The sequence below is a fragment of the Mesorhizobium sp. WSM4844 genome (genome assembly GCF_055811775.1).
In genome coordinates, this window is sequence record NZ_JBVVQB010000003.1 from 1 (window position 1) to 51,993 (window position 51,993).

Below are 51,993 nucleotides of genomic sequence, written 5' to 3' on the forward strand. Positions count from 1 at the left end.
TCCCCCCTTGCGGGGGAGATGTCCGGTAGGACAGAGGGGGGTGTGCCCGAACGCTGACATTCGAAAGGTCCCGCCTCTCTACGACGCCGCGTCCCGGCTCATAAAATCCCGCCTTCGGCACGACAACCGGCTCCGCGACCGCCACATCTGATCCGGCGAGACTTGCTAGTCTCTGCACCAGCGCCGTCATATTCTCCGGGCCGCCTTCGCGAAAATAGCCGAGCAGGCCGTCGAGCTCCTGGCGCGGCAGCGTCGAGCTTTCGATCAGCCGCAAATCCTCGTCGCGGCATTCGCCGGGCAGCAGCGCCAGTTTTATGCCGTGCGCGCGGGCGGTCGAGGCGAGTTGGTCGCAGCCGTAGCGCCACCAGTCGTAGCCGCCGAGGATGCGAACCAGAACAACCCTGGCGTGCCGGGCGACGCTGTCGATCCAGAGGTCGACAGACATCGGATGGCGCAGATCGCGCAAGGCAGCCAGCCGCATCGACGGCAGCCGATCCGCGTCCGCTTTCCATGCCGCCGCCAGCCCGGCCAGATCGCTGTCGGTGAAGGACAGCGCCACGACATCCGCAGGCGTCTGCCTGAGATCGACAGGCTCGGCAAGATCGTCGAGCGAGGCGGATGTCGTGGTGAGGATGTGCATCGCGGCTGGTGCCTGAGGTCAGCCGGCGAGAATACGCTCGATGGCCGGGCGGTTCAGTCCTTTCAGGCCGATGACGACGAGGCGCGAGCGGCGGTCGTCGTCGGCAGTCCAGGCGCGGTCGTAATAGTGGTTGACTCGCGGCCCGACTGCCTGCAGCAACAGCCGCATCGGCTTGCCGCCGACCTCGACGAAGCCTTTTACGCGCAGCACGTTTTCTTCCTCCGCCGCCGTGGCGACACGCAAAGCCAGCTCGTCGGGATTGGCGATCGACGGAATATCGATGACGAACGAGTCGAAATCGTCATGCTCGTGATCGAGCTCGTCGTCGTGGTGGGTCTTGCGGTTCTCGATGTCGTCCTCGACGGCAAGGCCGAGGCCGAGCAGCACGGAGGGATCGACCTTGCCCTGCGAGGTCGGCACGATCTTCACCGCGCGGGCGGCGTGCTTGCCGATGACGGCATTGGCGCGGGCCGAGCCGGCGGCGTCCATCAGGTCGCTCTTCGACAATATGATCAGGTCGGCGCAGGCGAGCTGGTCCTCGAACACCTCCTCGACCGGATCGTCGTGGTCGAGCGTCTCGTCCTGCGCGCGCTGCGCCTTCAGGGCGTCCATGTCGTTGGCAACGCGGCCTTCGGCCAGCGCCGGTCCGTCGACCACGGCAATGACGCCGTCGACCGTCACCCGGCTCTTCACCGTCGGCCACTGGAAGGCCTGGACCAGCGGCTTGGGCAGCGCCAGCCCGGAGGTTTCGATCAGGATATGGTCGACCCTGGGCGTCAGCGACAGGATCTGGTCGAGCGCCGGGACGAAATCGTCGGCGACGGTGCAGCAGATGCAGCCATTGGCCAGTTCGACGATGTTTTCCTCAGGGCAGGTGTCGATGCCGCATCCCTTAAGAATCTCGCCATCGATGCCGATGTCGCCGAACTCGTTGACGATGATGGCCAGCCGCTTGCCGCCGGCGTTTTCGAGCAGATGGCGGATCAGCGTCGTCTTGCCGGCGCCGAGGAAGCCGGTGACGACGGTGCAGGGCACGCGGGAGACGGAAGTGGTCATATCTGGTCCTTCAAAAGGTCGAGGGGTGGGATGCGGGCAACGAGGCCGCGCTTCAGACAATCGGGGCGGCCGCGCCATGGGATGAGGCCGTCGGTCGAGGTGGCGAAGAGTTTTGCGCCGGTGATGAGATCGGCGCCGCTGGTCGCGGTCAGGTCGCCGAAGACATAGCTCCAGCAGCCGTCGCGCAGGATAGCGGCGCTGAGGCGGCGCTTGCAGTTGCCGAGGCATTCGACGCTGCGGATACGGATATTTTCGCCAGAGGCGGCGCGGCGCGTGTCTTCGGCCAACAATTCGCCGGCGCGAGGATGGCCGTCGGAGCCGGTCTCGTCACGGCAGGAGGCGCAGACGATCACGGTGACGTCGGCCAGAGCATCATCATCGCCGGACAATACGCCCGCTGTCTCAGCCGAAAAACTGCTGTCGCGTTCCAAATCAGGCTCCTTGCCCGGAAAACCCGCCAGGCGATCGGATTTTTATGTCCTAGACGGCAGGTCTCCTGGCTCGCGGGTCATCGCCTTGGTGCCGCCTTCCCGGGATTTTCCCAGTGGTTATCGGCCTTGGCTCGTCGCTTACAGTTGCGGGGACAGCCGCGGATTTGAAATCGAGATTTCGCACCGCATTCCCTCTTGGCTCCTCCCTTTGCCGAGAGGAGACCGTCTGAACCGGATTTAGGCTTGTGGAGGCAGTCGTGTCAACGCACGTCTACGACGCGGCAATGTCGGCGAGAGCCGAACCCAAATCACCCGCGGGCGTCACCTCGATGCGCTCAAGCCCGAGCCAACTCTGCATCAGCTGCAATTCCTCAAAAAGCTCGGCGGCGGTTTGCGGCGGCGCGCCGGGCTCGGCATAGGCGGCATGGACGCGCAGCACGCCGGCGGGGCGGTCGGCCTTAAGGTCGATGCGCGCCACGATCTTTTCGCCGAGCAGGAACGGCAGCACATAATAGCCGTACTGGCGCTTTTCGGCAGGGGTGTAGATCTCGATGCGATAGCGGAAGTCGAACAGCCGTTCCGTGCGCGTCCGTTCGAAGACAACCGGGTCGAACGGAGCGAGCAAGGCGCGCGCCTCGATCTTGCGCGGAAAACGGGCATCCCTGTGAAGATAGGCTGGCTTGCTCCAGCCTTCGACGGTCACCGGCAAGAGGTCGCCGGCGTCGACCAGTTCCTCGATGCGGCCTTTGATGTCAGCGGGAGAGAGACGAAAATAGTCGCGCAGGTCGCCTGCTGTCGCGACGCCGTGGGCGCGGGCGGAGATGCGCAGCAATTCGCGGTGCGCATCCTCAGGCGAGGGCACCGGCAGGGCAAGTATTTCCGGCGGCAGCACGCGCTGCGGCAGATCATAAAGCCGCTCGAAGCCACGACGTGACGCCGTGGTGATGCGGCCGGCCCAGAACAGCCATTCGAAAGCGTGCTTGGCGTCGCTCCAGCCCCACCAGCCGCCAGAGCCTTTCTGGCCTTCCAGGGCGGAAGCGGCGATCGGGCCGCGTTCGACGACCTCGCGAAAGATGTCTTCAATGTAGGCGGTGCGCTCGCGGCCCCACTTGGCCAGCCCGTTATACATTTCCTCGCCACGTTCGGCCCGTTCCATGCGCCAGCGCATCAGCGGATAGGTTTCGACCGGCAGAAAGGAGGCTTCGTGCGCCCAATATTCGAAGACTTTGCGCTTGCGCGTCACGGCGGCGTTGTCGAGCAGGGCGAGCGGGTAGGGGCCAAGCCGCGAATAGAGCGGCATATAATGGGCACGCACCACCGCGCTGACGGAATCGATCTGCAGCAGACCGGTCCGGCCAAGCACACGGGCCAGATGGCGGCGATCGGGCGTGCCGTTAGGGCGAGGATCGGCAAACCCCTGTGCGGCAAGCGCGATGCGCCGGGCCATGGCGAGCGAGATTTTTTCCTTCATGCAGACGGCACTCTGTCGGCGTTCGACCAAAGGTGGGAGAGATGATTCCACACCATGCTAGCAGGGTTCCGGCGGCATCTATGTCAGGAGAGAAAAGTGGAGTAAAAAGCGAAGGAAATCAAACAGGAGCGGATTGGACCAGTTTATCCGCATATGCCGTCGAGCACCGTGTTTTGAACAAGGTTTGACTTGCTTCGCCGAAAGCCCTGCGCTAACCCTCGCCGCGTTGCAGCATAGAGCCCCCTAAAACGGTTCAGTGGTTAAACTGTCACGCTTCCGCAAGTGGGTCCGGTGCTGTAATCAGAGTGGATTGGCCGCCAACGGAAAGCTGCAGCATGAACGCATTGTTGAGTTCGTACCTGCCCATCGTCCTGTTCATCGGCGTGGCGCTGGTCGTCGGCCTGGCGCTGCTTGCCGCACCCTTTCTGGTGGCCTACCGCAATCCCGATCCGGAAAAGCTTTCCGCCTATGAATGCGGCTTCAACTCCTTTGACGATGCCCGCATGAAGTTCGACATCCGCTTCTACCTGGTGTCGATCCTGTTCATCATCTTCGATTTGGAAGTGGCCTTCCTGTTTCCGTGGGCAGTGTCTTTCAGCCAGATCGGCATGCTCGGTTTCTGGTCGATGATGGTGTTTTTGGCGGTGCTGACCATCGGCTTTGCCTATGAATGGAAGAAAGGAGCGCTGGAATGGGATTGAGCGACAATTCCGGCACGCTCGTCGCGCCGAAGCCAAAAGGCATTCTCGACCCCAGCACCGGAAAGCCGGTGGGGGCGAATGATCCCTTCTTCCTCGAGATCAACGACGAGCTTGCCGACAAGGGCTTTCTCGTCACCTCGACCGAGGCGCTGATCACCTGGGCGCGCAGCGGCTCGCTGATGTTCATGACCTTCGGTCTTGCCTGCTGTGCGGTCGAGATGATCCACACCTCGATGCCCCGCTATGACTCGGAGAGGTTCGGCGTTGCGCCGCGCGCCTCGCCGCGCCAGTCCGACATCATGATCGTCGCCGGCACGCTGACCAACAAGATGGCGCCGGCGCTGCGCAAGGTCTACGACCAGATGCCGGAGCCGCGCTACGTCATCTCGATGGGCTCCTGCGCCAATGGCGGCGGCTACTACCACTATTCCTATTCGGTGGTGCGCGGCTGCGATCGCGTCGTGCCGGTCGACATCTATGTGCCCGGCTGTCCGCCGAGTGCGGAAGCGCTGCTCTACGGCATCCTTCTGTTGCAAAAGAAGATCCGCCGCACCGGCACGATCGAGCGGTGAGCGCGATGATGAGCCTGAATGAACTCTCGACCTATCTCGGCGAGAAGCTGAGCGGCCGGATCGGCGATGCGGTGCTTGCCTATGGCGAACTCACCATCTCGCTCGAGCCGCACGATCTGATCGAGGTGGTGAGCTTCCTGCGCGACGATCCAAAATGCCAGTTCATCTCGATCATCGACGTCTGCGGCGCCGATTATCCATCGCGGGCCAAGCGCTTCGACGTCGTCTATCACCTGCTGTCGCCGAAGCAGAATATTCGCATCCGTATCAAGGTGCAGGCCGACGAGGAGACGGTGGTGCCGTCTATCACCGGTGTGTTTCCGGGCGCCGACTGGTTCGAGCGCGAAACCTACGATCTCTACGGCGTGCTGTTCTCGGGCCACCCCGATTTGCGCAGGATCCTGACCGACTACGGCTTCGAAGGCCATCCGCTGCGCAAGGATTTCCCGCTGACCGGTTTCGTCGAGGTGCGCTACGACGACGAAGCCAAGCGCGTCATCTACGAGCCGGTGGAATTGAAACAGGAATTCCGCAATTTCGATTTTCTCTCGCCATGGGAAGGGACGGACTACGTTCTGCCGGGCGACGAGAAAGCCAAGACGAATTGAGACGCCAGAATGGCTGAAACCTCCGTCCGTAATTTTAACATCAACTTTGGACCTCAACACCCTGCAGCGCATGGTGTTTTGAGGCTGGTTCTTGAGTTGGACGGCGAAGTCGTCGATCGCGTCGATCCGCATATCGGACTGTTGCATCGCGGCACTGAAAAGCTGATCGAAGCCAAGACCTATCTGCAGGCCGTGCCCTATCTCGACCGGCTCGACTATTGCGCGCCGATGAATCAGGAGCATGCCTTCGCGCTGGCCGCCGAGCGGCTGCTCGGCATCGAGGTGCCGAAGCGCGGCCAATTGATCCGCGTGCTCTATTGCGAAATCGGCCGCATCATGTCGCACATTCTCAATGTGACGACGCAGGCAATGGATGTCGGCGCGCTGACGCCGCCGCTGTGGGGTTTTGTCGAGCGCGAAAAACTGATGGTGTTCTATGAGCGGGCCAGCGGCTCGCGCATGCATGCAGCCTATTTCCGGCCCGGCGGCGTCCACCAGGACCTGCCGCAGCAGCTGGTCGAGGATATCGGCACCTGGATCGACCCGTTCCTGAAATCGCTCGACGATCTCGACGCACTGCTCACCGGCAACCGCATCTTCAAGCAGCGTAATGTCGACATCGGCATCGTCTCGCTGGCCGATGCCTGGGCCTGGGGTTTTTCGGGCGTCATGGTGCGTGGATCCGGCGTCGCCTGGGATCTGCGCAAGTCGCAGCCCTATGAATGCTATGCCGAGATGGATTTCGACATTCCGATCGGCAAGAACGGCGACTGCTACGACCGTTATCTCGTGCGCATGGAAGAGATGCGCCAGTCGGCCAAGATTATGCGCCAGTGTGTCGACCTGCTGCTCGGCAAGGAAGGCAGCGGGCCGGTGTCGAACCTCGACGGCAAGGTGGTGCCGCCGAAGCGCGCGGCGATGAAGCGCTCGATGGAGGCGCTGATCCATCACTTCAAGCTCTACACCGAAGGCTATCGCGTGCCGGCCGGCGAAGTCTATGCGGCGGTCGAAGCCCCAAAAGGCGAGTTCGGCGTCTATCTGGTCTCGGACGGCACCAACAAACCCTATCGCTGCAAGCTGCGCGCGCCCGGCTTCGCGCATTTGCAGGCCATGGACTTTTTGTGCCGCGGCCACATGCTGGCCGACGTCACCGCCGTTCTCGGCTCCCTCGATATTGTTTTCGGGGAGGTGGATCGGTGATTCGCCTTCTGAGCTCAATGTTGATCTTCACTGCTGTCGCATTGCACCCTGCACATGCATTCGAGTGCGGGGCGTCTATCGATGCGTCCGATCTTGTGAAGCAGCACTTCAAGCTGAGCTACGTCACGCTTGGTATGCAAGAAAGTGCGACAGCTGAATCTGCTGATGTCGATGCTTTCTATTTCAAGAGAGATACGTGCGAGTGTAGCGTCGCAGCGCCGGATGGCGCGAGTTTCTCTAAGGCGGAAGTATCAGCAGCCGCTTCCGGCAAAGCAGGGCTCGTGCGGCTAGTCGCTCGATTGAATGGCAAGTCCGGCATTTGCCCGCCTGTCATGACAAATTCGCCGACTTTCCATTGTTTCGACGGTACGGCGAAACTTTGTAAGGAGGCTGCAGCAAGATGACGAGCCTATACATGTTTGGTGAGGTCGATCGCTAGATGTCAGTCCGCCGTCTCGCAGAAGCCAGCCTCCAGCCAGCCTCCTTCGCCTTCAACCGGGCGAATGCGGCAGCGGCGAAGCAATGGATCAAGAAATATCCGAAGGGCCGCGAGCAGTCGGCGATCATCCCGTTGCTGATGCTGGCGCAGGAGCAGGAAGGCTGGGTGACCAAGGCGGCGATCGAGACGATCTCCGACATGCTCGATATGCCCTACATCAGGGGGCTCGAAGTCGCGACCTTCTACACGCAGTACCAGCTCAACCCGGTCGGCACCCGCGCGCATATCCAGGTCTGTGGCACCACGCCCTGCATGCTGCGCGGCTCGGAAGCGCTGATGGATGTGTGCCGCTCGAAAATCCATCACGACCAGTTCCACACCAACGACAAGGGCACGCTGTCGTGGGAAGAGGTCGAATGCCTTGGCGCCTGCGTCAACGCGCCGATGGTGATGATTTTCAAGGATACGTTCGAGGATCTGACGCCGGAGCGGCTTGCCGAGATCATCGACCTCTATGATGCCGGCAAGGGCGCTTCGGTGACGCCTGGGCCGCAGAACGGCCGCATCACCTCCGAGCCGATCACCGGCCTGACGACGCTGAAGAGCGAAAAGGCAATCCTGAAGTCGACCCGCGACAGGGACGCCAAGGCGGCCGCCAAGGCCGCCAGGGAGCCCGCGCCAGCGGCAATTGTCGCGGCGCCAGCGGCTCCGGCCCAGGCATCGGCCGGCCCCGTTGCGCCGTCGAAGGCCAGCAAGCCGAAGACCGATGCGCCCGAAACCAGCCCGGCGCTGGAGACGCCTTCTCCGGCAAAGGTCGCACCGGAGACGGAAAAGGCGGCGAGCGTCAGAGCACCGCGGCATTCGGCGGCCAACGCCAACAAGGCCGCGCCGGAAGTCGAAAAGGTTTTGAAACAGCGCAGCGGTCCGATAGTCAAGGCTGAGCCAGCGGCTGCTTTCAAGGCGCCGGAAGCCAAGGGCACGCAGCTCGGCGCTGCCGGCAAGACGGCCGCCGCGAAGACGACCAATGCCAAGCCGACCAGTGCCAAGACGGGCAAGCCTTCGCTCGAGGACAAGAACCGTCCGGCCGGCATCGCGAGGCCGGCACTGGTCGACGATCTCAAGCTGATCTCGGGCGTCGGCCCGAAGATCGAAGGCATCCTGCATTCGCTTGGTATCTTCACCTACGCGCAAGTCGCGTCATGGAAGAAGGCCGAGCGCGAGTGGGTCGATGGCTATCTCAGTTTCCACGGCCGCATCGAGCGCGAAGATTGGGTCAAGCAGGCCAAGGCGCTGGCCAAGGGCGGGGTCGCCGAATATATCCGCGTCTTCGGCAAGAAACCGGTCTGAGGGACGAACAATGCTTCAGGACAGAGACCGCATCTTCAACAACATCTACGGCCGCTTCGACAAGTCGCTGGCCGGTGCGATGGCGCGCGGCGCCTGGGACAACACGCCCGGCATCATTGCCAAGGGGCGCGACTGGATCGTCAACGAGATGAAGGCATCAGGCCTGCGCGGCCGCGGCGGCGCCGGCTTCCCGACCGGGTTGAAGTGGTCGTTCATGCCCAAGCAGAGCGACGGCCGGCCGAGCTATCTCGTCGTCAATGCCGACGAATCCGAGCCCGGCACATGCAAGGACCGCGACATCTTGCGCCACGATCCGCATACGCTGGTCGAAGGCTGCCTGATCGCCGGCTTCGCCATGGGCGCGATCGCCGCCTACATCTATGTGCGCGGCGAGTTCATCCGCGAGCGCGAGGCGCTGCAGCGCGCCATCGACGAGGCCTATGCGGCCAAGCTGATCGGCAAGAACAACACGTCCGGATACGATTTCGACATCTACATGCACCATGGCGCCGGCGCCTATATCTGCGGCGAGGAAACGGCACTGCTCGAAAGCCTCGAAGGCAAGAAGGGCCAGCCGCGGCTGAAACCGCCGTTTCCGGCCAATGTCGGCCTCTATGGCTGCCCGACGACGGTCAACAATGTCGAGTCGATCGCGGTGGCGCCGACCATTTTGCGCCGCGGCGCGGCCTGGTTCTCGTCGTTCGGCCGGCCCAACAATGTCGGCACCAAGCTGTTCTGCGTTTCGGGCCACGTCAACACGCCGTGCACCGTCGAAGAGGCGATGTCGATCCCGTTCCGCGAACTGATCGAGACGCATTGCGGCGGCATTCGCGGCGGCTGGGACAATCTGCTGGCGGTCATTCCGGGCGGCGCTTCGGTGCCGCTGGTGCCGGCGGAGCAGATCATCGACGCGCCGATGGATTTCGATGCGCTGCGCGACCTGAAATCGGGTCTCGGCACGGCGGCTGTCATCGTCATGGACAAATCGACCGATATCGTGAAGGCGATCGCCCGGCTTTCCTACTTCTACAAGCACGAGAGCTGCGGCCAGTGCACGCCCTGCCGCGAAGGCACCGGCTGGATGTGGCGGGTGATGGAGCGGTTGGTGCGCGGCGAGGCGCAGAAGCGCGAGATCGACATGCTGCTCGACGTGACCAAACAGGTCGAGGGCCACACGATCTGCGCGCTGGGCGATGCGGCGTCATGGCCGATCCAGGGCCTGATGCGGCATTTCCGCGGCGAGGTTGAGCGGCGTATCGACGAGTTTTCGCGCAATGCGCACCGGGCAGAGCCGGTGATGGTGGCGGCGGAATAGACGAGAGTTGAAAGACGGGCGAATGTCCGATTTGAGATACGGGCAAGAGCCCGATCTGAGATACGGGCAAGAGCCCGATCTGAAATACGGGCCAGTGCCCGATTGGAATGCGGGCACATGCCCGATTTGAGATACGGGCAAGAGCCCGATCTGAGGCCGGGGCATACGGAAGAAACGACCAGGAGACTACCTATGTCGCTGAATTCGAGACCCAAACATTTGATGCCAGATTTGGACCCGTTCGAGAAGATGAACCAGGACCTGACCAGGATGATGCCGAAGGAGATGGCCAGCGCCGTCAATCTCCTGGCGCACCCTGTCGCGAGTGCGGCAGCGATGTCGGCGCTCGGCATCGGGCTTGCCAATCATGCCTTTGGGGTGTGGATGGGCGTGCTCTCGGGAGCCGCCGAGACCTCGCAGCGCCTCTTCCAGCCGATCGTCGACGATTTCGATGCCAGGGTAGAACGCTTTTCGCAGACTGGGACAAGCTCCTCGACCAAGGCGCGCGCGGCGACAAAAACCTTGATCGCCGAGGCGCAGTCCTTCGCCAGGAACGTGAATGACATAGCCGCGAACAGCATGGATGATGCACGCAGCGTGGTGGATGCGGCTGCCGCACCGGCCGGGTTGATGCCGGAGGATTTCAAGCAGCCCAAGGCAATGGATCGTCCGGAAAACCCGGCAGACCTCAAGGCAATATCGGGCATCGGGCCGAAGCTGGAACAGGTGCTGAACGGCCTGGGCATCTGGACCTACGGCCAGATCGCGACATGGACGCCGGAAGAGATCGCCTGGGTCGACGACTATCTGTCGTTCAAGGGCCGCATCGGTCGCGACAACTGGCTTGGCCAGGCAGCGGCGCTGGCCGCCAAGGCCGAGAGGTAGGCGACGCGATGGAGGTCCACGACAGGCGCGATGTTCTCGACGTGCGAAACGCCATCGTCAGCAATTCCAGTTTCGATGACGTCAACATGTCGAACACCCGGTTTCACGACGTCAACCTGTCGGCGGCCAGGATCCACCGCACCAACCTGAGCAACACCAAGGTGGAAGACGCCAATCTTTCGAACGCGTATTTCACCAACGTGAACATGAGCAACGTGAAGATAGAAAACGCGCAGGTTGCGGGCATGATGATCAACGGCATCAGCCTTGAAGACCTGTTCCAGGCATATGAGACGGCGAAGACCGCCGGGGGCAATTGATGGCAAAGCTCAAGGTCGACGGGAAAGAGATTACTGTACCCGACCACTACACGCTGCTGCAGGCAGCCGAGGACGCCGGCGCCGAAGTGCCGCGCTTCTGCTTTCATGAGCGGCTGTCGATCGCCGGCAATTGCCGCATGTGCCTGATCGAGGTGAAGGGCGGGCCGCCCAAGCCGCAGGCGTCCTGCGCCATGGGCGTGCGCGATCTGCGTCCGGGACCAAATGGCGAAACGCCGGAAATTTTCACCAACACGCCGATGGTCAAGAAGGCCCGGGAAGGCGTGATGGAATTCCTGCTGATCAACCATCCGCTCGACTGCCCGATCTGCGACCAGGGCGGCGAGTGCGACCTGCAGGACCAGGCGATGGCGTTCGGCGTCGATTCCTCGCGCTATCACGAGAACAAGCGGGCGGTCGAAGACAAGTATATCGGGCCGCTGGTCAAGACGATCATGAACCGCTGCATCCATTGCACGCGCTGCGTCCGCTTCACCACCGAAATTGCCGGCATTTCCGAGCTCGGCCTGATCGGCCGCGGCGAGGACGCCGAAATCACCACCTATCTCGAAAGCGCGATGACATCGGAACTGCAGGGCAACGTCATCGATCTTTGCCCGGTCGGTGCGCTGACCTCAAAACCCTACGCCTTCCAGGCGCGGCCGTGGGAACTGACCAAGACCGAATCCATCGATGTCATGGATGCCGTCGGCTCGGCGATCCGCGTCGATTCCAGAGGCCGCGAGGTGATGCGCATCCTGCCGCGCACCAACGAGGCGGTGAACGAGGAGTGGATTTCCGACAAGACCCGCTTCATCTGGGACGGCTTGCGCACCCAGCGCCTCGACCGGCCATATGTCCGCAAGAACGGCAAGCTGGCTCCGGCAAGCTGGGCCGAGGCTTTTTCCGCGATCAAGGATAAGGTGTCGCGAACCGCGCCCGACAAGATCGGCGCCATATCGGGCGATCTCGCCGCCGTCGAGGAGATCTATGCGCTGAAGCTGCTGATGGCCTCGCTCGGCTCGAAGAACACCGACTGCCGCCAGGATGGCGCCGCGCTCGATCCGTCGCTCGGCCGGGCAAGCTATCTCTTCAACCCGACCATCGAGGGCATCGAGCAGGCCGACGCGGTGCTGATCATCGGCGCCAATCCGCGCTTCGAGGCTTCCTTGCTCAACGCCCGCATCCGCAAGCGCTGGCGGCTCGGCAACCTGCCGGTCGGCGTCATCGGCGATGTCGGCGATACGCGCTACGACTATGAGCAGCTCGGCGCCGGACCGGAATCGCTGAAGGATTTGGCCGACGGCAACGGCAAATTCTTCCAGGTGCTGAAGCAGGCGACGCATCCGCTTGTCATCGTCGGTCAGGGCGCGCTGTCGCGCCCGGACGGCGCGGCCGTGCTCGGCCAGGCGGCGAAGCTCAGCCTGGCGGTCAATGCGGCGAGAGCCGACTGGAACGGCTTTGCCGTGCTGCACACTGCGGCGGCGCGTGTCGGCGGTCTCGATGTCGGCTTCGTGCCGGGCGAGGGCGGCAAGAACGTCGCCGGCATGCTGGGCGATATGGAGGTGCTGTTCCTGCTCGGCGCTGACGAGATCGACATGACCAGGAGCGACGGCGGCTTCGTCGTCTATATCGGCACGCATGGCGATCACGGCGCGCACCGCGCCGACGTCATCCTGCCGGGCGCCGCCTATACCGAAAAATCGGGCACCTACGTCAATACCGAGGGCCGGGTGCAGCAGACCAACCGCGCCGGCTTCGCGCCGGGCGATGCGCGCGAGGACTGGGCGATCCTGCGGGCGCTGTCGGATGTGCTGGGCAAGAGATTGTCGTTCGATTCGCTGCCGCAGCTGCGCGCAAAGCTCTATGGCGAATACCCGCATCTTGCCCGCATCGACCAGGTCGCGGCCGGCAATGCCGACGATATCGCTGAGGTGGCGAAGCTCGGCGGGCGGCTGGGCAAGGACGTCTTCACCTCGCCGGTCAAGAATTTCTACCTGACCAACCCGATCGCGCGGGCTTCCGCAGTGATGGCGGAATGCTCGGCGCTGGCGAAAAACGGTTTTCAGCAGGCGGCGGAATAGCATGGACACCTTCTTCTCCTTCTACGTGCTGCCGGCGCTGCTCATCCTGCTGAAGTCGGTCGTGCTGATCGTCGTGCTGTTGATCTTCGTCGCCTACATCCTGTACGCGGACCGCAAGATCTGGGCGGCGGTGCAGCTGCGCCGCGGCCCGAACGTCGTCGGCCCATGGGGCACGCTGCAGGCTTTCGCCGACCTTCTGAAGTTCGTGTTCAAGGAGCCGGTGATCCCGTCCGGCGCCAACAAGGGCGTTTTTCTGCTGGCGCCCTTGGTTTCGGCGGTTCTGGCGATCTCGGCCTGGGCGGTGATCCCGGTCAATGAGGGCTGGGCGATCGCCAACGTCAATGTCGGCATCCTCTATGTCTTCGCCATCTCCTCGCTCGAAGTCTATGGCGTGATCATGGGCGGCTGGGCGTCCAACTCGAAATATCCGTTCCTCGGCGCGCTGCGCTCGGCGGCGCAGATGGTGTCCTACGAGGTCTCGATCGGTTTCGTCATCGTCACCGTGCTGCTTTGCGTCGGCTCGCTCAACCTGTCCGACATCGTGCTGTCGCAGCAGGACGGGCTGGGCACAAGGGTTGGCCTGCCCAACACCTTCCTCGACTGGCATTGGCTGTCGCTGTTCCCGATGTTCGTCATCTTCTTCATCTCGGCGCTGGCCGAAACGAACCGCCCGCCCTTCGACCTGGTGGAAGCCGAATCGGAACTCGTCGCCGGCCACATGGTCGAATATTCGTCGACGCCGTTCCTGCTGTTCTTCCTCGGCGAATATGTCGCCATCGTGCTGATGTGCGCGCTGGCCACCATCCTGTTCCTCGGCGGCTGGCTGCCGCCCTTCGACTTCGCTCCCTTCACCTGGGTGCCGGGGCTGATCTGGTTCGTGCTGAAGGTCTGCCTGGTGTTCTTCATGATCTCGATGGTGAAGGCCTTCGTGCCGCGCTACCGCTACGACCAGCTGATGCGGCTAGGCTGGAAGGTCTTCCTGCCGATCTCGCTGGCGATGGTGGTGATCGTCGCCGCGTTCCTCAAGATCACGGGGTTTGCGTGATGTCTGCTCTAGCCCAAGCCGCAAAATCCCTGCTGCTGCAGGATTTCGTCAGCGCTTTCTTCCTGTCGATGCGCCAGTTCTTCGCGCCGAAGGAGACGATCAACTATCCGCACGAGAAGGGGCCGATCAGCCCGCGCTTTCGCGGCGAGCATGCGCTGCGCCGCTATCCGAACGGCGAGGAACGCTGCATCGCCTGCAAATTGTGCGAGGCGATCTGTCCGGCGCAGGCCATCACCATCGAGGCCGGCCCGCGCCGCAACGACGGCACCCGCCGCACCGTGCGCTACGACATCGATATGGTGAAGTGCATCTATTGCGGCTTCTGCCAGGAGGCCTGCCCGGTCGACGCCATCGTCGAGGGGCCGAACTTCGAATTCGCGACCGAGACGCGCGAGGAACTTTATTACGACAAGGACAAGCTCTTGGCCAATGGCGACCGCTGGGAGCGCGAACTGGCGCGCAACATCTCGCTGGACGCGCCGTACCGCTGACATTTGACGCATGGACGGGGCGAGAGGCCTCGTTTAAGGAACACGCGGCTTCGGCACCGGAGGCGGAGCCAAGCCACACATCGAACAGGACGAACGTCCTGTTCGGACAGGAACCCGGGGGAACCCATGCTGAATGGACTAGAGGCGGCCTTTTTCTACCTCTTCGCCTTTGTCGCGGTGGCGTCGGCGTTCATGGTCATTTCGGCGCGTAATCCCGTGCATTCTGTGCTGTTCCTGATCCTGACCTTCTTCAATGCCGCCGGCCTGTTCATGCTGACCGGCGCCGAGTTCCTGGCGATGATCCTGCTCGTCGTCTATGTCGGCGCGGTCATGGTGCTGTTCCTGTTCGTCGTCATGATGCTCGACGTCGATTTCGCCGAGATGAAGGAAGGCGCCCTGCAATACGCGCCGATCGGCGCGCTGGTCGGGCTGATCCTGGCGGCTGAGCTGATCGTCGTGCTTGGCGGCTATACGTTCGCGCCGCAACTGGCGGCGACGGTTGCAAAACCCACTCCAGACCTTGCCGCGCGCTCGAACACGGCAGCGCTCGGCGACATCCTCTATACCGACTACCTCTATTATTTCCAGATTGCCGGCCTTGTGCTGCTGGTCGCCATGATCGGCGCCATCGTGCTGACGCTGCGCCACAAGCCGGGCATCAAGCGGCAGTCGATATCAGCCCAGGTCGGCCGCACGCCGGCAACGGGAATGGAAATCCGCAAGGTCAAGACGGGCGAAGGAATCTGAGATGGTCGTCGGCATCGCACATTATCTGACCGTATCGGCGATCCTGTTCACGCTCGGCGTGTTCGGCATTTTTCTCAACCGCAGGAACATCATCGTCATCCTGATGTCGATCGAGCTGATCCTGCTCGCGGTCAACATCAATTTCGTCGCCTTCTCGGCAGCGCTCGGCGATCTCGTCGGACAGGTGTTCGCGCTGTTCGTGCTGACGGTCGCAGCGGCTGAAGCGGCGATCGGCCTCGCCATTCTCGTCGTCTTCTTCCGCAACCGCGGCTCGATCGCGGTCGAAGACGTGAACATGATGAAGGGTTGACGGAAACCACCATGTATCAGGCCATCGTCTTCCTTCCGCTGCTCGGCTTCCTGATCGTCGGCCTGTTCGGCACGTCGCTCGGCGCCAAGGCGTCCGAATACATCACCTCCGGCTTCCTGGTGATATCAGCCGTGCTGTCGTGGGTCGCCTTCTTCGCCGTCGGCTTCGGCGAGGGCGAGGTGTTCACCGTGCCGGTGCTGCGCTGGATCCAGTCGGGCGGGTTGGAGGCCGCATGGGCGCTGCGCATCGACACGCTGACGGTGGTGATGCTGGTCGTCGTCAACACGGTGTCGGCGCTGGTCCACATCTACTCGATCGGCTACATGCATCACGACCCGAACCGGCCGCGCTTCTTCGCCTATCTGTCGCTGTTCACCTTCGCCATGCTGATGCTGGTGACGGCTGACAACCTCGTGCAGATGTTCTTCGGCTGGGAAGGCGTCGGCCTCGCCTCCTATCTGCTGATCGGCTTCTGGTACAAGAAACCGTCGGCCAATGCCGCCGCGATCAAGGCCTTCGTCGTCAACCGCGTCGGCGATTTCGGTTTCGCGCTCGGCATCTTCGGCGTGTTCGTGCTGTTCGGCTCGGTCAATCTCGGTACCATCTTCGCCAATGCGGCGACGTTCATTCCGGCCGAAGGCGGCTCCGAGGGCGCTGCCGTGCTGACCTTCCTCGGCTATGCGCTCGACAAGCAGGCTGCGATGACCGTCGTCTGTCTCTTGCTGTTCATGGGCGCTATGGGCAAGTCGGCGCAGGTGCCGCTGCACACCTGGCTGCCCGACGCCATGGAAGGCCCGACGCCGGTCTCGGCGCTCATCCATGCCGCCACCATGGTGACGGCCGGCGTGTTCATGCTGGCGCGGCTGTCGCCGCTGTTCGAACTGTCGCATTCGGCGCTGATCGTGGTCACCTTCATCGGCGCCTTCACCGCCTTCTTCGCGGCGACCGTCGGCCTTGTCCAGAACGACATCAAGCGCGTCATCGCCTATTCGACCTGCTCGCAGCTCGGCTACATGTTCGTGGCGCTCGGCGTCGGCGCCTATGGCGCGGCGATCTTCCATCTGTTCACGCATGCCTTCTTCAAGGCGCTGCTGTTCCTCGGCTCGGGCTCGGTGATCCACGCCGTCTCCGATGAACAGGACATGCGCAGGATGGGCGGCCTCAGGACGCTCATTCCGAAGACCTACTGGATGATGGTGGTCGGCACGCTGGCGCTGACCGGCGTCGGCATTCCGGTGACGGTCATCGGCACCGCCGGCTTCTTCTCCAAGGACGCGATCATCGAAAGCGCCTTTGCCGCGCACAATCCGGTTGCCGGCCTTGCCTTCGTGCTGCTGGTCGTCGCCGCCTGCTTCACCAGCTTCTATTCCTGGCGGCTGATCTTCATGACCTTCCACGGCCAGCCGCGGGCGAGCCACGAGGTCATGCATCACGTCCATGAATCGCCGCCGGTCATGCTGGTGCCGCTGTACATCCTGGCGGCGGGGGCGCTGTTCGCCGGCGTGATCTTCCATGGCGCCTTCATCGGCGAGGGCTATGCCGAGTTCTGGAAGGCGTCGCTGTTCACGCTGCCGGAGAATCACATCCTGCACGACATCCACGAAGTGCCGTTTTGGGTGAAGCTGTCGCCGTTCGTCGCCATGCTGATCGGCTTTGCGATTGCCTGGCAATTCTACATCCGCGCGCCGGAAATGCCGAAGAACCTGGCGGCGCAGCATCGCGGGCTCTACGCCTTCCTGCTCAACAAGTGGTATTTCGACGAACTCTTCGACTTCCTGTTCGTGCGGCCGGCAAAACGTCTCGGCCACTTCCTGTGGAAGACCGGCGACGGCACGGTGATCGACGGACTTGGACCGGACGGGGTTTCGGCGCGCGTCGTCGACGTCACCAACCGGGTCGTCAAACTGCAGACCGGCTACCTCTACCACTATGCCTTCGCCATGCTGATCGGCGTTGCCGCATTCGTCACCTGGATGATGCTCTGATGACCGCCTGGCCGATCCTCTCGCTGGTCACCTTCCTGCCGCTGGTTGGTGTGCTGTTCATTCTGCTGATCAACGACGACAGCGAGAATGCCCGCCGCAACATCCGCGCCATCGCGTTGTGGACGACTGGTATCACCTTCATTATCTCGCTGTTCATCTGGACCGGCTTCGACAATGCTGAGCCCGGCTTCCAGTTCGTCGAAAAATTTGCCTGGCTGGATTCCGGCATCTCCTACCACATGGGCGTCGACGGCATCTCGATGCTGTTCGTCATCCTGACCACCTTCCTGATGCCGCTCTGCATCCTGGCTTCGTGGGAATCGATCGAGAAGCGCGTCAAGGCCTACATGATCGCTTTCCTGCTGCTGGAGACGCTGATGATCGGCGTGTTCTGTGCGCTCGACATCGTCTTGTTCTACGTCTTCTTCGAGGCCGGCCTGATCCCGATGTTCATCATCATCGGCGTGTGGGGCGGCAAGCGGCGCGTCTACGCCTCGTTCAAGTTCTTCCTCTACACGCTGGCCGGCTCGGTGCTGATGCTGCTCGCCATCATGGCGATGTTCTTCCAGTCCGGCACCACCGACATCCCGACCCTGCTGACGCACGACTTCCCGGCCTCCATGCAGACCTGGCTATGGCTCGCCTTCTTCGCCTCCTTCGCCGTGAAGATGCCGATGTGGCCGGTGCACACCTGGCTGCCGGACGCCCATGTCGAGGCGCCGACGGCCGGTTCGGTGATCCTGGCCGCCATCCTGCTGAAGATGGGCGGATATGGCTTCCTGCGCTTCTCCCTGCCGATGTTTCCGATCGCCTCGGAGATGTTTGCGCCGCTGGTCTTCGCGCTGTCCGTCGTCGCCATCATCTACACCTCGCTGGTGGCGTTGATGCAGGAGGACATGAAGAAGCTGATCGCCTATTCGTCGGTCGCCCATATGGGCTTCGTCACCATGGGCATCTTCGCGATGAACCAGGAAGGCGTCCAGGGGGCGATCTTCCAGATGCTGTCGCACGGCCTGGTCTCCGGCGCGCTGTTCCTCTGCGTCGGCGTCATCTACGACCGCATGCACACGCGCGACATCGACGCCTATGGCGGGCTGGTCAACAACATGCCGAAATACGCCACCGTGTTCATGATCTTCACCATGGCCAATGTCGGCCTGCCCGGCACCAGCGGCTTCGTCGGCGAGTTCCTGACCATGCTCGGCGTGTTCCGGGTCAACACCTGGGTGGCGTTCTTCGCCGCCACCGGCGTCATCCTGTCGGCGGCCTATGCGCTGTGGCTGTATCGCCGGGTGATCTTCGGCGCGCTGACCAAGGACAGCCTGAAAGGCCTGCTCGACCTGTCGACGCGCGAGAAGGTGATCATCTACCCGCTGGCCGTGCTGGTCATCTTCTTCGGCGTCTACCCGGCGCCGGTCTTCGACGCGACCGCCGCATCGGTCAAGGCGCTCGTCACCAATGTCACCGCATCCATCGACACCGCGCAGACCGCGGCGGCGAACTGACCCGAGAGGTTTGCGAACCATGACGCCGGACCTTCTCTCCAGCCTGTCGCTGTCGACGCCAGAGCTGATCCTCGCCGTCGGCGCCCTGGCGCTGCTGATGCTCGGCGCCTATTCGCGCGCCAACACCACCACGACGGTCAGCGGCCTTGCCGTCGCCGTCCTGGTGGTTGCCGGCCTCTGGACGATCTTTTCCACCGGGCAGGGCAACGCTTACGGCGAAGCCTTCGTCCAGGATCCCTTCGCCCGCTTCATGAAGGTGCTGGCGCTGATCGGGTCGGCGGTGACGCTGGTCATGTCGATGCGCTTCGCCAAGGCGGAGCATTTCGACAAGTTCGAGTATCCGGTGCTGATCCTGCTGTGCACGCTCGGCATGATGCTGATGATCTCGGCCAACGGCATGATCGGGCTTTATCTCGGCCTCGAACTGCAGTCGCTGGCAATCTACGTGCTGGCGGCGATCAACCGGGACAATCTGCGCTCGACCGAGGCGGGGCTCAAATATTTCGTCCTCGGCGCGCTGTCGTCGGGCATGCTGCTCTACGGCATCAGCCTCGTCTACGGCTACACCGGCAACACCGGCTTCCAGGAGATCGCCGCAGCACTTGGCGGCGGCGAGCGGCAGCTTGGCCTGGTGTTCGGCCTGGTCTTCGTGCTGGCAGGCCTTGCCTTCAAGATATCGGCGGTGCCGTTCCACATGTGGACGCCCGACGTCTATGAAGGCGCGCCGACGCCGGTGACGGCCTTCCTCGCGGCGGCACCGAAGATGGCGGCGATGGCGCTGATCGTGCGCGTCACCATGGACGCCTTCCAGCCGATCGCCGCCGATTGGCAGCAGATCATCGTCTTCATCTCGATCGCCTCGATGCTGCTCGGCGCCTTTGCGGCGATCGGCCAGACCAACATCAAGCGACTGATGGCGTATTCCTCGATCGGCCACATGGGCTACGCCCTGGTCGGCCTCGCCGCCAACAGCCAGGCCGGCGTTCGCGGCGTCGCCATCTACATGCTGATCTATCTGGTGATGACGCTCGGCACCTTCGCCTTCATCCTCGCCATGCGGCGCAAGGAAGGCAATGTCGAACAGATCAGCGATCTCGCCGGGCTGTCATCGACCAATCCGATCATGGCGACGATCCTGACCATCCTGATGTTCTCGCTGGCCGGCATTCCGCCGCTCGCCGGCTTCTGGGGGAAATGGTACGTGTTCCTTGCCGCCATCAACGCCAACCTCTACGCGCTGGCGATCATCGGCGTGCTGGCCTCGGTGGTGGGCGCTTATTATTATCTGCGGATCATCAAGATCATGTGGTTCGACGAAGCGGTCGGCGGCTTCGTGCCAATGGCGACTGAGCTTCGCGTCGTGCTTGGCGTCTGCGGCGCCTTCGTGCTGTTCTATGTGCTGATCGGCGGGCCGATCGGCACCTATGCCGAAGCCGCCGCCAAGACATTCTTCTGACGGGATGGCATTTCGGCTGGCTCCAACAGCGGCCTCGGAAGGGTTCCGGCTCGAGGCTCATGACACCGTCGGTTCGACCAATGCGCTGGCGCTCGACCATGCCCGGGCGGGAGATCCGGGCAAGCTCTGGGTCGTTTCGAAAAAACAGGAAAGCGGGCGTGGCCGGCGCGGCCGGGTCTGGGCGACCCCCGAGGGCAATCTGGCGGCGACGCTGCTGGTGGTCACCAATGCCGAGCTTCGCCTGGCCGCGACGCTCGGCTTCGTCGCCGGGCTGGCGCTGGCCGATGCGCTCGACGCCGTCGTTCCGAAGGGCAGGATCGCAATCGGCCTCGACGGCGGCAGCGATGGAAAAAACCGTTTCGAGCTGAAATGGCCGAACGATGTGCTCGCCTCCGGCGCCAAGCTTGCCGGCATCCTGCTGGAATCGGCGATACTCGAAGGCGATCGCTTTGCGGTGGCGGTCGGCATCGGCGTCAATGTTGTGGCATACCCCAAGGATTTGCCTTATCCCGCGACATCGCTTGGCGCGCTGGGAGCTGCTTGCGATGCCGAGACATTGTTTCTGGCGCTGTCGGATGCCTGGAGCGAGAATGCGCGGCTGTGGAACGATGGGCGCGGGCTGTCCGCCGTCAGGCGGCGCTGGCTGGCGCGCGCGGCAGGGCTTGGCGGGCAGGTTGCTGTCAGAATTGACGGTAATGTGGTGCGCGGCACGTTCGAGACCATTGACGAGGACTGCCGTTTCGTGATCCGCGACGATGAGGGTTCGGTTCTGACGATCGCCGCCGGCGACGTGCATTTCGGTGCGGTCGCGTCGGCCCAGGTTTGACAGGCCCCCCAGGTTTGGCAGGCCAAGGTTTTGACAGGCCAAGTTTTTTACGGGCTCAGGTTTGACTGGCCCCAGATTTTGACGGGCTTGGGTTGACCGGCCAGGAAAGGAATGATCATGGCGACAGCGGAAAACGCCGAACTCGTCTTCGTGCCGCTTGGCGGCGTCGGCGAGATCGGCATGAATTTCGCCCTCTATGGCTACGGGCCGGCCAATGCGCGCGAATGGATCGTCGTCGATGTCGGCGTGACCTTTCCCGATGCCAGCCTGCCCGGCGTCGATCTGGTGCTGCCCGACACGCGCTTCATCGAGGAGAACGTCGCCAATCTGCGCGGCATCGTCATCACCCACGCGCATGAGGACCACTACGGCGCGCTGCTCGACACATGGCCGAAGCTCAAGGCGCCGGTCTGGATGACGCCGTTCGGCGCTGGATTGCTGGAAGCCAAGCGGCAGGGCGAGCAGGGCGCATCAAAGATCCCGGTGACGATCTACCGCGCCGGTGAAAAGTTCAGCGTCGGCCCGTTCGAGATCGAGGCCATCCCGGTCGCGCATTCGATCCCCGAGCCGATGTCGCTGGCGATCACCTCGCCGGCCGGCACCGTCATCCACACCGGCGACTGGAAGATCGATCCGGCGCCGACGATCGGTCCCCTGACCGACGAGGCGCGCTTTCGCGCCTATGGCGACAACGGCGTGCTGGCGTTGATCTGCGATTCCACCAATGCGCTGCGGGAAGGGGTGTCGCCGTCGGAAGTCGCGGTTGGCGAGGGCCTCAAGGGCGTCATCCAGAGCGCCAAGGGCCGCGTTGCGGTCACCACCTTTTCCTCCAATGTCGGACGCATCGTCTCCATTGCCAAGGCGGCACGCGATGCCGGCCGGCAGTGCCTGGTGCTCGGCCGCTCGCTGAAGCGGGTCATCGATGTTGCCGGCGAACTCGGCTACATGGATGGGCTGCCCGAATTCATCGCCGAGGAGGATTTTGGGTTCATCCCGCGCGAAAACCTCGTCATCATCTGCACCGGCAGCCAGGGCGAGCCGCTTGCGGCGCTGGCGAAACTGTCGCGCGAGGAGATGAAATCGGTGTCGCTGACGGCAGGCGACACGGTGGTGTTTTCCTCGCGCACCATTCCCGGCAACGAGAAGGGTATCCTTGAGATCAAGAACCGTCTGATCGATCTCGGTATCAAGATCATCGAGGACGGTGATGCGCTGGTGCATGTCTCGGGCCATCCGCGCCGCAGCGAGTTGCGCAAGATGTATGAATGGGTGCGGCCGCAGATCGGCGTTCCCGTGCATGGCGAGGCGGCGCATCTGGTGGCGCAGGGATCGCTGATGTCGGTGTCCGGCATCGGCCAGGTGGCGCAGGTGCGCAACGGCGACATGCTGCGGCTCTATCCCGGTGCGGCGGCGATCATCGACCAGGTGCCGTTCGGCCGCATCTACAAGGACGGCAGGCTGATCGGCACCGACCAGGCGATGGGCATTCGCGACCGGCGCAAGCTGTCTTTCGCCGGCCATGTCGCGGTCAATGTCGTGCTCGACGACAAATATGAGCTCGCCGGCGATCCCGATCTGGTCGCCATCGGTGTCGCCGAGGCCGATGGCCGCGGCGAGAGCCTGGAGGACCTGATGATCGATGCGGCAATCGGCGCCGTGGACTCCATCCCCCGTCAGCGCCGAAGAGATCTCGACCTCGTGCAGGAGGCAGTGCGCCGCGCCGTCCGTGGCGCCGCCAATGAAGCCTGGGGCAAGAAGCCGCTGGTGACGGTGTTCGTCACAAGGTAAGGGAGTAGGGGAGTAGGGGAGTAGGGCAGTACGGCAGTAGGGGGAGAAAGTCGTTTTTCCCTACTCCCATACTGCCCTATTGCCTTACTGCCCTGAGGAAAACCAATGCTTGGACGCCTGAACCATGTCGCGCTTGCCGTGCCGGATCTGGCTGCGGCGACAGCGGCTTATCGCGACAGGCTCGGCGCTCGGGTGACGGCGCCGCAGGCGCTGCCGGAGCATGGCGTGACGGTGGTGTTCGTCGATGTCGGCAATACCAAGATCGAATTGCTGGAGCCGCTTGGTGAGGGTTCGCCGATCGCGGCATTCCTCGAGAAGAACCCCTCGGGCGGCATGCATCATCTGTGCTATGAGGTCGACGACATTCTTGCCGCGCGAGATCACCTCAAGGCCAGCGGCGCCCGCGTCCTGGGCGACGGCAACCCGAAGACCGGCGCGCACGGCAAGCCGGTGCTTTTCCTGCATCCCAAGGATTTCTTCGGCACGCTGGTCGAACTGGAGCAAGCATGAGCTGGGTTTCATTTCTCGCCCTGTTCTTCATCACATGGTGGGTGGTGCTGTTCGCCATCCTGCCGTTCAGCCTGAGGACGCAGGACGAGGATGAGGACGTGACGCTGGGCACGGTATCCAGCGCGCCGCGCGGACCGCATATGCTGCGCGCGGTGCTGCGGACGACGATCGTCACGCTGGTTTTGCTTGGCATCTTTTATGGCATGACGCGGGGGCTCGGCCTCGGCATCGACGACATCCCGCACATCGTGCCGGATTTCAGCCGGAGTCCCGAAAACTAGACCGCCGGGTACGGCTGGCCACATCTTGCATGCGAGCACCAATCCGGGCTGGAAGCCGATGCAGGTTCCGAACCGGCTGTGCTGGGGACCAGGTAAAGTGGTTTAGCAATTTGTCGTGCTAACCAAATGATTGCACAAAAAAAATGCAAGGCACGAGGCCTTGCAATTTAAACGCGTCCGATCTGTTTCCGGTATCCGGCGGCAGCGAGTAACCGCGCCTAGATCGCATCCTCCCAAGACTTTGACCGCGTAGGAGAGCAGATTTCTTTCCGCCCTCTCGTTTATCGGCGCACATTAGACCAAGCCGGGTGAAAATGTCACGCAGAATTTTGCCCGGAAATAAGCAATCTCGTGCTGCACTGCACAATAGTATGGCAGGCGTTGCTTGCGAAACGACCAGCAAGGCGAACGCGGCACTGCGGCGCCTTTGCGACGCCCCATCGGGCGCCCAGTTGGCCCATGGGCGCCCAGGAGGGGGCGGGTTTCCATTCCGTCATGAAATGGCTATGAAGCCGGGGCAAGCAAGCCTGCGCTGCGCCGATTCCGGTGCGGCAATCCTCTCTCTCACGGACCGGTCCATGCGTTTGTCGCGCTATTTCCTGCCTATCCTTAAAGAAAATCCGCGCGAGGCCGAAATCGTCTCGCACCGGCTGATGCTGCGCGCCGGCATGATCCGCCAGCAGGGGCAAGGCAGTTTTTCCTGGCTGCCGCTCGGCAAGAGGGTGCTGGACAAGGTCTGCCGGATCGTTCGCGAGGAGCAGGACCGGGCCGGCGCGCTCGAGATCCTGATGCCGACCATCCAGTCGGCCGAGCTGTGGCGCGAAAGCGGCCGCTATGACGACTACGGCAAGGAGATGCTGCGCATCAAAGACCGGCAGGATCGGGACATGCTCTATGGGCCGACCAACGAGGAGGTGGTCACGGAGATTTTCCGCGCCTATGTGAAGTCCTACAAGGATCTGCCACTCAATCTCTATCACATCCAGTGGAAGTTCCGCGACGAGGTGCGGCCGCGCTTCGGCGTCATGCGCAGCAGAGAGTTCCTGATGAAGGACGCCTATTCCTTCGATCTCGACTTCGAAAGCGCCAGGGCGGCCTATAACAGGATGTTCGTGTCCTATCTCAGGACGTTCACGCGCATGGGGTTGCAGGCAATCCCGATGCGTGCCGACACCGGGCCTATCGGCGGCGATCTCAGCCACGAATTCATCATCCTGGCCGACACCGGCGAGAGCCAGGTCTATTGCCATCGCGACTATCTCGCGCTTGACGTGCCAGGGGCGGACACGGACTTCTCCAACGATGCCGAGATCGGCGACATCGTCAAGAAATGGACGACGCCCTATGCGGCGACCGACGAGATGCACGACGAGGCGGCGTGGGAGAAGGTCGCGACAAGCGATCGCGTCTCGGCGCGCGGCATCGAGGTCGGCCACATCTTCCATTTCGGCGACAAATATTCGAAGCCGATGGGCGCCAAGGTGACCGGGCCCGACGGCAAGGATCATTTTGCCTCCGGAGGTTCCTACGGCATCGGCCCGACGCGGCTGGTCGCGGCGATCATCGAGGCCAGCCACGACGACAACGGCATCATCTGGCCGGAGGCGGTGGCGCCTTTCGACATCGGCCTGATCAATATGAAAGCCGGCGACGCCGACTGCGACCGCATCTGCGACGAACTCTATGCGGCGTTTGTCGCCGTCGGCAAGGACGTGCTCTACGACGACACCGATCAGCGGCCGGGCGGCAAGTTCGCCACAGCCGACCTGATCGGACTGCCGTGGCAGGTGATCGTCGGGCCGCGCGGCGTCGCCGCCGGCGAGGTCGAGATCAAGAACCGCAGGAACGGCGAGCGTGAAACGCTGCCGGTCGCGGACGTGAAGAAACGCTTCGGTCTTGCCGCATGAGTGGAGCGGCAGCAGCTAAACCCATGGCCGCCGGACCTTTTTCCGTGTTCGAACGCATCGTCGCGTGGCGCTATCTGCGCTCGCGCCGCAAGGAGACGGTGATCTCCGTCATTGCGTCGATCTCGTTCCTCGGCATCATGCTGGGCGTCGCCACGCTGATCGTGGTGATGGCTGTCATGAACGGCTTTCGCGCCGAGCTCCTGACGCGCATCCTCGGCGTCAACGGCCATCTGATCGTGCAGCCGCTCGACATGCCGCTGGAGGACTATGCGCAGGTCGCCGGCCGCATCAATGGCGTGCCCGGCGTCCAATACGCCATTCCGCTGATCGACGGGCAGGTGCTGGCGCAAGGCAATGTCGGCGGCGGATCAGGGGCGCTGGTGCGCGGCATCCGCGGCGAGGATCTGGGCAAGATTTCAATCGTCGCCAACAATATCAAGCAGGGCTCGATCGCCGGCTTCGACACAGGCGAGGGCGTCGCCATCGGCAGCCGCATGGCCGACAATCTCGGTCTTGTGCTCGGCGACACCATCACGCTTATCGCGCCCGACGGCGATGTGACGCCGCTCGGCACGACACCGCGCATGAAGGGTTACCCGATCACGGCGATCTTCGAGGTCGGCATGTCGGAATATGACAGCTCTATCGTCTATATGCCGTTTTCGGAAGCGCAGCTCTATTTCAACATGGATGGCCTGGCCCAGGCGATCGAGATCTATGTCGACAATCCCGACAATGTCGACGCGCTGAAGCCGAAGGTCGAGGAGGCGTCGCAGCGGCCGATCACCATGGTCGACTGGCGAGAACGCAACCGGACATTCTTCGATGCGCTGCAAGTGGAGCGAAACGTCATGTTCATGATCCTGACGCTGATCGTGCTGGTCGCGGCGCTCAACATCATTTCGGGGCTGATCATGCTGGTCAAAGACAAGGGCCACGATATCGCCATCCTGCGCACCATGGGCGCCACGCGCGGCGCGATCCTGCGCATCTTCCTGATGACGGGGGCGGCGATCGGCGTGGTGGGCACCCTCGCCGGCGTCCTCCTCGGCGTCGTTATCTGCCTGAACGTCGAGCGCATTCGCCAGTTCTTCTCCTGGCTGGCCGGCGAAAGGCTGTTCAATCCCGAGCTCTACTTCCTGAGCCAGTTGCCTGCCCGCATGGACGCCAGCGAGACGATCTCGGTGGTGCTGATGGCGCTGGTGCTGTCGTTCCTGGCGACGCTGTTTCCGGCATGGCGCGCGGCCAGGCTCGATCCGGTCGAAGCGCTGAGGTACGAATGATGGCCGAGGCCATTATCGAGCTGAAGAGCGTCGAGCGGCACTATGTCCAGGGGCCGCGCAAGCTGACCATCCTCAACGGCGCCGATTTTTCGCTGAAGCGCGGTGAGATCGTGGCGCTGGTGGCGCCTTCGGGCACCGGCAAATCGACGCTGTTGCATACCGCCGGACTGCTGGAGCGGCCGGACGCCGGTGATGTCATTCTGGCCGGCCGCGCCTGCGGGCGGCTTTCCGACGACGAGCGCACGGCGATCCGCCGTAACGATGTCGGCTTCGTCTACCAGTTCCATCACCTGCTGCCCGAGTTCACGGCGCTGGAAAACATCATGATGCCGCAACTGATAAAAGGGCTGACGCGCAAGGAGGCTGCCGAGCGGTCGGCGCAACTGCTCGACTACATGCAGATCGGCAAACGCGCGCAGCACCGGCCGTCCGAACTGTCCGGCGGCGAGCAGCAGCGCGTCGCCATCGCGCGCGCCGTCGCCAATGCGCCGCTGGTGCTGCTGGCCGACGAGCCGACCGGCAACCTCGACCCGGTCACCGCCTCCTATGTCTTCGAGGCACTGGCGGCGCTGGTCCGGCAGTCGGGCCTGGCGGCGCTGATCGCCACCCACAATCACGATCTTGCCTCGCGCATGGACCGTCGCGTCACGCTCGCCGACGGCAAGGTTGTTCCGCTTTAGGTGTGCTGACTGGCTGCATCTCCCCACGCGCAGACCAGCGCGGGAGCGGTGGCAACCCGCTCTCAACCTTCCTTAACCGTGCCGAACTGATCGCCCGGAATTTCGCGGCGCTCGGATTGCGGTCGTTGACAATCGAACAAAATCAGAACAAACTACGAACATACTGAAAACAGGAGAGCGTTATGACCGGTCTTGTTCAGGATGTCGTGTCACTGGTGTGCATGAGCACGTTTCTCATTTCCATGGCGATCTGGATCGGAGCGATGTGAGGCAGCGCGCCCGTTCTTCACGGGGTGAGGGGCTGCGTCGGAGCTCTGTGGTTCAGCGCCGCTTTGTCAGCCGGCCCTGCGGGCCGTTTCGACAAGCAGAGCTGCGGTGGGTCCGAAGACATCCTCGAAGGCGGATTTCAGCGCGACATCGAGATCGGCCATTCCCAGGGGAAGGCCGAGGTCGACGAGGCTGGTGACACCGTGGTCCTGCACGCCGCACGGCACGATGCCGCTGAAGTGGCTGAGATCCGGCTCGACATTGATGGCGATGCCGTGAAAGCTCACCCAGCGCCTCAGCCTGATGCCGATGGCGGCGATCTTGTCCTCGGCGAGCGATCCGTCGGGCAGGGCGGGGCGATCCGGCCGCACCACCCAGACGCCGACGCGGTTCTCGCGCCGTTCGCCGCGCACGTTGAAAGCGGCGAGCGTGCCGATGATCCATTGTTCAAGTGCCGCGACGAAGGCGCGGACATCCTCGCGCCGCCGCTTCAGGTCGAGCATCACATAAGCGACCCGCTGGCCTGGCCCATGATAGGTGTATTCGCCGCCGCGCCCGGCTGCGAACACCGGGAAACGGTCGGGCTCGATCAGGTCCTCGATGCGGGCGCTGGTGCCGGCGGTGTAGAGTGGCGGATGCTCTACCAGCCAGACCATCTCGCCGGCGCCGCCGCTTCGGATCGCTTCGGCACGCGCCTCCATCACGGCAAGCGCATCCGGATAGGCGGTGAGGCCGGGTTCGATCCGCCATTCGACCGGCGCCGAACCGGGCAGGGGCAGGAACGACGTGGCGATCTGGCTGCGTTCTGTCATGGTGTGTCTCGTCTAAAGCGCGCCGCGTTTGAAGGGAACCGTGGGCGCGCTTTAGATTTTTGATTTATGCATGTCATTGTCCCAAAACCGCTGCGCACTTTTGGGCGACATGCATTCGCCCCACATATGGCGGCAATCGGCTGAAACGTCCAGTTGCGAGCGCGTTTCAGCTCTTTGGAGGGTTATGCCGAAGCCCGGGCAATTATTGCGCGACGCGCCCTTGTTTCGCCGGAAACGATTTGCTACACGCCGCGAGCCGGTTCGTTCCGGCTCCTACCACGTGCGGTCGTGGCGGAATTGGTAGACGCGCAGCGTTGAGGTCGCTGTGGGGCAACCCGTGGAAGTTCGAGTCTTCTCGACCGCACCATTACTTCTCCCGAAAACCAGCCTTACCGCCTTGTAATCGTTCAATAAAATCAGGTTCGATAAATCCGGACTTGCAAAATTCCTCCGTTTTGTGCCACTAATCGCGCCACATACCAAGCCCCGACAGGCTTTTTTGTAGGTGCGTGCATGGGTCGAAATCGAACCCGAACCGATCCCGACAGATACCTTACCAAGCGGCAAGGCAACTTCCACTACAAGCGCCGGGTGCCGGTCACGATCGCGCATCTCGACGAGCGCGCGCCGCATGTCCGCACCTCGCTGAAGACAGACGATCGCGGTCTCGCCAGGCGCAAGCGCGATCTGCTCGAGGCGGCCGACGATGCGCTGTGGGCGTCGCTGATCACCAAGGGCGTCACCGACCCGGCCCGCCGGCGCTACGAGGCTGCCGTCAAGCGCGTCGAGGCGCTCGACTTCACCTTTCATGGCGCCGGCTATTTCGAGCAGCCGGAAGCCTTTGACGATCTGGTCGACCGGCTGCGGCACGTGCTTGCCACCGGCCAGCAGGACCAGATCATGGAGCCGCTGCTTGGCGCCATCGAAGTTCCGAAGATGACAGTGTCGAAAGCCTTCGATCTCTATTGCGACGAGATCGTTGCCGACGAGCTGGTCAACAAAAGCCAGGTGCAGAAGGACCAGTGGAAAAAGGTCAAGAAGCGGGCGATCAGCAACTTCATCAGGCTGGTCGAGGACAAGCCGATGGAAGAGATCACCATCGATGATGCCAAGAAAATCTATCGGCATTGGCTGGCACGCATCGCGCCGAAGGAAGGCAAGGCCACCGCCGGCGCATCGTCTGGAAACCGCGATCTCGGCAACATGCGGGTTCTCTATGAGGCATACTTCAAGCACATGGGTGACGCCCGCCGGCTCAATCCGTTCGAAGGCCTCGGCTTCTCGTTGAAGAAAAAGCGATCGCGCCCGCCGATCCCGACCGACTGGATCCGCGACACCGTTCTGAAGCCCGGCAACCTTGCCACGCTGAACGAAGAGGCGAGGGGCATCCTGTTGATCCTGATAGAAACCGGCGCGCGGCCGAGCGAGATTTGCAACCTCGAGCCGCACGCCATCAGGCTGTCGAACAAGGTGCCGCATCTGTCGATCGAGCCGCGCGAGGATCCCGACAACCCACGCGAGATCAAGACGGAATCGTCGCGCCGTCTGGTGCCGCTGGTCGGCGTGGCGCTTGAGGCCGCCCAGCGGCACAAGGCCGGCTTTCCGCTTTACCGCAATCGCGAAAATGATCTCTCGGCGACGCTGAACAAGTACTTGCGTAGCAACAGCTTGCTGCCGACCAAATCGCACACGGTCTACTCCTTCCGCCATTCGTTCGAGGATCGGATGAAGGAAGGCGGCCTCGACGACGAGTTGCGGCGCCTGTTGATGGGTCACACCGTCGACCGACCGAAATACGGCTCCGGCGGCTCGCTCGACTGGCGCCGGCGCGAGCTTATGAAGATAGTGCTGCCGTTCGATCCATCGATCGTGTGAGGCGCGCCTTGGCGGCGGCAAGGATTGCCGAGGCCTCAATGCGTTTTTCCCGTTCGCGCTCAAGGGCGCGCCAGATCGGCAGATAGAGCTCGGCCCGCTGCGGCCCGAGCTTATCCATGCGCATGGCGACCAGGTCGAGAAAGGTCTCGATCTCGTCCAGCGTCACCGGCTTGCGTTTGGTAGAGCGGGCGGTCATCGGGCATTCAACCTGGCAAAGTGATCAGGTGGCGGAGGCTGCGGCGCGCCTTCAGCCTTGGCGCGGGCTGCCCGTTCATGCCATCCGATCAAGTACAGATCAGCCGGCCGGGCATCGCGCCACCGTGTAGCCGTGAAGCTTGTCGGTATGCCTGGTTGCGGTCTCGCGTGATAGCCTTGGTCATAGACCTCTTCGACCTGCAAAATCAGCTTCCCGAACCAGCCGTTGCGATACCTTGTCTCGCCAGTGATGCGATCCGAGCCCATAGGAGCTGGCAGTCCACCTCGACCGGCTTGCCGTCGGTCAGGCGGTAGAAGGTGCCGGCCTTGATGCTGTCCCTGCCGACGATGCCGGCCCATGCGCTGAGGATTTCACCATCGGTCGACCGCTCGACCAGGAACAGCGCGCAACCATTCTTGCCGCGCGCCTTGCCCTCATAGCCCGATGCGGTGGCAGCGCCTCCGATCCCAGATGCGGTGGCAGCGCCCTGATCGCCAGATGCGGTGGCAGCGCCCTGATCGCCAGATGCGGTGGCAGCGCCCTGCTCACCAGATGCGGTGGCAGCGCCCTGCTCACCAGATGCGGTGGCAGCGCCTCCTATCCCAGATGCGGTGGCAGCGCCTCGCCGCCCAGATGCGGTGGCAGCGCCCTGCCATCCCGATGCGGTGGCAGCGCCCTGGTCGCCAGATGCGGTGGCAGCGCCCTGCCATCCCGATGCGGTGGCAGCGCCCCACGTGCCGGATGCGGTGGCAGCGCCCTGATCGCCCGATGCGGTGGCAGCGCCCTGATAGCCCGATGCGGTGGCAGCGCCTCGCCGCCCAGATGCGGTGGCAGCGCCCTGATCGCCCGATGCGGTGGCAGCGCCCCGCCATCCCGATGCGGTGGCAGCGCCTCCGTTCTTCGTTTCCTTGACGCCCTCGCCGTTGCCGCTTGCAAGCGGGCCGCTGATCCATTTGGCACGATCGAAGACATATTTGACCGCCGCGGCGACGAGCTCGGGCAAGTGGAACTCCGCCCTGATGGTGATTTCGGCGGCGGCGATTTTCGTGTCGCCACCTTTCTCACGTGCGGTCTTGCCGCCCAACTCTACGACGGCATACCGGCTGGTGGCCGGAGGATAATACGCAAAGACATTCAGCGGATGCTCACACGCATGAAAGCCGCTGCCGCAGGCGACGACGTCGCCATCATGCTTGTAGCTCTTGCCGACCTCATACTGGAAACGCTTGCCGTCCGGCGTGCAGGCGAAATCCTGGTTGAAGCCTTTGTAGGCGATGATCGGCGGCGCGGTCTCCACAATCGCTTCGGCAGTCTTCTTCGTGCGGGCCATCATTTCACCTCGTTGCAGCGAGCGGCAAAGGCCACGCGCGATTTGACCTGGTCTGGATCGTTGGCGATGTTGAGAAGGACGTCAGCGTGGCAGGGCTTGCCGTCTAGCGCGCACCAGCATGCGAGGTTCTTGCCTGTCAGGGTGCCGATGTTGCGGAAGATGGCGAGGCGCGCCGTAGCCTGTTCCTGCGGCGACGGATCCGGGATCAGGCAGTCCCAGCAGCAGGCCATCTGGCTGAACAGCTGGACGACATAGGCGCGATCATGCCTGGCGCTGACCTTGAACGGATTGCCGAATATCGACGGCCGCGCGACGTTGACGGCGGACAAGCCATTGAATGACCGCGAGTGCAGTTGAAGGTCGAAACCTTTGGCGCGCGAGAGGCGGAGGCGGACTGGCTTGGTCATAGCAAGCTGCCCTGTTTTGGTGCGGCGACGGCCGTCCCGCTGGCGAGATGCTCGCGCCATCTGAAAAAGCCGAGCGCGCCCTTGACCGGTATGACATCAGCAAGCGGTTCGGGATTGCGCAGGACGAAGCCGTAGCGGCCGAAGAACCACGGACTGGCGCTGTCGGTCACGCATCCGGCAATTTCCACCGTCCCGACGATGCCGCCACGGGGGAGGTCGTCGAACGCCGGCAGGGTCAGGCCGGGCGGGAAAGGATGCGAAAGGCTGATGTGGTGAACGGTGGCGAGGCAATCCTCGTACTCGTCACGCGTCATCCCCTTCGAGGCATGCAGACAGACCCGGCCTCTGATCTTCGTCGGCCAGTCGCGGTTTTCGATATCCTTGCCGTGAAGGATAGCCCATGTCCAAGGCTGGCGAACGGAGAGAGCGAGGTCGGGAAGATCGATCACAGCAGCGCCCTCTGCTTCGGATCGGTGACGGCCGCCGTCGCGCCAAACCCTCTGGCGCGCAGCTGCGCGATCTGGTCGAGCTTGGCCTGATCGCCTTTCAAGCGGGCAGTGTGCTCAACCGGCCCGTATTTGTCGGTCTCGATCGCCCCGGCCGTGACGGCCAGCGCCCGCTTCGACTGGGCGATGTCGAAGTGTTCCCACGAAGCATCCATGCCGGCGACACCGAGGTCGGCCGGGCGCTGAAACCATTTGCGCTGAACGCCGATGCGGTCGGCCATGGCGAAGAGCTCTTCGCGGGTATCGGCCCACATGTGACACATGAGCAGTCGGCCGAACGGATGCCTGGCGTTGTCGACGTAGACGCTCATGATGGCACCTCGCCAGCATAGAGCATCACTGGCGGATGACCGGCCCCGACCACGCGCAGAATAATCGGCGCTCCCGCAACCAGCGCGTTGAGTTCTTCTAGCGTGGGAAACCACGCGGTTTCCATTGCCGGCGTGTTAGGGCCGGTGACGCTATCGTTGATGACGATGTCGCGGAGCGGCAGGCCTATATAGCCCTGGCTCTTGCCGATCGTGCGCGTGCAGCCCTGGATGCGTCCGATCTGCATCAGCGTGCCCCCGGCATGGCGTTGAGTCCTGCCTTCTCTGCCTGATCAAGGCCTTTGCGGATTTTCGCGTGGGTGACCAAAAACTGGCGGCCTTCCCACTCGAGGACGTAAATCGGCTCGCGATGCCCCGGTTTGGTGATCATCAGCGGCCGGGCGGTCCCGGTCTGGTCGGCGATGGCATACTCGACGGGAACGCCGGCCGGCGCGACGGCTACGCATTTTGCCGGGCGCTGCGTGCCATCCTCTGAATTGTGGATGTTCAAGACATCGCCCGGCTTCAACAGCGCGTCGGACGGGACCGGCGTTTCGCCGTGGCCGGCGTCGTTCACTAGAAGGATGGGGTTCGGCATCATAGCGCCTCCGCACCCAACTCAATGCGGGCCTTCTCGTTGAGAGCCGAGATCAGCGCTTTTTTCGAGGCGATGTGCGCCTCGATGATCGGCCGGGCGAGCGCCCACGGAACGTTGAACAGCTGATGACCGTTGCCGCCGCTTGGCACTCCGAGCTGCAAGCCATCCTGCCGCCGGCCAAACGCATCACGGATGTCGGGCGCGGTCGCGACTATCGACCGCCCAAGTGCGTCGACGATCTCGGCGAGCAACTTCTCTGCCGTCTCGATCTCACGATAGGCATAGGCGATTTCTGTCGCCGTTTCCTTGCTGATGGTCATCGGATTTCCCCTGCTGTTCATCGCCTGCCTCGCTGGGCCCGGTCGGCGCGAGTGGTCGCGTCGGTCACGTTCTGGCAGACGCAATAATCGTCAACGCCACGGCAACCGCAGCGCTGGCCCTGTGCTTTCTTCTCGGATTCGGTCAGGCCGGGCTGCTCCCGCTCGTCGCGAAAGTCGGCGACGCGCGGACCCCAAATGAAGTCTTCAACCCATTGCGGCGGCGCAATGCCGGGAACAATGACGCTGAGATAGTGTGGCTCGCCAACCTTTCCGGCAGGGTCGTTGATACCGATCTGCACGACTTCCCAATCGGTGGATTGCCAGTCTTCACCGTCCGGCATACCAGACGGGTGAACGAGCTTGGCCCAATAGTGGCCTGGCTTCTCTGGCGTGGCGTGGCGTTTCATAGCCGTGCCTCCGGCATGGCATTGTGCTCAACGCCGTCGAGCAGCCGGCCGGCGGCTGTCTTGCCGACACGGAGTATGTACTCACCGCCATGATCGACGCAGCCGACATCGTCGTCGCAATAGTATCCGCACTCATTGCGCCTATCGACGAGGACCGCACCGCAGGCAGTCTTCAACTCGGCCGCAGTGCAAGGCCGGTAAGCGCCCCATTGCTTGAAGAAGAACGGCACGCCGGCGGCGGCGCACTGGTCGCGGATCGAGCGCGCCCAGGCGGGATGCATCGGCCGGGCGCTTGGCCCGCTCTCGCCGCCGACGATGATCCAGTCGAGCATGCCGATTCCCGCCTCTGCGGAAAGCATCCTTCGCGTTGCGCGGACGATCGCACCGAGATGCGGGCTCGGCACGTTGTCGGGGTGATGATGAACACCGAAACGGCAGTCGATCGGGCCGAGCATCGGCTCTATGCTGACGAAGCGGATGGCAGCCGGCGTATGCTCCAGCGCTTCGGTCCGTTCATCCCATTCGATCTGGCGCTCGGCCGAGACGCCAAGCCAGACGTTCGGCAGCGGCCAGGGCACGGAACAATACAGGCTGTAGACGTTGCCATGGTGTTTCAGCGTGTCCATGAAGCCGCCATCGCCTTCCATGTGGCCGGACGCTTCAAGGTGGATGCGCTCAAGGGGCATCCTGCCGAGAAATGGGACCGAAGAACGCGTTCCGTTCACGTACTCCCGCATGCGCTTCGCGCGCTTGGTCAGCACCTGAAAGGTATGCTGTGGTGCCAGCGCCATGATGGCGAACACCTTGTCGATCCACTCGTCGGGAACGTCCTCGTGGAACAGGTCGCCCATCGAGTTGACGAAGATGCGCCGCGGCGCCCGCCATGTCAGCGGCTCCAGCAGGATATGGTCCGGCGCCATGGCCAGCTTGCCAGTCCAAACCGCGTTGCCGTTCACCTTGCGCGTGGTGCCGTTGTAGTGCGGGGCGCCGGTCTGGCCCTTAGCCTGCAGCGAGGCTGTCATGGCCTCGATGCGGGCGGCCATGCCCATGGCATAGCAATGGGTGCAGCCAGGCGTCAGGACGGAGCAACCGACGATCGGATTCCACGTCGCGTCGGTCCACTCGATAGCGGATTTGTCAGCCATGTTCCGCTGCCTCTGTCGAACGGGCGCGAATCTCTGCGCGGATTTCCATCCAAAGCTGGCCGAGCATGTTCTTGCCGTCCCGGTTCGGCCCCCACCCCCAGAATGCGTCGCGCCAGCTGTCCTCGACCAACTCGCGGTCGGCGGTAGCCAGCAGCTTGCGGCGAACGTATTCGTGCTGCTCGGCTTTCGCGCGCAGGATGTCGCGCATGATGTTGACCTTCACGTCATCCCAATCGGGACGGCGATGGTGCTTGTTGCTCTCTGCGAGTTTGAAGGCCTCATGCGCGGAAGGCGCGCGTCGGATCCTCTCCATAAGCTGAAACTGCTGCGCAGTCGGCACGGTCGCCTTGAATTTCATGAAGTGATAGACGGCTTCTGACGTATCGAAGCGGACCAGACCATCGCGTGGCGTCCACTCCCACATGATGCTGAATGACGAAAAGTTCGACAGGACATAGAAGTCCTGTTCGTAGAAGCAGACCCGATCTGGCGTGTCCGACTTGTGGCATTCGATGTCGGTCGTTTCCCACGCCGGCATTGATCCAGCGCCAAGGGCGGCGGTGAGGGCAGCGCGAGCCATGCCGCGACACCATTCAGCTGCCCTGTTCGATTTGTCGCTGGTGTACTCTCCCTCGTCATTTGCCCCAAGCGGGCCGTCGTGCATGGCCTTTGCAGCTGCCTCGACCATCGCCTCCGTCACGACTGCAGCACCCTTCCGGAGATGCTCTTCAATCAGGGACTTGGCCGCTGAATACTGCTTCACATAGTCCCAATGATTTTTTGCGTGTCCGAGACCGTGTTCGCCGTAGCGACGCGTCTCGTCCGTGTCTTGACCAAGCCATTCAGCCCACAGGCGATGGCAAGCTACGCGGTTTTCAAACAGCGGGATCAGATCGGCGAGCGATTCCGGAATTCGATAGTTCCAGGTCTCGTCGAGCGGCTCGCCCCCTGTCTTTATGCGCTCGGGAGAGGGTGCATCGTATCGGCGCTGCATGTCTTCCAGTTCGCCACCGAACTCGGCATGGCATGCCAGCACGTCAGGATGGAACCTCATGCTCGTGTCCACTTCCAATGATTGCGGGCATATACGACCCACAGGGCGGCGTTCATCGGGAGCAGGCCCCACGCGCCGACGGTGAAAATCCAAACCAGCCAAAGAGCTTGGTTTCCCAAGCCGTAGAGCCACGCATGACGCGATTTATTACCGGCCAGAATGGTCATGTAGATGGTCACGGCCGAGAGCAGCCAAGGTAGGTGATCGCTGATGGCGTCTCTCATCCCTGCCTCCCACTTTGGGGTTGACCGGCGACAGTGTGCTTGTCGTTGCCGGACCAGCCGACTAGATTGATGTGTTCGTGAAACCCGCAGTCGCAGACCACGGAAGGCGATACGCTGCCATCCGCCGCGATTTGGTGGTCGCTTGGGTCAAGAGAGCCAATTTGCTTGCACTCCGGGCAGCAAATATTAGCTGTAGCGAAACCATCGCGAGTTGCAGGGCGCCACGTCCCCGAATGTGGCCACGCATGTTTTCCAGATCGTGTGAAGTGGGCGGTCACGACTGCACCGCCTTAGCGATGGCAGCGCGCCGCAGGTCGCGGACTCTGTCGATCAACTCGTTGGAGGCTGCTATTAAACCCTGGCTGTACAGCTCTTCGGCTGCCTCTAGCGCCGCCAGCATGTTGGGAGCGGCTGCGATCAGGCGGGCGTTTGCGGCGCTTTCTTCAAGGCTGCATTCGAGGACGCCAGTAATGCTTACTGTTCGCCCTTCGGCATGGGCGTGCCAGCAACTCGCAATCGTCTTGTCATCTGGCGTCTGCACTTCGGACAGATACGCGGGGTCGATTGCCCACGGTCCTGGCGTGTGCTTCGGCGTCATCACAACACCGCCGCTTTGGCGATGGCGGCTTTCGCCCTTCTCACGATCGGCTCAATCGGCTCGCTCAGCCCATACCCTCGAGCCATGTCGTCCAGCGCGCTCTCGGCATCCTTCAGAGCCGCCAGCATGTCGTCATGGCAGTCACGTTTGGCCAGAACCTGTTGGGAAAGCACGGCGGCGATGGCGGCTGTGGCTTGGGCTAGGCGCTTCTTCTGCGCCACATGCGCGTAAACCTCATCCGACGAGCTGAACTCCAGCGTCTCGCCGTCCGCGTATTTGAGACGGTATGTCGATTCGCCTTCCACCAGACGAATGAGTTCCATGCTGTAGCCGATCTCTGCCGTTTCCAGAGCATCAGCGACCTGCGCCACCATATCTGCGGCTGCCGACGCATCGTGGAGGCGCATCTGATTGGTCAGGTCATTCGCGAGTTTACCGCCCACAGACACAAACCACTCGGCAGTGAAGCCAAGGATTTCGGCGCTGAACTGCGGGTTCTCGTTCGCGATCTGGTTGATGCGGTCTGCGCTGGCGCCGCCTTCAAGTTCTTCATGAACTTGGGCCAGGATCTCGTCGAGATGGTCACCTCCGCGGCAGTCCTCGCAAAGATTTGGAGCTTGGAAGCCGTTCTCCTTGCAGTAGTCGCACCGGGTATCGGCGCGCGGCCCAAACCGTTGAACCAATCCGTTGTGGTTGCGAATTTCCTCGCCGTTTTTCACCTTCTTGGCGAGGCTGAGAAGCTCTACCTCTGCTGCCCCATACGCCTCGGCATGGTGCCCGACGATGTTGGCGTGCGCGGCTGCCCGCTTCATCCCGCCGATGATGCCGGCTGCGAAAAGGAGGGTCTGTTCGTCGGCGGTATTTGTTGCGGTGATCATCTGTCGTCTTCCTCTGGGATCAGTTGCTGTCGGCCGAAGGCTTGGGGGGGGTTACTTGGTGTTCGCTGGCGCGGCTGGTCCGTGGCATTTTGCGATCATGTCTCGCAGAGCGACTACAGCGTGGTAGACGGTGCCATTCCCCGCTTCACGGCCCAGCATTTGCAGGCGTGCATCGACCATGACCAGCGTATCGCGGAGCATCCGGTTTTCGGCTTCTGCGCGCTCGGCTCGATCCAGTTGGAACGTCCGGTTTTCATCCGCGAATATCGTAGCCTCTTGCTGGATGCGTAACTGCATTCGCAGTTCTTCCGCTTCGGCTTCCATAGCGGGGAGAGAGCCTTGACCGGCGAGGGCGGCTTCGAAGTAGTTCAGCGCGGACAGCGTGCTGGAGTACGCCTGCCCGTCCAGTTTGTGCATAACGGCGCGCAATTGCAGAACAAGCGCCGCGCCGCGCTCCAGCACCTCAGAGGGGGCAGATGTCGGGTCGGTCATGGCGCGATCACCACGATTTTATCCGGCGAGACTTTCTCGGCCAACTCAGATAAGGCGTCGATGCGCTCGTGTTCCGCAATCGTCATCTGCGGAACGGTGATCGTGGTGCCGTAGCGCTCCTCCCATGTAGCCAGCCATGTCAGGTAGTTTTCTGGGGTGACCTGTTCGGCCTCTGCCTTTGCCTCCGCCAGTTGCGGATGCATGGTGAGGATGACCGGTTCCGCTTCCCGGCCGACGCGCGGCAGCTGGTGGGTGTACAGGCTTTCGCCGGTCATGAAGTTCAGGACTTCGTAGACTTCACCGATATCCGAAACTAGACGGAGTCCAGTCACAACGGATAGGACGGCACCCATCGGGAATGCCTTGGTCTTCGTCATGGTCAAAACCTCATGTCTTTGCGCCAGGCGTCGGGGTCGCCGAGTGGGTGTTTCGTTGGTGGGTGTCACAACGACCTCGCATAGCGTTCAGCTTCGGCAATGCTGTCGAAAACGATGTGTCGGCTGTAGACCGCATCCATCATTTCGAACGGCAGGAAATCTAGGATAAGCGACCGGGTTCCGAGCTTTGGCTTGCTAAGGCTGACCGCCTTGAATTTGCCTTCTCCCGTCTTGCCAAAGCGCCACGTAGCGGTGATTCCGTTGGAGGACTTGAAGCGCATTGTTTTGCGGTCGGGGGTTGTTTCGTTGGTCATGACTTTCCCTTGGGTTTGATGGCGAAGTCGGTGCGGCGCTCGTCGAGATAGGCGGTCCCGCTCGCCTTCATGGCGTCGTCGATGACTTTCATCGCCGCGGCGTGTGTCTCGGCGCCGAAGAACAGCAGCTTCACGGGCACCCCGGCCTTGGTCAGGTCGAAGTGGTGCGTCTTGCCGTCCTTCATGTATTCCCAGGCGCCATTCGGGACGCCAACCAGTAGGATTGGAACGCCATCGCCTTGCCCAGTGGGGGAGACGGCGAATACGAGCTTCTCGTCGCGTGGATTCGTCGCCATCATTGCCCCGCGATGTTTCTGGCGCCGGCAAAGCGCTCGATGGCGCTATGCAGGCTCTCCTCGCACAGACTGACGGCGGTGGCGGGCGCCAGCTCGTAATGGCGATGCAGGATTTCCATCATGCCGAACTGGACGGATTCGAAGAGGACCATCAGCTCGGCATAGGTCGCGCCGCTTTTGACGGCCGGACCGATCACCTCGCGAACGAAGCGGCCGGAAAGCAGGTTGTGCAGATCGGAGGCAGCCATGCTTATGCGACCTCCCTGGCTGCGAGCATGACGAGCCGGCAGGCGATCGTGTGATTGCTGCGCGGATGCCCGTAGCGCTTTGAGGTCAGATCGGCGATCTTCGTCGGTCCAAAGCCCTGGATGCGCAGCGCTTCGATAAAAGCGTCTTCTTCCGGCGAGAATGGCTTCACCGTTCTCCCATTGCGCTGGCTGGACGTCTGTCGCGGATAGCCAGGTGCCTTGAGCCCGTGCCGATACATGAACCACTGGACCGTCGCCGGATGTTTTTCGATTTCCCTGGCGATGCGCGTCGATTTCCAGCCCCGCCGCGCCAGCTCATGGATGCAGTCGTGATCGAATTTCGAAAGGCCGCCAGGGCGCACGACATAATTCAGCTTGCTCGCCATCAGCCGCCCCGCCACGCAAGGAACTTGCCGATGCCAATGGAGATCGGCAGCGAGCCGACCAGCCAGATGACCAGGCACAGGGTTACGGTGCTCATGGCCGCAGCCCCACATAGAACAGGCCGGCGCCGATCAGGGCTGTGGCGAGCATCAGGATGATCTGCGCCCTGCGGGCGGACGGGCTTTCGGTGCCGGGGTCAATGCACTCGTCGCCGCACAGGCAGCCGGGGAAGTGGTGGCAGAGGCAACAGTCCTTTTGCGGCTGCTTCGTATCGAACATGCGCTCGATGTGGTCGAGCGGGGCGCGGTCGGGCAACTCGCCTCGGATTTGCGAACGGCTGCGGTTCAGGCGGTCGATGGCGTCGCGCGCGGTCATGCCGGTATCCCCATCCATGCCGTGCAGAACATCAGCGCGAAGATGAAGCAGGTGGCAAAGGCCAGCGCCGTTGGCGGGTATTTGTCGTCGTCGCCGCCGGCGAGCTTCACCTTCGAGATGTGGCCGGGCCTCTGCCGCTCGGCCGTCTTCCTGGCCTCGATCGGGGTATTGGCGTCGACCGACAGTTTCGTGCCGTCGGCGAAGTGAATGCGGAACGTCGGCATCAGCGTTGCTCCTGGTGGTTATGAAAGGGATTTGAAAGCCTCTGGATCTCCGCTTGAGCGGCCTCATCAGCGGCCTTGAGGTACGCGAATGAGCGGTCGATTCCCTCGATCTGAAATCTCAGCTCATCCGCCGCTTTCCGCGCGTCTCTGCTCCTGCTCCGCTTCAAGGCGGCAAGAGCGACGTTCATTGCGCTTCGAGCGCGGTCGAGGTCAGTTCGCAACCAGCCAACCTGAGCCGGATGGTTCCGAAGCATCTCGATTATCGTAGGGTCCAGCTCTATGGCCATCAGCCCAGCGCTCCGGGTGCGCGCTCAAGATCAGCGAGGATCTCCGACGGCTTGCGTCCTGCCTTGAGCTGCAGGGCGACCCAGTCGAACACCTTCGGATCGGCGTCGGCTGCAGCGATCAGACGCTCGGCGGTGTTGCCGGTCATCGCTGGCGCTGGTAGCGTGCGCTCGGCTTTAGGGGATGGATCGTGACTCGAAAAATATTGCCGGCGTTGCTGTTTGCGGCCGTGTCTCTTGCAACGCCTGCCCGCGCTGGCGTGGACGAAAACACCCTTGGTCTGGTCGCGGAAATGGGAGCCCTGCTCAACCGATGTTCGCAGTTCGCTCTGGATGAGGGTGTCTTGGCGTCGCTCGTCGCTGGCGCCGGCCTCACCAAAAAGGATCTGACCAAAGAAGGTCCGGTCGGCGACTTCATCACCATGCGCGTAGCTGAATTCGAAGTCGAATATCAGCCGCTTTCGGATGCGGGGGCCTGTGCTAAAGCGCGCTATTTCTATGGTCCGCAGGGCACGAAAGTTCCGGGGCTGCTCAGACCCCGGTAGGGCGAACCCTGCCACGCCGCGCCAATAATCGCCGACGAAGGTCCAAATGCCGAAAACGTGGTCGAGCGGTGCGCTCATGCTGTCTCCTCGATGTCCTTGTGAGTAAGTTCCTGGCGGATCTGCTCGGCCAGCGTGATGTGCCGGGTGGCTTCGATCAGGATCATCGGCCAGCGACAGGCCAGCGCCTCGCGCTGCGCCTGGAAGAGATCGAGCAGCGTCTGCTCTTCGACGAGGTCGCGGCCCATCAGCGCGTCGCCCTGTTGTCGTTGTCGGGTGATTTGCGCGCCAGCATATCGCTGCAGGCTGGCAGCCCGAGGATCTCGGAAGGCCGGCGTCCACCTTTCAGCTGCAGCGAAATCCACGCCTCGATCTCGGGCGATACGGCGGCGGCGGCGATCAGTCGCTCGGCGGCGTTCATTGCTTGAACCTGCATCGGTATTCCAGTGCGCGCTCGTGGCTGTTTTCCGAGCGGATATTACCAGCATGGTAAAACAACGCAAGTGCGAAATTACCTACATGGAATTATTAGGGCGTTGTTAATGCTTTGACCGGGGCGTGTGCGCTCGCCGAGAAACACCCTTGCTAATCGTGCCGAAAAAAAAGAGTGTGTGCGCGGGCTTAGTAACCCGGATTGGAATAGGGGTGGCCTAAACGCCAACCCGAATGGTCGCGTCGCTTGGCGGTGACGCACAAGCCTGGCTTTGGCCGGGGGCGGTGCGTTATGTCCAGGCTTCGGCTAAAAGCCACCGGTCGGTCTTCCAATCGATTACTAACCCCCGGCTGGCGCCAAGAGCAGCGCCAGGCGTCGAAAAAGCATTGAACTCTCTCGCCCGTCCATCCGGCGTGTACTTCAAAAAGTTGGGGAAATATTCTGGCTTTCTGGCGGTGCCCCTATTGGGGCTTGGAGAGGGAACTTTGAGTAACTTCGTTACATTGATTTCACTGTGGTTGAACGCGCCGGAATCTCTTCAGCAGCAAGTGCTTCACGAGGCGCGACGCCTCCATGCTCTCCAAGAAAAGCGATCAGCCCGGCGATCTGTTTCTCAGGCAGGGAAGTTGCAAGTTTCATCAATTCCGAAAGTTGAGGCCGGCCCTCACACTGAGGCTTACCCCGAATTGTGTCTGGATGCTGGAAGAGGTCGCCGACCCGACAGCCCACGAGATATGCCAGCGCTTCCAAGTAGCCCTTGCTCCAGTCGCGGGCCCCGGTTTCGATCCTAGAGACGGCCGCCGCAGTCGTATTCATGGCGTCGGCCAAATCTTGCTGCGTTTCAAATTTTGTTGCGCGCCATTCGGCCAGATAGATCCTGACCTTCGGGGCTTCATCCAGCTGAATTCTAGCGACCATGGACGCACCTTACCAACATGGCAGGCAAACGTATTTGGCCATGTTGGTAATTATCATGTTGCCTGACGATTACCGTGATGGTAATAAACCCGCATGAACATGCTTCGCACATGGCGTTTGAGCCTCCCTGAAGAAAGTCGCACCCTGCAAAATGCGGGGCAATTGCTGGGCATCTCGGCGGCGCATCTGTCTCGCTACGAAAGCGGAGTCCGGCGCATTCCCGCCGAACGCGTCCAGGACATCGAGCGCATTACCGGCATTCCGCGCGGCGAATTGCGGCCAGACATCTTTGGTGTCGTTGCCTCGGAACCGCCCTCGTTGGACTGTACCAGCGGGGCCGGGACGACCGGCCCCGCTTCGTCCAGCTCGCGCTCCCCCTCGGAGGATGCGGCATGAGCCACAAGCGCTTCTCCGTTCAAGGCCGCACCACGCCGGCCGCTTCGGCCACACTGCGGCTTTCCGAGCCGGTGCTGGTGCTGGCACGGGCTGTCGCCCTGGTCGACGGCGTCAGCGTCGAGCAGCTGGTTGCCGGGCTGATCGCCGAACGCGGCCGGGCGCTCGGTCTCGATGCGTTGTCTGACGTGATTTCCGACCGCGGGGCTTCGACATGAACCAGCGTCTCGTCCCTCGCTTCCCTGCTGCGCACTCCTCCCAAGCAGACCGCGCAGAGCCTGCCGCGCCGGCCCAAAACCCTTCCGTGGCCGGCGCGGCTTTTTCCCACTACACCGAATCCTGTCCGGACGCCTTCCACGGACAGGCCAGTGCCGCGCCGGATGTGCCACCCCCCGCATCCGGCGCGGTTCACCGCACAAGCCATGCCATCCACCTGCCCGAGCACGTCATGGTGCTGGTGCGGGCGATCGCCGCCTATGAGCGCTGCGACAACGAACAGGCCGTTTTCATCGCGCTGCGCGAATATGCCGGCACAATCGGTCTGTCCGTTCTGGCGCGCGCTGTTTTCGACGAAGCCGAGCGTGCGCGCGAAGGCGTGCTGACCGACCTGCCGCCTTACCAGCGTTGCGGCGTCAATCGTTTCAAAGGCGGCGGACCATGAGAGCATCTGTTTGCGGGCCTCCATTCATGTAGCGCCCACTCTTTGACCCATCCGACCCCGGCCGGCACGGAAATCTTTTGAAGAAAGATTTCCTTGACAGGCGGAGCTTTGCCCGAGGGACCGATCATGTCCAAAACCAGACCGACGACTGACGAAGACCGCGCTGAAATCAAGGCGGCAACGCGCGATTCTCTGCGCAGGGTGCGCGCCAACAAGTTTGCCCTCGTCACCCGTTACGAGGAATCGGAACTCTCCAAGTTTGGCAGCATGGCGGAGGCCGACCGGTTCATGCCGGCCGACGTCATCGCCGACCTTCAGCTTGAATTTCCGCGCGGCGTCGCGTCGCCGCTGCTCGAAACGCTGGCGGCGCTTGCTGGACTGAAGCTTGTCCCACTCGACGACGAACCGGACGGCGACAGCGTCGAGATCGGCGACGTCGACCGGGTGATGAAAGAAGATGGTGAGGCCAAGTCGGCGGCGCTGAAGGCAATAGGCGCGACCGACCTTTCGATCGTGCGCACGGCCAAGAAGGAGGCGATCGAGGCGCGCGACGCCTATGGCCGTCTGGTCCGCACCCTGACCGGGCAGAAGCGCCGGCTGCTGGCAAGGGCGGTCTGATGCGGACCGTTGCCGACATGCTGCAAGGCATCGATCCGCCATTGGCGCCGGGCGGCAATGCAATCGGCCGCGTGCTGGCCGACCTGGACACCCATCAGTGCCGGTTCCCGCTGCGCGGCGAAGGTGTCGCCACTCGCTTTTGCGCCGCGCAAGTGTCCGAAGCCGACTGGCTGCCGGGCGCTCCCGGGCGCTGCTACTGCCGATTCCACCGCCGCCTGACCGAAGGGCGCGGCACCGGATCCGAGCGCGCCGCGCCGCGCGTGCTGGAAAGGCTGGCCTGATGTTCGAGCCGGCCGAGCGCAAGCAGTTCGCCATCCAAGTCTCGCCGAAGGTGTTCGACGCCGTCACCAAGCGCGCCCGTGAGCAGGGCCTGACGCCGACAGGCTACGCCAAGCTGCTGTTCGAGGCAGGCTTCGCCGCCCGCATCGGCCAGGAGCGCGCTAAGCCCGTCGACGATGCCGAGCTGGACCGCCAGGTGACGCTGGTTTTCGCCTGCGCCGGTCATGGTGACGTCGCCGCGATCAAGAAAGCGACGGGCGTGGCCGAGGTGACCATCGAACGAATCCTGAAAGCCTGGCGCAAAACAGGGGCGAAAGCATGATCCATTCCCTTCCGGCCGCCTGCGCAGTTGGCCTTGCCATAGGCGGCATGGCGCTCGGCATTGTTGCGATCTGCGCCACCGACGCGTGGCCGCACGATGCAAAGCCAACCGCCGTCAAGCTGCAGGGCTGGGCTTATCCGTTCTCCTGCTGCTCCGGCTACGACTGCCGCGAGGTGGCAGACGCCGACATCGTCGAGGGCGCGCGCGGCTACGAAATCCGCCGCACCGGCGAGCTGATCAACATGTCCGATCCAAAGATCAAGCAGAGCCCGGACGGAAAGTTCCACTGGTGCTCGGTCGCCGGCGCCAATGACGGCAAAACCATCTGCCTTTTCGTGCCGCCGCGGGGGTTTTGATGGGCGCGTTTCATCGGGCAGAAAACATCGATCAGGCCGAGGCCATCTACCGGTTTTCCGTGCGGTGCGACCGCACCATGAACGCCAGGATCGAGGCGGCAGCACGCAAGGCCGGCATGAGCGTGACCGCCTTCGTGCAGCGGCACTTCGAGAGCATCCTCGATGCCCGGCCGAATGCGCCGAAGCTGGCCACTTTCGACGCGGCGGCATTCGATGCGGTCGCGTTCAGCAAGCGCCATCACGTCGCGCTGATGGCCGCGAAGCTGTGGTGCGCGCTTCGCGTCCATGCCGACGAAACCGGCAAGGTCCAGCGCTTCCAGACGCTGCTCGCTGAAGACATCGGCTGCGACCATGCGTCTACCGGCCGGCTGGCCAAAACGCTGATCGATGCGGGCCTGCTGGAGACGGTGCGCAAAGGCAAGATGGGCGTCGGTGCAACTTATCGCGTCATCGGCGAGGGCTCTGAACGATGAACCTGCCGCTGAAAGACCGGCTGGCGCTGGCTTGCGTGACCCTCGATTTCCTCGCCAAGATCATGCGCGGCGAAGACGACGACGGCCAGGCACGCAGCCTCGCCAATGACGTCGGATATATCGGCGAGCGCGTGCGTGAGCGGCTGAAGGCCGAAGAGAAAAATAACCTCAATCCTGGGAAGTCAACCAAAGACGCTCTTTCACTGCTTCGCTCGCTGCGGTTGCCTGCCGGCCCGGAAAAGGCAGTGCAGCAGGCGATCGAGGATGCCTTCACAGCGGCCGGCATCGCCTTTCGTCGCGAAGCGAGGCTTTCGCCCACCGACGTCATTGATTTCATGGTCGGCGAAGTCGGCATCGAGGTGAAGATCAAGGGGGCTGCCCGCGCGATCCTGCGCCAGCTCGAGCGTTATGCCGGCCATCCTGAGATCGGCTCTTTGATCCTCGTCTCGTCTGTCGCCATGGGGTTGCCATCATCGATCAACGGCAAGTCTGTCGATGTCATTTCGATGGGGCAGGCGTGGCTGTGAATATGCTTGCGCGCCAGGGAAAAACCTACGGGCAGCTCTCACGCCGCGAGGGCAAGTGGCAGATTTCCGGCCTGCCGCCGCATGTCTCTCTGAAATTCAAGACGATGTTCGCGCGTGTGTCCAAGACCGCCGCGCGCGACTTCAGCCTTGCCGATACACCGGACGCCTGCAGCGATCTCCGGTGGTTCATGCAGCGCTATCCACTGGCAATGGAGGCGAGCGATTGCGAAAGGCTGGAGCGCGGACATCTGCGCGCCCTGGACCATGCCGGCTATGTCGAGCAAGTGCTGTCGCCGGACTGGCTGCCGCCGGTCATGGCGCGCTTTCGCGACGGCGTTGCGCCCTATCCATTCCAGGCGCAGGCAGCGGTCATTGCCGCGCGTCTTGGCCGCCTCCTCCTGCTCGACGATGTCGGCCTCGGCAAGACGATCTCGGCGCTGGCGGCAATCCTGCAGTCCGGTCACATGCCCGCGGCCGTGGTGGTTCAGGCGCATCTCGCCGATCAATGGGCGGAAGAATATATCCAGGCGTTCACGACGCTCACCTGTCACGTCATCAAGGGCACCAAGCCCTACGTGCTGCCGCCGGCCGACATCTATATCTTCCGCTATTCGAACATCGCCGGCTGGGTCGACGTCGCGGCAACCGGCATCTTCAAGGCGGTCGTCTTCGACGAGATCCAGGAGATGCGGCACGGCAAGGGCACGGCGAAAGGTCAAGCCGGCCATGTGTTCGCCGAGGCTGCCCGGCTCAGAATGGGGCTGACGGCAACACCGATCTACAATTACGGCTCGGAAATCTTCAATGTGGTCGAGCTGATCGCACCCGGGTCGCTCGGCACGTGGGGTGAATTCCTGCTGGAATGGTGCACCAGCCATGGCAGTCACTGGGTGGTGAAGGAACCGGCCGCGCTAGGCGCATTCCTGCGCGAAGCGAGCATTGCTATCCGTCGCACTGAAAATGACGTCGCCGGCCAGATGCCGCCCGTCAATGTGCTTCTGCATCATGTCGAATACGACCAGCAGGTCGTCGACAACGTCGCTGCCGAAGCGCGGCTTCTCGCTAAACGCGTTATGACAGGATCCTTTACCCAGCGGGGCCAGGCCGCTCGCGAACTCGACATGATGGCCCGCCACAGCACCGGCATGGCCAAGGCCGCCGGCGTCGCAACACTGATCAGGTTGCTGGTTGAAAGCGGCCTCAAGGTGCTGGTCGCTGGCTGGCATCGCGATGTCTACGACGTCTGGATGAAGGCCTTGGCCGACCTCGGGCCGATGATGTACACGGGCAGCGAAAGCCCCGCCGCCAAGCGCCGCACCAAAGCGGCTTTCGTCGAAGGTTTCTGTCCGCTCATCTTCATGTCGCTGCGCTCCGGCGCTGGCCTCGATGGCCTGCAGCATGCCTGCCACACGGCGGTGATCGGCGAACTCGACTGGTCGCCACAGGTGCACCGCCAGTTCATCGGACGTCTGCGCAGACCCGGCCAGAGAAAGCAGGTCGACGCCTTCTACGCGCACACCAATGGCGGCAGCGATCCGGTGCTGGTCGAGCTTCTTGGCCTGAAATCCGCGCAGTCGGCCGGGATCGTCGATCCATTCCAATCGCAGCCCGTCCAGCAGGCGCACGACGACACGCGCGTCAAAAAGCTGGCGGCGGCATACCTTGGAGAAGCGGCATGACCGATCTTCTGCCGCATCCGCTGGCCGAACTGTTTCCGATGCTGCCGGATGCAGAAATCGCGCTGCTGGCCGACGACATCTGCACCAATGGGCTCAATCATCCGATCGTGCTTTACGAGGGCAAGATCCTCGACGGCCGCAACCGGCTTGCCGCCTGCGAATTCGGCCAGCTGGAACCCACCTTCGTCGACTATGGGGGCGATGATCCGCTCGGCTTCGTGCTGTCGGAAAATCTACGCCGCCGGCATCTGACCGAAAGCCAGCGCGCCATGGTGGCGGCGCAGATCGTCGACTGGGATATCGGCATCAATCAGGCCACCGCCGGGCCTGCAAATTTGCAGACCCGCAAGGCGGCCGAACGGCTGTCGATCTCCGAGCGCGCGGTAGCCGCCGCCAAGCGCATTCGCGACCATGGCGCGGTGGAGCTCGTCCAGGCGATCCGCGACGGGCGCGTGTCCGTACATGCCGGCGAGGCGATTTCGGACCTGGGGCTGGAAGCGCAGCGCGAGGTGCTGGCGCGTGAGGAAAAACAGATCGTGGCGCGGGCGAAGGAAATCCGCGCCGAGCGACAGCGGCTTCGCCACGCGGTGCGCCTGACGCATATGGAGATGGTGCGGGAAACCGGCCGTGCCACCGCGCCGGGCAAACTGCAGCGCCAGTACCCCGTCGGCTATGCCGACCCCCCTTGGAAGTTCGGTGTCCGCTCGGAAGTGACCGGCCGCGAGAAGAGTGCGGAAAACCACTATCCGACGATGACGACCGACGAGATCATCGCGCTGTTTCGCGAGCTAGATCCGTTCACCGAAAACGCGGTGTTCTTCTGCTGGGCGACCAACCCGATGCTGCTGGACGCGCTGCGCCTGCTTGAAGCGCTCGGCTTCAGCTATGTGCATCACTGGGTCTGGGACAAGGAAGTCGCCGGCACCGGCTATTGGGGCCGCGACCGCCACGAGATCCTGCTGATCGGCCGCCGCGGCGACATTGCCGCACCCTTGCCCGGCTCGCAGCCCGAAACCGTTCACAGCGAGCGCAAGACAAAACATTCGGCCAAGCCGGATTTTTACGCCGAGACAATCGAGCGGCTGTTTCCCGGCGTTGCGCGGCTGGAGATGTTCTGTCGCTCGCCGCGCCCAGGCTGGGATAATTGGGGGTTTGAGGTTGGCGAGGCGGCGGAACCGGACGTCGATCCGAAGCTGATCGAAACCGTCGCCAAGGGCATGCAGACCGAGATCGGCCGCAAGGCCCTGGTCAAGGCGCTGGACGTGCTGATCGAAGCCGAGGATGCGCCCAAGCCGAAGCGCGGTCGGCCGCGCAAGGCGGTGCCGGCATGAACGCTTGGCCAGTGATTGCACCTTGCCGCCTTGGCGAAATCGCGCTCGATCTGCCGATTCCGCAATTGGTGGCGGCCTTCCTTGCAGTGGCGCGTCCATGGGAGATTGGTTTCCTCGAAGACGTGGAGCATGCCACCGCCCGGAAGGATGCGCATGCGTACAAAATGAGCGTGAACGGCGAGCTCGGCCCGCTCGTCGTCGATCATGAACGTGGTGGCGGACACATGCTCACCATGGAGGCCACGCGCGAATTCGAGCGGCTCGGGCTGGTGATCTGTCAGTGGCCGAAATGCGATGGCAGCTGTGGCATCGAAGATGACGATGACGAATGGCCATCGCCGCCAGGCGACTGCTTCTGCGACGATGCCGAGCCGAGTGTTTCACTTTCCGAACGCGGAATGGCGATTCTGACCGCTTCAAAGGCGGTGCCGGCATGAGCTCAGTCACCATTCGCATTTTGTCGCTCGACGGCAATGTCCAGGACATTCAGGTCGAAGCGGAGCTGATCGGTGGCTTCGCCTTGCACTTAGCAGCTGGCATCGCAGTATCCGACGGATCGAGTGCTTTCGCGATAACCCATCGTTTCACCGGCAATCGCGTCACACCGTTCTATTTCGAGTCAATGGCCGATGCGCGGGCCGCCGCAACTGCGATTCTCGCTCTGCCGGTCGACTGGTCGAAGCGCGACTGGCAGCCAGACAAAGTCGGTTACATTCGCAATGCCGTGGTCGCGGTTTCGAACCTGTGCAACGGCTTCCTGATCGAAGAAGCGATTAGCCAACCTGCAGCGGGATCCGCATGAACGCGCCCCTCAAGCTTGGCGACGATCCGTATCTCGCCTTCTTGCGCGGCAAGATGCAACTGGCGAAAGCCGACGGCTTCGACGTCGCGCCGGAGGCAATCAATCCGGCCGGCGCGCCGCATTGCAAGGCGATCGTGCGATGGGCGCTAAAGGGCGGCAGCCGCGCCATCTTCGCATCGTTCGGCTTGCACAAGACTTTCATGCAGATCGAACTGATGCGCCTGGTCGGGCGGTTCGCGCCTGGCCTGCGCTTGATCGTCATCCCGCTCGGCGTGCGGCATGAATTCTTCGCCGAGGCGGAAGAGCGCTTTCAGGGCGATTGGGCCGTCAAGCTGAAGTTCATCCGCTCGGATGCCGAAATCGACGGCGACGACACGATCTATCTGACCAATTACGAGAGCGTGCTGGCCGGCAAGATCGACGTGTCGCGGTTTGTAGGGGCCAGCCTCGACGAGGCGGCGGTGCTGCGCGGCTACGGCACAAAGACCTTCCAGACGTTCCTGCCGCTGTTCAAGGCGGTTCGCTTCAAGTTCGTCGCCACCGCGACGCCGTCGCCGAACCGCACCAAGGAACTGATCCACTATGCCGGCTTCCTCGGCGTGATGGACACCGGCCAGGCGCTGACGCGCTTCTTCCAGCGCAATTCGGAGAAGGCCGGCGACCTGACGCTGTTCCCGCACAAGGAAGATGAATTCTGGCTGTGGGTGCACAGCTGGGCGGTTTTCCTGCAATCGCCTTCCGATCTCGGCTTTCCCGACGAAGGCTATGTGCTGCCGCTGGTGAAGGTGAACTGGCATGAGGTGCCGGTCGACCATTCGACGGCCGGCTATGACCGCGACGGGCAGGGCCTGCTGATCCGC

Annotated in this window: 69 protein-coding genes, 1 tRNA gene, 1 pseudogene and 1 riboswitch (1 of these 72 only partly in view); of the genes and pseudogenes, 40 read left to right on the top strand and 31 right to left on the bottom strand. The window is 62.8% G+C overall.

Going from position 1 to position 51,993, the window contains the following annotated elements:
- The 4 genes and pseudogenes from AC0L2A_RS03525 to AC0L2A_RS03540 all read right to left on the bottom strand — a co-directional run.
- Positions 1–640: pseudogene (locus tag AC0L2A_RS03525) on the bottom strand (cobaltochelatase subunit CobN); the annotation flags it as partial.
- 18 nt (positions 641–658) lie between these two features.
- Positions 659–1,696, bottom strand: coding sequence for a cobalamin biosynthesis protein CobW (gene cobW, locus AC0L2A_RS03530; protein ID WP_473607540.1), 1,038 nt, complete (start codon positions 1,694–1,696; stop codon positions 659–661).
- Complete coding sequence (locus AC0L2A_RS03535; RefSeq protein ID WP_287056179.1) at positions 1,693–2,127, bottom strand: DUF1636 family protein; 435 nt, start codon at positions 2,125–2,127, stop codon at positions 1,693–1,695. Before AC0L2A_RS03535 ends, cobW begins: the two co-directional genes overlap by 4 nt.
- A gap of 38 nt (positions 2,128–2,165) precedes the next feature.
- Positions 2,166–2,369: riboswitch (cobalamin riboswitch) on the bottom strand.
- A gap of 29 nt (positions 2,370–2,398) precedes the next feature.
- Complete coding sequence (locus AC0L2A_RS03540) at positions 2,399–3,598, bottom strand: winged helix-turn-helix domain-containing protein (protein ID WP_473607542.1); 1,200 nt, start codon at positions 3,596–3,598, stop codon at positions 2,399–2,401.
- A gap of 335 nt (positions 3,599–3,933) precedes the next feature.
- Here AC0L2A_RS03540 and AC0L2A_RS03545 point away from each other — a divergent pair, with 335 nt between their 5' ends.
- From AC0L2A_RS03545 to AC0L2A_RS03660, 24 genes are all read left to right on the top strand, one after another.
- A complete protein-coding gene (locus AC0L2A_RS03545; RefSeq protein WP_023798850.1) occupies positions 3,934–4,299 on the top strand; it encodes an NADH-quinone oxidoreductase subunit A in 366 nt (121 codons plus the stop codon).
- Entirely contained in the window at positions 4,290–4,871 is a 582-nt protein-coding gene (locus AC0L2A_RS03550) for a NuoB/complex I 20 kDa subunit family protein (RefSeq protein ID WP_023798851.1), read from the top strand. Before AC0L2A_RS03545 ends, AC0L2A_RS03550 begins: the two co-directional genes overlap by 10 nt.
- Before the next feature lie 8 nt (positions 4,872–4,879).
- On the top strand, positions 4,880–5,479 hold the full coding sequence (locus AC0L2A_RS03555) for an NADH-quinone oxidoreductase subunit C (RefSeq protein ID WP_287252453.1): 600 nt from the start codon (positions 4,880–4,882) through the stop codon (positions 5,477–5,479).
- Positions 5,480–5,488: 9 nt separating this feature from the next.
- On the top strand, positions 5,489–6,679 hold the full coding sequence (locus AC0L2A_RS03560; RefSeq protein WP_027156090.1) for an NADH-quinone oxidoreductase subunit D: 1,191 nt from the start codon (positions 5,489–5,491) through the stop codon (positions 6,677–6,679).
- Positions 6,676–7,083, top strand: coding sequence for a hypothetical protein (locus tag AC0L2A_RS03565; protein ID WP_473607543.1), 408 nt, complete (start codon positions 6,676–6,678; stop codon positions 7,081–7,083). The genes AC0L2A_RS03560 and AC0L2A_RS03565 overlap by 4 nt, the downstream gene beginning before the upstream one ends.
- A gap of 35 nt (positions 7,084–7,118) precedes the next feature.
- Positions 7,119–8,465, top strand: a complete 1,347-nt coding sequence (locus AC0L2A_RS03570; protein ID WP_473607544.1) for an NADH-quinone oxidoreductase subunit E — start codon at positions 7,119–7,121, stop codon at positions 8,463–8,465.
- Between the two features lie 10 nt (positions 8,466–8,475).
- A complete protein-coding gene (gene nuoF / locus AC0L2A_RS03575) occupies positions 8,476–9,780 on the top strand; it encodes an NADH-quinone oxidoreductase subunit NuoF (protein WP_473607546.1) in 1,305 nt (434 codons plus the stop codon).
- A gap of 192 nt (positions 9,781–9,972) precedes the next feature.
- The gene (locus AC0L2A_RS03580; protein WP_473607547.1) at positions 9,973–10,665 is read left to right on the top strand and encodes an NADH-ubiquinone dehydrogenase; all 693 of its coding nucleotides are present in this window, start codon (positions 9,973–9,975) and stop codon (positions 10,663–10,665) included.
- Positions 10,666–10,673: 8 nt separating this feature from the next.
- Positions 10,674–10,985, top strand: coding sequence for a pentapeptide repeat-containing protein (locus AC0L2A_RS03585; RefSeq protein WP_128180400.1), 312 nt, complete (start codon positions 10,674–10,676; stop codon positions 10,983–10,985).
- Positions 10,985–13,066 (top strand): NADH-quinone oxidoreductase subunit NuoG, encoded by a 2,082-nt coding sequence (gene nuoG, locus AC0L2A_RS03590; RefSeq protein ID WP_473607548.1) that lies wholly within the window; start codon positions 10,985–10,987, stop codon positions 13,064–13,066. Before AC0L2A_RS03585 ends, nuoG begins: the two co-directional genes overlap by 1 nt.
- Position 13,067: 1 nt before the next feature.
- Positions 13,068–14,111, top strand: coding sequence for an NADH-quinone oxidoreductase subunit NuoH (nuoH, locus tag AC0L2A_RS03595; protein WP_023798860.1), 1,044 nt, complete (start codon positions 13,068–13,070; stop codon positions 14,109–14,111).
- Positions 14,111–14,602, top strand: a complete 492-nt coding sequence (gene nuoI, locus AC0L2A_RS03600; protein WP_473607550.1) for an NADH-quinone oxidoreductase subunit NuoI — start codon at positions 14,111–14,113, stop codon at positions 14,600–14,602. Before nuoH ends, nuoI begins: the two co-directional genes overlap by 1 nt.
- 126 nt (positions 14,603–14,728) lie before the next feature.
- Positions 14,729–15,349, top strand: a complete 621-nt coding sequence (locus AC0L2A_RS03605; protein ID WP_473607551.1) for an NADH-quinone oxidoreductase subunit J — start codon at positions 14,729–14,731, stop codon at positions 15,347–15,349.
- A gap of 1 nt (position 15,350) precedes the next feature.
- Complete coding sequence (gene nuoK / locus AC0L2A_RS03610) at positions 15,351–15,659, top strand: NADH-quinone oxidoreductase subunit NuoK (RefSeq protein WP_023798863.1); 309 nt, start codon at positions 15,351–15,353, stop codon at positions 15,657–15,659.
- A gap of 11 nt (positions 15,660–15,670) precedes the next feature.
- Positions 15,671–17,644, top strand: a complete 1,974-nt coding sequence (nuoL, locus tag AC0L2A_RS03615) for an NADH-quinone oxidoreductase subunit L (protein WP_473607553.1) — start codon at positions 15,671–15,673, stop codon at positions 17,642–17,644.
- Complete coding sequence (locus tag AC0L2A_RS03620) at positions 17,644–19,149, top strand: NADH-quinone oxidoreductase subunit M (protein WP_091594338.1); 1,506 nt, start codon at positions 17,644–17,646, stop codon at positions 19,147–19,149. The genes nuoL and AC0L2A_RS03620 overlap by 1 nt, the downstream gene beginning before the upstream one ends.
- A 19-nt stretch (positions 19,150–19,168) precedes the next feature.
- A complete protein-coding gene (gene nuoN / locus AC0L2A_RS03625; RefSeq protein ID WP_473607554.1) occupies positions 19,169–20,605 on the top strand; it encodes an NADH-quinone oxidoreductase subunit NuoN in 1,437 nt (478 codons plus the stop codon).
- A 4-nt stretch (positions 20,606–20,609) separates the two neighbouring features.
- Positions 20,610–21,431 carry a biotin--[acetyl-CoA-carboxylase] ligase gene (locus AC0L2A_RS03630; protein ID WP_236386286.1) on the top strand — a complete coding sequence of 274 codons (822 nt, stop codon included), beginning with the start codon at positions 20,610–20,612 and terminating at the stop codon, positions 21,429–21,431.
- A 117-nt stretch (positions 21,432–21,548) separates the two neighbouring features.
- A complete protein-coding gene (locus AC0L2A_RS03635; RefSeq protein WP_473607556.1) occupies positions 21,549–23,219 on the top strand; it encodes a ribonuclease J in 1,671 nt (556 codons plus the stop codon).
- A gap of 105 nt (positions 23,220–23,324) precedes the next feature.
- Positions 23,325–23,729 carry a methylmalonyl-CoA epimerase gene (gene mce / locus AC0L2A_RS03640; protein ID WP_473607558.1) on the top strand — a complete coding sequence of 135 codons (405 nt, stop codon included), beginning with the start codon at positions 23,325–23,327 and terminating at the stop codon, positions 23,727–23,729.
- On the top strand, positions 23,726–24,010 hold the full coding sequence (locus AC0L2A_RS03645) for a DUF1467 family protein (protein WP_023798870.1): 285 nt from the start codon (positions 23,726–23,728) through the stop codon (positions 24,008–24,010). Before mce ends, AC0L2A_RS03645 begins: the two co-directional genes overlap by 4 nt.
- Before the next feature lie 578 nt (positions 24,011–24,588).
- A complete protein-coding gene (proS, locus tag AC0L2A_RS03650) occupies positions 24,589–25,917 on the top strand; it encodes a proline--tRNA ligase (RefSeq protein WP_287247323.1) in 1,329 nt (442 codons plus the stop codon).
- A complete protein-coding gene (locus AC0L2A_RS03655) occupies positions 25,914–27,200 on the top strand; it encodes a lipoprotein-releasing ABC transporter permease subunit (RefSeq protein ID WP_473607559.1) in 1,287 nt (428 codons plus the stop codon). The genes proS and AC0L2A_RS03655 overlap by 4 nt, the downstream gene beginning before the upstream one ends.
- The gene (locus AC0L2A_RS03660; protein WP_473607560.1) at positions 27,197–27,880 is read left to right on the top strand and encodes an ABC transporter ATP-binding protein; all 684 of its coding nucleotides are present in this window, start codon (positions 27,197–27,199) and stop codon (positions 27,878–27,880) included. Before AC0L2A_RS03655 ends, AC0L2A_RS03660 begins: the two co-directional genes overlap by 4 nt.
- Before the next feature lie 335 nt (positions 27,881–28,215).
- Here the strand turns inward: AC0L2A_RS03660 and lipB are convergent, their stop codons facing one another.
- On the bottom strand, positions 28,216–28,959 hold the full coding sequence (gene lipB / locus AC0L2A_RS03665; protein ID WP_473607562.1) for a lipoyl(octanoyl) transferase LipB: 744 nt from the start codon (positions 28,957–28,959) through the stop codon (positions 28,216–28,218).
- A gap of 282 nt (positions 28,960–29,241) precedes the next feature.
- Here lipB and AC0L2A_RS03670 point away from each other — a divergent pair.
- Together AC0L2A_RS03670 and AC0L2A_RS03675 are read left to right on the top strand one after the other, a co-directional pair.
- Positions 29,242–29,326, top strand: a tRNA-Leu gene (locus AC0L2A_RS03670).
- Between the two features lie 146 nt (positions 29,327–29,472).
- Complete coding sequence (locus AC0L2A_RS03675; RefSeq protein WP_473607563.1) at positions 29,473–30,834, top strand: DUF6538 domain-containing protein; 1,362 nt, start codon at positions 29,473–29,475, stop codon at positions 30,832–30,834.
- On the opposite strand, the gene AC0L2A_RS03680 is transcribed toward AC0L2A_RS03675, so the two are convergent.
- The 26 genes from AC0L2A_RS03680 to AC0L2A_RS03805 form a co-directional block, all read right to left on the bottom strand.
- Positions 30,794–31,030 carry a hypothetical protein gene (locus AC0L2A_RS03680; protein ID WP_287158985.1) on the bottom strand — a complete coding sequence of 79 codons (237 nt, stop codon included), beginning with the start codon at positions 31,028–31,030 and terminating at the stop codon, positions 30,794–30,796. The two genes, AC0L2A_RS03675 and AC0L2A_RS03680, sit on opposite strands and share 41 nt — an antisense overlap.
- Before the next feature lie 205 nt (positions 31,031–31,235).
- Positions 31,236–32,363 (bottom strand): DUF7666 domain-containing protein, encoded by a 1,128-nt coding sequence (locus tag AC0L2A_RS03685; protein WP_473607564.1) that lies wholly within the window; start codon positions 32,361–32,363, stop codon positions 31,236–31,238.
- Positions 32,360–32,767, bottom strand: a complete 408-nt coding sequence (locus AC0L2A_RS03690; protein WP_287158988.1) for a DUF4326 domain-containing protein — start codon at positions 32,765–32,767, stop codon at positions 32,360–32,362. The genes AC0L2A_RS03685 and AC0L2A_RS03690 overlap by 4 nt, the downstream gene beginning before the upstream one ends.
- Positions 32,764–33,216, bottom strand: coding sequence for an ASCH domain-containing protein (locus AC0L2A_RS03695; protein ID WP_287262890.1), 453 nt, complete (start codon positions 33,214–33,216; stop codon positions 32,764–32,766). The genes AC0L2A_RS03690 and AC0L2A_RS03695 overlap by 4 nt, the downstream gene beginning before the upstream one ends.
- Positions 33,213–33,584 carry a DUF4031 domain-containing protein gene (locus tag AC0L2A_RS03700; RefSeq protein WP_287262891.1) on the bottom strand — a complete coding sequence of 124 codons (372 nt, stop codon included), beginning with the start codon at positions 33,582–33,584 and terminating at the stop codon, positions 33,213–33,215. The genes AC0L2A_RS03695 and AC0L2A_RS03700 overlap by 4 nt, the downstream gene beginning before the upstream one ends.
- Positions 33,581–33,829, bottom strand: a complete 249-nt coding sequence (locus tag AC0L2A_RS03705; protein ID WP_287262892.1) for a hypothetical protein — start codon at positions 33,827–33,829, stop codon at positions 33,581–33,583. The genes AC0L2A_RS03700 and AC0L2A_RS03705 overlap by 4 nt, the downstream gene beginning before the upstream one ends.
- A complete protein-coding gene (locus AC0L2A_RS03710; RefSeq protein ID WP_473607566.1) occupies positions 33,829–34,179 on the bottom strand; it encodes a hypothetical protein in 351 nt (116 codons plus the stop codon). Before AC0L2A_RS03710 ends, AC0L2A_RS03705 begins: the two co-directional genes overlap by 1 nt.
- The gene (locus tag AC0L2A_RS03715; RefSeq protein ID WP_473607568.1) at positions 34,179–34,499 is read right to left on the bottom strand and encodes a hypothetical protein; all 321 of its coding nucleotides are present in this window, start codon (positions 34,497–34,499) and stop codon (positions 34,179–34,181) included. The genes AC0L2A_RS03710 and AC0L2A_RS03715 overlap by 1 nt, the downstream gene beginning before the upstream one ends.
- A gap of 17 nt (positions 34,500–34,516) precedes the next feature.
- Entirely contained in the window at positions 34,517–34,906 is a 390-nt protein-coding gene (locus tag AC0L2A_RS03720) for a hypothetical protein (RefSeq protein WP_473607569.1), read from the bottom strand.
- Positions 34,903–36,051: a DUF5131 family protein gene (locus AC0L2A_RS03725; protein ID WP_473607570.1), complete on the bottom strand. Its 1,149-nt coding sequence runs from the start codon at positions 36,049–36,051 to the stop codon at positions 34,903–34,905. Before AC0L2A_RS03725 ends, AC0L2A_RS03720 begins: the two co-directional genes overlap by 4 nt.
- Positions 36,044–37,207 carry an NADAR family protein gene (locus AC0L2A_RS03730; protein ID WP_473607571.1) on the bottom strand — a complete coding sequence of 388 codons (1,164 nt, stop codon included), beginning with the start codon at positions 37,205–37,207 and terminating at the stop codon, positions 36,044–36,046. Before AC0L2A_RS03730 ends, AC0L2A_RS03725 begins: the two co-directional genes overlap by 8 nt.
- Before the next feature lie 396 nt (positions 37,208–37,603).
- Positions 37,604–37,927, bottom strand: a complete 324-nt coding sequence (locus tag AC0L2A_RS03735; RefSeq protein WP_473607573.1) for a hypothetical protein — start codon at positions 37,925–37,927, stop codon at positions 37,604–37,606.
- Positions 37,927–38,805, bottom strand: coding sequence for a hypothetical protein (locus tag AC0L2A_RS03740; RefSeq protein WP_473607574.1), 879 nt, complete (start codon positions 38,803–38,805; stop codon positions 37,927–37,929). The genes AC0L2A_RS03735 and AC0L2A_RS03740 overlap by 1 nt, the downstream gene beginning before the upstream one ends.
- A gap of 51 nt (positions 38,806–38,856) precedes the next feature.
- Entirely contained in the window at positions 38,857–39,297 is a 441-nt protein-coding gene (locus AC0L2A_RS03745; RefSeq protein WP_473607575.1) for a hypothetical protein, read from the bottom strand.
- Positions 39,294–39,674, bottom strand: a complete 381-nt coding sequence (locus AC0L2A_RS03750; protein ID WP_473607577.1) for a DUF7736 domain-containing protein — start codon at positions 39,672–39,674, stop codon at positions 39,294–39,296. The genes AC0L2A_RS03745 and AC0L2A_RS03750 overlap by 4 nt, the downstream gene beginning before the upstream one ends.
- Before the next feature lie 65 nt (positions 39,675–39,739).
- Complete coding sequence (locus AC0L2A_RS03755) at positions 39,740–39,988, bottom strand: hypothetical protein (protein ID WP_473607578.1); 249 nt, start codon at positions 39,986–39,988, stop codon at positions 39,740–39,742.
- A complete protein-coding gene (locus tag AC0L2A_RS03760) occupies positions 39,985–40,284 on the bottom strand; it encodes a hypothetical protein (protein WP_473607580.1) in 300 nt (99 codons plus the stop codon). The genes AC0L2A_RS03755 and AC0L2A_RS03760 overlap by 4 nt, the downstream gene beginning before the upstream one ends.
- Positions 40,284–40,532 carry a hypothetical protein gene (locus tag AC0L2A_RS03765; protein WP_473607581.1) on the bottom strand — a complete coding sequence of 83 codons (249 nt, stop codon included), beginning with the start codon at positions 40,530–40,532 and terminating at the stop codon, positions 40,284–40,286. The genes AC0L2A_RS03760 and AC0L2A_RS03765 overlap by 1 nt, the downstream gene beginning before the upstream one ends.
- Before the next feature lie 2 nt (positions 40,533–40,534).
- Entirely contained in the window at positions 40,535–40,918 is a 384-nt protein-coding gene (locus AC0L2A_RS03770) for a hypothetical protein (RefSeq protein WP_473607583.1), read from the bottom strand.
- Positions 40,919–41,009: 91 nt separating this feature from the next.
- A complete protein-coding gene (locus AC0L2A_RS03775) occupies positions 41,010–41,291 on the bottom strand; it encodes a hypothetical protein (protein WP_473607584.1) in 282 nt (93 codons plus the stop codon).
- On the bottom strand, positions 41,288–41,515 hold the full coding sequence (locus AC0L2A_RS03780; protein ID WP_473607585.1) for a hypothetical protein: 228 nt from the start codon (positions 41,513–41,515) through the stop codon (positions 41,288–41,290). The genes AC0L2A_RS03775 and AC0L2A_RS03780 overlap by 4 nt, the downstream gene beginning before the upstream one ends.
- Positions 41,515–41,802 (bottom strand): hypothetical protein, encoded by a 288-nt coding sequence (locus AC0L2A_RS03785; RefSeq protein WP_473607587.1) that lies wholly within the window; start codon positions 41,800–41,802, stop codon positions 41,515–41,517. Before AC0L2A_RS03785 ends, AC0L2A_RS03780 begins: the two co-directional genes overlap by 1 nt.
- Positions 41,802–42,422: a hypothetical protein gene (locus AC0L2A_RS03790; protein WP_473607588.1), complete on the bottom strand. Its 621-nt coding sequence runs from the start codon at positions 42,420–42,422 to the stop codon at positions 41,802–41,804. The genes AC0L2A_RS03785 and AC0L2A_RS03790 overlap by 1 nt, the downstream gene beginning before the upstream one ends.
- Positions 42,419–42,589 carry a hypothetical protein gene (locus tag AC0L2A_RS03795; RefSeq protein ID WP_473607589.1) on the bottom strand — a complete coding sequence of 57 codons (171 nt, stop codon included), beginning with the start codon at positions 42,587–42,589 and terminating at the stop codon, positions 42,419–42,421. Before AC0L2A_RS03795 ends, AC0L2A_RS03790 begins: the two co-directional genes overlap by 4 nt.
- Positions 42,589–42,762 (bottom strand): hypothetical protein, encoded by a 174-nt coding sequence (locus AC0L2A_RS03800; RefSeq protein ID WP_473607591.1) that lies wholly within the window; start codon positions 42,760–42,762, stop codon positions 42,589–42,591. The genes AC0L2A_RS03795 and AC0L2A_RS03800 overlap by 1 nt, the downstream gene beginning before the upstream one ends.
- Positions 42,763–43,272: 510 nt before the next feature.
- On the bottom strand, positions 43,273–43,692 hold the full coding sequence (locus AC0L2A_RS03805; protein WP_473607592.1) for a helix-turn-helix transcriptional regulator: 420 nt from the start codon (positions 43,690–43,692) through the stop codon (positions 43,273–43,275).
- Positions 43,693–43,785: 93 nt separating this feature from the next.
- Here AC0L2A_RS03805 and AC0L2A_RS03810 point away from each other — a divergent pair, with 93 nt between their 5' ends.
- From AC0L2A_RS03810 to AC0L2A_RS03875, 14 genes are all read left to right on the top strand, one after another.
- Positions 43,786–44,088 carry a YdaS family helix-turn-helix protein gene (locus AC0L2A_RS03810; RefSeq protein WP_473607593.1) on the top strand — a complete coding sequence of 101 codons (303 nt, stop codon included), beginning with the start codon at positions 43,786–43,788 and terminating at the stop codon, positions 44,086–44,088.
- Complete coding sequence (locus tag AC0L2A_RS03815; RefSeq protein WP_473607595.1) at positions 44,085–44,303, top strand: hypothetical protein; 219 nt, start codon at positions 44,085–44,087, stop codon at positions 44,301–44,303. Before AC0L2A_RS03810 ends, AC0L2A_RS03815 begins: the two co-directional genes overlap by 4 nt.
- Positions 44,300–44,746 (top strand): hypothetical protein, encoded by a 447-nt coding sequence (locus AC0L2A_RS03820; RefSeq protein WP_473607596.1) that lies wholly within the window; start codon positions 44,300–44,302, stop codon positions 44,744–44,746. The genes AC0L2A_RS03815 and AC0L2A_RS03820 overlap by 4 nt, the downstream gene beginning before the upstream one ends.
- A 126-nt stretch (positions 44,747–44,872) precedes the next feature.
- Positions 44,873–45,364, top strand: coding sequence for a hypothetical protein (locus AC0L2A_RS03825; RefSeq protein WP_473607597.1), 492 nt, complete (start codon positions 44,873–44,875; stop codon positions 45,362–45,364).
- Positions 45,364–45,645 carry a hypothetical protein gene (locus AC0L2A_RS03830; protein WP_473607599.1) on the top strand — a complete coding sequence of 94 codons (282 nt, stop codon included), beginning with the start codon at positions 45,364–45,366 and terminating at the stop codon, positions 45,643–45,645. Before AC0L2A_RS03825 ends, AC0L2A_RS03830 begins: the two co-directional genes overlap by 1 nt.
- A complete protein-coding gene (locus AC0L2A_RS03835) occupies positions 45,645–45,965 on the top strand; it encodes a hypothetical protein (RefSeq protein ID WP_473607600.1) in 321 nt (106 codons plus the stop codon). Before AC0L2A_RS03830 ends, AC0L2A_RS03835 begins: the two co-directional genes overlap by 1 nt.
- Positions 45,962–46,321: a hypothetical protein gene (locus AC0L2A_RS03840; protein WP_473607602.1), complete on the top strand. Its 360-nt coding sequence runs from the start codon at positions 45,962–45,964 to the stop codon at positions 46,319–46,321. The genes AC0L2A_RS03835 and AC0L2A_RS03840 overlap by 4 nt, the downstream gene beginning before the upstream one ends.
- Positions 46,321–46,794 carry a hypothetical protein gene (locus AC0L2A_RS03845; protein WP_473607603.1) on the top strand — a complete coding sequence of 158 codons (474 nt, stop codon included), beginning with the start codon at positions 46,321–46,323 and terminating at the stop codon, positions 46,792–46,794. The genes AC0L2A_RS03840 and AC0L2A_RS03845 overlap by 1 nt, the downstream gene beginning before the upstream one ends.
- Positions 46,791–47,321: a hypothetical protein gene (locus AC0L2A_RS03850; RefSeq protein ID WP_473607604.1), complete on the top strand. Its 531-nt coding sequence runs from the start codon at positions 46,791–46,793 to the stop codon at positions 47,319–47,321. Before AC0L2A_RS03845 ends, AC0L2A_RS03850 begins: the two co-directional genes overlap by 4 nt.
- 2 nt (positions 47,322–47,323) lie before the next feature.
- Positions 47,324–49,000 carry an SNF2-related protein gene (locus AC0L2A_RS03855; protein ID WP_473607817.1) on the top strand — a complete coding sequence of 559 codons (1,677 nt, stop codon included), beginning with the start codon at positions 47,324–47,326 and terminating at the stop codon, positions 48,998–49,000.
- A complete protein-coding gene (locus AC0L2A_RS03860; protein WP_473607606.1) occupies positions 48,997–50,331 on the top strand; it encodes an MT-A70 family methyltransferase in 1,335 nt (444 codons plus the stop codon). Before AC0L2A_RS03855 ends, AC0L2A_RS03860 begins: the two co-directional genes overlap by 4 nt.
- On the top strand, positions 50,328–50,768 hold the full coding sequence (locus AC0L2A_RS03865; RefSeq protein ID WP_473607607.1) for a hypothetical protein: 441 nt from the start codon (positions 50,328–50,330) through the stop codon (positions 50,766–50,768). The genes AC0L2A_RS03860 and AC0L2A_RS03865 overlap by 4 nt, the downstream gene beginning before the upstream one ends.
- Positions 50,765–51,133, top strand: coding sequence for a hypothetical protein (locus AC0L2A_RS03870; RefSeq protein ID WP_473607608.1), 369 nt, complete (start codon positions 50,765–50,767; stop codon positions 51,131–51,133). Before AC0L2A_RS03865 ends, AC0L2A_RS03870 begins: the two co-directional genes overlap by 4 nt.
- On the top strand, positions 51,130–51,993 hold the beginning of the coding sequence (locus AC0L2A_RS03875; RefSeq protein WP_473607610.1) for a DNA methyltransferase. 1,761 nt of this gene lie beyond the right edge of the window; the window shows 864 of its 2,625 coding nt (coding positions 1–864); its start codon is at positions 51,130–51,132; the stop codon falls past the right edge of the window. The genes AC0L2A_RS03870 and AC0L2A_RS03875 overlap by 4 nt, the downstream gene beginning before the upstream one ends.

Excerpts from the sequence above, each read along its gene's own strand:
- cobW (WP_473607540.1), bottom strand. The coding sequence starts at position 1,696 with ATGACCACTTCCGTCTCCCGCGTGCCCTGCACCGTCGTCACCGGCTTC.
- AC0L2A_RS03540 (WP_473607542.1), bottom strand. The coding sequence starts at position 3,598 with ATGAAGGAAAAAATCTCGCTCGCCATGGCCCGGCGCATCGCGCTTGCC.
- AC0L2A_RS03545 (WP_023798850.1), top strand. The coding sequence starts at position 3,934 with ATGAACGCATTGTTGAGTTCGTACCTGCCCATCGTCCTGTTCATCGGC.
- AC0L2A_RS03550 (WP_023798851.1), top strand. The coding sequence starts at position 4,290 with ATGGGATTGAGCGACAATTCCGGCACGCTCGTCGCGCCGAAGCCAAAA.
- AC0L2A_RS03555 (WP_287252453.1), top strand. The coding sequence starts at position 4,880 with ATGAGCCTGAATGAACTCTCGACCTATCTCGGCGAGAAGCTGAGCGGC.
- AC0L2A_RS03560 (WP_027156090.1), top strand. The coding sequence starts at position 5,489 with ATGGCTGAAACCTCCGTCCGTAATTTTAACATCAACTTTGGACCTCAA.
- AC0L2A_RS03570 (WP_473607544.1), top strand. The coding sequence starts at position 7,119 with ATGTCAGTCCGCCGTCTCGCAGAAGCCAGCCTCCAGCCAGCCTCCTTC.
- nuoF (WP_473607546.1), top strand. The coding sequence starts at position 8,476 with ATGCTTCAGGACAGAGACCGCATCTTCAACAACATCTACGGCCGCTTC.
- AC0L2A_RS03580 (WP_473607547.1), top strand. The coding sequence starts at position 9,973 with ATGTCGCTGAATTCGAGACCCAAACATTTGATGCCAGATTTGGACCCG.
- AC0L2A_RS03585 (WP_128180400.1), top strand. The coding sequence starts at position 10,674 with ATGGAGGTCCACGACAGGCGCGATGTTCTCGACGTGCGAAACGCCATC.
- nuoG (WP_473607548.1), top strand. The coding sequence starts at position 10,985 with ATGGCAAAGCTCAAGGTCGACGGGAAAGAGATTACTGTACCCGACCAC.
- nuoH (WP_023798860.1), top strand. The coding sequence starts at position 13,068 with ATGGACACCTTCTTCTCCTTCTACGTGCTGCCGGCGCTGCTCATCCTG.
- nuoI (WP_473607550.1), top strand. The coding sequence starts at position 14,111 with ATGTCTGCTCTAGCCCAAGCCGCAAAATCCCTGCTGCTGCAGGATTTC.
- AC0L2A_RS03605 (WP_473607551.1), top strand. The coding sequence starts at position 14,729 with ATGCTGAATGGACTAGAGGCGGCCTTTTTCTACCTCTTCGCCTTTGTC.
- nuoK (WP_023798863.1), top strand. The coding sequence starts at position 15,351 with ATGGTCGTCGGCATCGCACATTATCTGACCGTATCGGCGATCCTGTTC.
- nuoL (WP_473607553.1), top strand. The coding sequence starts at position 15,671 with ATGTATCAGGCCATCGTCTTCCTTCCGCTGCTCGGCTTCCTGATCGTC.
- AC0L2A_RS03620 (WP_091594338.1), top strand. The coding sequence starts at position 17,644 with ATGACCGCCTGGCCGATCCTCTCGCTGGTCACCTTCCTGCCGCTGGTT.
- nuoN (WP_473607554.1), top strand. The coding sequence starts at position 19,169 with ATGACGCCGGACCTTCTCTCCAGCCTGTCGCTGTCGACGCCAGAGCTG.
- AC0L2A_RS03630 (WP_236386286.1), top strand. The coding sequence starts at position 20,610 with ATGGCATTTCGGCTGGCTCCAACAGCGGCCTCGGAAGGGTTCCGGCTC.
- AC0L2A_RS03635 (WP_473607556.1), top strand. The coding sequence starts at position 21,549 with ATGGCGACAGCGGAAAACGCCGAACTCGTCTTCGTGCCGCTTGGCGGC.
- mce (WP_473607558.1), top strand. The coding sequence starts at position 23,325 with ATGCTTGGACGCCTGAACCATGTCGCGCTTGCCGTGCCGGATCTGGCT.
- AC0L2A_RS03645 (WP_023798870.1), top strand. The coding sequence starts at position 23,726 with ATGAGCTGGGTTTCATTTCTCGCCCTGTTCTTCATCACATGGTGGGTG.
- proS (WP_287247323.1), top strand. The coding sequence starts at position 24,589 with ATGCGTTTGTCGCGCTATTTCCTGCCTATCCTTAAAGAAAATCCGCGC.
- AC0L2A_RS03655 (WP_473607559.1), top strand. The coding sequence starts at position 25,914 with ATGAGTGGAGCGGCAGCAGCTAAACCCATGGCCGCCGGACCTTTTTCC.
- AC0L2A_RS03660 (WP_473607560.1), top strand. The coding sequence starts at position 27,197 with ATGATGGCCGAGGCCATTATCGAGCTGAAGAGCGTCGAGCGGCACTAT.
- lipB (WP_473607562.1), bottom strand. The coding sequence starts at position 28,959 with ATGACAGAACGCAGCCAGATCGCCACGTCGTTCCTGCCCCTGCCCGGT.
- AC0L2A_RS03675 (WP_473607563.1), top strand. The coding sequence starts at position 29,473 with ATGGGTCGAAATCGAACCCGAACCGATCCCGACAGATACCTTACCAAG.
- AC0L2A_RS03680 (WP_287158985.1), bottom strand. The coding sequence starts at position 31,030 with ATGACCGCCCGCTCTACCAAACGCAAGCCGGTGACGCTGGACGAGATC.
- AC0L2A_RS03685 (WP_473607564.1), bottom strand. The coding sequence starts at position 32,363 with ATGATGGCCCGCACGAAGAAGACTGCCGAAGCGATTGTGGAGACCGCG.
- AC0L2A_RS03690 (WP_287158988.1), bottom strand. The coding sequence starts at position 32,767 with ATGACCAAGCCAGTCCGCCTCCGCCTCTCGCGCGCCAAAGGTTTCGAC.
- AC0L2A_RS03700 (WP_287262891.1), bottom strand. The coding sequence starts at position 33,584 with ATGAGCGTCTACGTCGACAACGCCAGGCATCCGTTCGGCCGACTGCTC.
- AC0L2A_RS03705 (WP_287262892.1), bottom strand. The coding sequence starts at position 33,829 with ATGCAGATCGGACGCATCCAGGGCTGCACGCGCACGATCGGCAAGAGC.
- AC0L2A_RS03710 (WP_473607566.1), bottom strand. The coding sequence starts at position 34,179 with ATGCCGAACCCCATCCTTCTAGTGAACGACGCCGGCCACGGCGAAACG.
- AC0L2A_RS03715 (WP_473607568.1), bottom strand. The coding sequence starts at position 34,499 with ATGACCATCAGCAAGGAAACGGCGACAGAAATCGCCTATGCCTATCGT.
- AC0L2A_RS03720 (WP_473607569.1), bottom strand. The coding sequence starts at position 34,906 with ATGAAACGCCACGCCACGCCAGAGAAGCCAGGCCACTATTGGGCCAAG.
- AC0L2A_RS03725 (WP_473607570.1), bottom strand. The coding sequence starts at position 36,051 with ATGGCTGACAAATCCGCTATCGAGTGGACCGACGCGACGTGGAATCCG.
- AC0L2A_RS03735 (WP_473607573.1), bottom strand. The coding sequence starts at position 37,927 with ATGACGCCGAAGCACACGCCAGGACCGTGGGCAATCGACCCCGCGTAT.
- AC0L2A_RS03740 (WP_473607574.1), bottom strand. The coding sequence starts at position 38,805 with ATGATCACCGCAACAAATACCGCCGACGAACAGACCCTCCTTTTCGCA.
- AC0L2A_RS03745 (WP_473607575.1), bottom strand. The coding sequence starts at position 39,297 with ATGACCGACCCGACATCTGCCCCCTCTGAGGTGCTGGAGCGCGGCGCG.
- AC0L2A_RS03750 (WP_473607577.1), bottom strand. The coding sequence starts at position 39,674 with ATGACGAAGACCAAGGCATTCCCGATGGGTGCCGTCCTATCCGTTGTG.
- AC0L2A_RS03755 (WP_473607578.1), bottom strand. The coding sequence starts at position 39,988 with ATGACCAACGAAACAACCCCCGACCGCAAAACAATGCGCTTCAAGTCC.
- AC0L2A_RS03760 (WP_473607580.1), bottom strand. The coding sequence starts at position 40,284 with ATGGCGACGAATCCACGCGACGAGAAGCTCGTATTCGCCGTCTCCCCC.
- AC0L2A_RS03765 (WP_473607581.1), bottom strand. The coding sequence starts at position 40,532 with ATGGCTGCCTCCGATCTGCACAACCTGCTTTCCGGCCGCTTCGTTCGC.
- AC0L2A_RS03770 (WP_473607583.1), bottom strand. The coding sequence starts at position 40,918 with ATGGCGAGCAAGCTGAATTATGTCGTGCGCCCTGGCGGCCTTTCGAAA.
- AC0L2A_RS03775 (WP_473607584.1), bottom strand. The coding sequence starts at position 41,291 with ATGACCGCGCGCGACGCCATCGACCGCCTGAACCGCAGCCGTTCGCAA.
- AC0L2A_RS03780 (WP_473607585.1), bottom strand. The coding sequence starts at position 41,515 with ATGCCGACGTTCCGCATTCACTTCGCCGACGGCACGAAACTGTCGGTC.
- AC0L2A_RS03785 (WP_473607587.1), bottom strand. The coding sequence starts at position 41,802 with ATGGCCATAGAGCTGGACCCTACGATAATCGAGATGCTTCGGAACCAT.
- AC0L2A_RS03790 (WP_473607588.1), bottom strand. The coding sequence starts at position 42,422 with ATGAGCGCACCGCTCGACCACGTTTTCGGCATTTGGACCTTCGTCGGC.
- AC0L2A_RS03795 (WP_473607589.1), bottom strand. The coding sequence starts at position 42,589 with ATGGGCCGCGACCTCGTCGAAGAGCAGACGCTGCTCGATCTCTTCCAG.
- AC0L2A_RS03800 (WP_473607591.1), bottom strand. The coding sequence starts at position 42,762 with ATGAACGCCGCCGAGCGACTGATCGCCGCCGCCGCCGTATCGCCCGAG.
- AC0L2A_RS03805 (WP_473607592.1), bottom strand. The coding sequence starts at position 43,692 with ATGGTCGCTAGAATTCAGCTGGATGAAGCCCCGAAGGTCAGGATCTAT.
- AC0L2A_RS03810 (WP_473607593.1), top strand. The coding sequence starts at position 43,786 with ATGAACATGCTTCGCACATGGCGTTTGAGCCTCCCTGAAGAAAGTCGC.
- AC0L2A_RS03815 (WP_473607595.1), top strand. The coding sequence starts at position 44,085 with ATGAGCCACAAGCGCTTCTCCGTTCAAGGCCGCACCACGCCGGCCGCT.
- AC0L2A_RS03820 (WP_473607596.1), top strand. The coding sequence starts at position 44,300 with ATGAACCAGCGTCTCGTCCCTCGCTTCCCTGCTGCGCACTCCTCCCAA.
- AC0L2A_RS03825 (WP_473607597.1), top strand. The coding sequence starts at position 44,873 with ATGTCCAAAACCAGACCGACGACTGACGAAGACCGCGCTGAAATCAAG.
- AC0L2A_RS03830 (WP_473607599.1), top strand. The coding sequence starts at position 45,364 with ATGCGGACCGTTGCCGACATGCTGCAAGGCATCGATCCGCCATTGGCG.
- AC0L2A_RS03835 (WP_473607600.1), top strand. The coding sequence starts at position 45,645 with ATGTTCGAGCCGGCCGAGCGCAAGCAGTTCGCCATCCAAGTCTCGCCG.
- AC0L2A_RS03840 (WP_473607602.1), top strand. The coding sequence starts at position 45,962 with ATGATCCATTCCCTTCCGGCCGCCTGCGCAGTTGGCCTTGCCATAGGC.
- AC0L2A_RS03845 (WP_473607603.1), top strand. The coding sequence starts at position 46,321 with ATGGGCGCGTTTCATCGGGCAGAAAACATCGATCAGGCCGAGGCCATC.
- AC0L2A_RS03850 (WP_473607604.1), top strand. The coding sequence starts at position 46,791 with ATGAACCTGCCGCTGAAAGACCGGCTGGCGCTGGCTTGCGTGACCCTC.
- AC0L2A_RS03855 (WP_473607817.1), top strand. The coding sequence starts at position 47,324 with ATGCTTGCGCGCCAGGGAAAAACCTACGGGCAGCTCTCACGCCGCGAG.
- AC0L2A_RS03860 (WP_473607606.1), top strand. The coding sequence starts at position 48,997 with ATGACCGATCTTCTGCCGCATCCGCTGGCCGAACTGTTTCCGATGCTG.
- AC0L2A_RS03865 (WP_473607607.1), top strand. The coding sequence starts at position 50,328 with ATGAACGCTTGGCCAGTGATTGCACCTTGCCGCCTTGGCGAAATCGCG.
- AC0L2A_RS03870 (WP_473607608.1), top strand. The coding sequence starts at position 50,765 with ATGAGCTCAGTCACCATTCGCATTTTGTCGCTCGACGGCAATGTCCAG.